We start from the raw sequence: 56,329 nt of genomic DNA, 5'->3' as shown, positions 1-56,329 counted from the left end.
CCGGCCACATAGAAAGGCACTTGAAATCCGACGATCGACATTCCGGGCGCCGGAGATAACAGCGCGCCAACCAGGAAAGGCAGGCTTACCGCCAGCATGACGAATATGGCGTAGCGCGGGGTCGCTGCGTTGCGCGACGACACCACGCCGACGACGCCTGCGACGTTCAAGGCAGCCAGCACGGCAAGCGCCATATCCCCGCTGACGACGCAGCCATAGCAGCCGAGGCCGAAAATCACCGACCATGACCCACCGGCGGCCATGAGGCCTGTCAGCGGCCCCGTTCCCCCGCGCTTGCGGGTCCGCTCACATTCCCGCATCAGCAGGAAGCGGACGGCAAACAGAATGAGGTCGGCCGCCATCCAGGCGTAAGGCCACCGGTCGCCGGTGAAGACAGTGGCGCCGACTGCCAGCACCAGGACACTGATGGTGCCGAACAGGACAGCGAATTTGCGCTCGAAAGTGGTGTCGAGAAGCCGCGCGCGGACAGCTTCCGGTTCCGCTCTGATCGGTGAAGAAAACCAGGCGAACAGCCGCGCGCCGGCGCTTCGCCTTCCGCGCGTTTTCGGGTTGGCCAGGGGTTCGTCGTGTGCCAGTCGAGTGCTCCGTGCCGGTCGACACAGTCTTCACAGGCATGCTGGACCAAGGTGATTAAGATTAGCTTAGGTAATTGGACGAGCCGACCGCAATGGACCGTCGATCAGCGTGATCTTTTGCCAGATCTTTCGCGACAGATTGGAGCCCAGGGACTCGATGTCGTTGACGCCATCGACGACCACATCGTCGTTGACCGATTGCGCGAACAGCGCGGCGATCTTGCCGGTGATCGACAGCATTTCGGAGCAATAGTCGAGGTAGCGCGCGAGATCGGCACGGTCGGTTATGCGTGCCGGTGAATGCGATGTCGGCTTGAAATCGGTTGAAAGCGCTGCCGGATCCTTGGTCAGCTGATGCATGTCGATGACATGGATCAGCGATCGCAAGCCATGAAGCTTGCGAAACACCTGCTTGCGCTTGATGCGCTCTTCGGTCCGGATCAAGGCCAGGAAGCCGAGCATCGCGAGGATGATCATGTTGATCAAGGATTCGATGCCTTGCACCGACTGGATGGCGTCGTGGGTTCCCGAGATGCGGCCGAGCGGAAGGATGGTGCCGACGAACAGGAACATCAGCGCGCCGGCGGCAATGGCGACGATGACGACGCCGCGCAGCCACCAGATCGGCGCTTCCAGCGCCTTCGCCGCCTTGGCCAGATCACGCGACAGCGACACAAGTTCTATGGCGACGCCACGCAAGCCGGTATCGGGAAACCGCTCGGCGACGCGTTTTTCCAGTCGCTCGGCAGTTTCGATGATCAGTTTCGCATCAAGCGTGCGGTAACGCATGGCCTAGATACCCGCCCGGCGCTCAGGATTCGGCCGGCGCATTGGTGCGTTTGCCGTAGCGGTTGGGTCCGGGATCGCTTTTGAAAAAGGCCAGAATGACAAGGAGAATGGCGCCGACGATGAGAGAGATCAATGCGTAGTAGGTAGGCTTGCCGAAATCATGGAACCGCTTCGCCGTTAGCGCAAAGGTCGACCATGTCGAGACGACCACAGCGATCCACCAGGCGAGCGCCCAGTACTGACTTGCAGCAGTGCCCAACGGCGTTCGCGAGAACTGGTAGAGCAGGAAAAGCTGAGTGAGGAGCGGCAAAAGACCCGCCAAAACATAGGCACTGGGGTTCACTCGCCCGGAAAGGCTGAAGAAAAGCCATAGAAATCGAGGTCTGTCGAGCAAGCGGGTAGGTCCGTTTTTTTGAAAAGATCAATCGCGAAGCAGTTCATTGATCGAGGTTTTGGAACGGGTCCTGGCATCGACCCGCTTGACGATGACGGCGCAGTAGAGGCTGGGACCGGCCTCGCCATTGGGCAAAGGCTTGCCGGGCATCGAGCCGGCGACGACGACGGAATTGGCCGGCACTTCGCCGTAGAAAACCTCGCCGGTGGCACGGTCGACGATCTTGGTCGACTGGCCGATGAAGACGCCCATGCCGAGCACCGAGCCCTCGCGCACGATGCAGCCTTCGACCACTTCGGAACGTGCGCCGACGAAGCAATTGTCCTCGATGATGGTCGGGCCGGCCTGCATCGGTTCCAGCACGCCGCCGATGCCGACGCCGCCCGACAGATGCACATTCTTGCCGATCTGGGCACAGGAGCCGACCGAGGCCCATGTGTCGACCATGGTGCCGCTGTCGACATAGGCTCCGACATTGACGAAGGACGGCATCAGCACGGCACCTGGCGCGACGTAGGCGGAGCGCCGCACGATCGACGACGGCACGGCGCGGAAACCTGCCTTCTCGAAATCGATGGCGCTCCAGCCGTCGAATTTCGACGGCACCTTGTCCCACCACACGGCCTGGCCCGGACCACCCTTGATGATCTCCATCGGGTTGAGCCGGAACGACAGCAGCACCGCTTTCTTCAGCCACTGGTTGACATGCCATGTGCCGTCGGCCTGGCGCTCGGCAACGCGGACGACACCCCGGTCGAGCAGGTCGAGCGCCGCCTGGATGGCGTCGCGCGTCGCGCCGCGGGTTGCCGTCGAAATCGTCTCGCGTTCCTCGAAGGCGGTTTCGATGGTCTTTTCGAGGCTCGCCAGATCGGGCTTTGACATGAATTCGCTCCATTACCAAGCTGTTAAGGGGCCGCACCTTAACCTGTTTTGAAAGTCGCCGGACCCTATGTGAAGGCTTGGTGAGGGTCAATCGCGGCTGCGTCGCGGGACGGCGCAACTGAATAATTGGACGGGTAGGTAATATGACTCCTATGGAAAAGGCGGGGTGGACGCCGCTGCCGCATTCGGACGAGGATCTGGAGCGGTCGAAAAGCGTGCCGGACACGCCGCAGACGCGTGCCGAGACCTACCGGTTGGCATGGAACGATCCCGACTTCATGACACGGCGCGAATTGCGCGCGGTCAGGCTGCAGCTCGAACTGTTGAAGCCGGAGATGATCCTGGCCGAGCGCGGCATCGGCTCGACCGTCATCCTGTTCGGCGGGGCGCGCATACCCGAGCCGGGCGGTGAAGCCTGGGCGGCCAAGAACGAGACGCAGAAGGAAAACCTCGAGAAAAACAGCAAATATTACGAGGAAGCGCGAAAATTCGCCCGGCTCTGCTCGCAGCAGTCGGCCACCTCCTATTATCGCGAATTCGTCGTGGTGACAGGCGGGGGACCCGGCGTGATGGAAGCCGGCAACCGCGGCGCCGACGATGTCGGCGCCCCGTCGATCGGCCTCAACATCGTGTTGCCGCACGAGCAGGCGCCGAATGCCTATGTGACGCCGGAGCTCTGTTTCAACTTCCACTATTTCGCGGTCCGCAAGATGCATTTCGTCATGCGCGCCAAGGCTGTCGCGGTGTTTCCCGGCGGCTTCGGCACAATGGACGAATTCTTCGAAACGCTGACCCTGATCCAGACCGGCCGCATGGAGCGCGTGCCGGTGATCCTGTTCGGCAAGGCTTTCTGGAAACGGGCGATCGATCTCGATTTCCTCGCCGAGCAAGGCACGATCACCCCTGGCGACCAAGACATCATCGATTTCGTCGACACCGCCGACGAAGCCTGGGGGATCATCAGCCGCTTCTATCAGCTTTAGGCCGCGGGCTTCGATCCGGCTTTACGAAGAAACGGCTCAAGCGGTGATGTCGACGATCGCGGTGAGGAATTCGGCAAGATCGTCGGTGACGAAATCCACATCGTCCTCGTGGCCCGGGTCACGTTCCCAGATTTCCGAGAAGGTCGGCTCGAAGTTGCGCGGCACAACCAGCACCGTGGTCATGCCCAGCGATTTCGGCACGGACAGGTTGCGGGCCAGATCCTCGAACATCACCGCATTGTGGCCGGTGACCGCGTGGAGTTCCGCGAACTTCTCGTAGGTCTGGCGGGCCGGCTTGGGGTTCAGCCCGGCAGCGACGATATCGAAGATGTCGTCGAAATGATCGAGGATGCCGAGTTGGCGCGCGGTGCGTTCGGCATGCCTGCGGTCACCATTGGTGAAGATGAACTTGCGGCCGGGAAGCTGGCGGATGGCGGTGCCGAGAACGGGATCGGGAACCAGCCAGGAATAGTCGATGTCATGGACCTTCTCGAGAAAGTCGTCGGGATCGATGCCGTGGCGCGCCATCAGACCGTTCAGCGTCGTGCCATATTCCCGGTACAGTTCCTTCTGCAGCTTGCGGGCATCGTCGCGTGGCAGCGTCAGCAGTTCTCCGACATAGGCGGTCATCTTTACATCGATCTGCGAGAACAGGTTCGAATGGTGCGGATAGAGGGTGTTGTCGAGGTCGAACACCCAGTCGGTAACATGGGCAAAGCGGGCGGGATCCGGGAGCGTGGTCATGCAACCCCTTATGGCACGAAACAATGCTTTTGGCAGAGGCTTTATCCACAACTTATGCGCGTCATGGGTGGCGAAAATCGCGCGATGGTTCAAATTTTAGGCATCGCCGAAAGGTGCCATTCAGGGCTTGCTGGCACACACACGGTCCAGGGGGAGCCAGCGATGAGCCGCATATTTCTGAAGTCTGCCGCCGTCGCTTTCGTCTCCCTCGCAGTCTCGCTGTTGTTGACGCTGATCGTCGTTCCGGCAATGGGCTTTCCGATCAACCGCACGATCTGGCTGACATCCACGGTCTGCCCGCTGGTGCTCGCCTGGATCGCCAGCGCCTACACGTTCTGGCAGGGCGAGAGGTTGAAAGGCGCTCATCGCGACCTCGCCCGCGCTCATGCCCAGCTCGCCGCTGCGCATCGGCGCCTGTCGGAGAAGGCAAGCCGCGACGACATGACCGGCATGCTCAACCGCGAGAGCTTCTTCGCCGCCCTCGAGGCCACCCGGCGTAAATCCGATCGCGGTGCGTTGCTGATCATCGACGCCGATCACTTCAAGCTCATCAACGACAGCTACGGCCATCTGACCGGCGACGATGCGCTGCTCCTGATTGCAAGCGCGATCGAGCGCGGCGTGCGCAGCGGCGACGTGATCGGCCGCATCGGCGGCGAGGAATTCGGTGCGTTTCTGGTCGGCGCCACCGAACAGGAAGCCAAACGCGTCGCTGAACGCATTCGCCGTGAAGTCGAGCTGATCCGCTTCCGTCCCGTCGATGAGCGGGTCATACCCCTCACCGTCAGCATTGGCGGTGTCACCTGCGGCGAGGATGCCGGCGTATCGGATCTGATGCGTGTCGCCGACCGCCGCCTTTACCAGGCCAAGGATCGCGGCCGCAATCTGACCATCCTGGACAGGGACGTTTCCGAAGCGGCCTGAACGGTCCCATCTTCTCGGCTTCCGGCCTGCCGATGGATCGTCATTCCAGCGCGCCACCAATAACGCCCGCGCCGATCGGCTGCGAGCGTCCGCGTCTGGCCAGCGTCTAAAGTTTTGCCGGGTCGAGCGCCGGCTTGCCCTTGTGGCGTCCGATGATCGCTGCCATGTCGGCGACGTTGTGGAAGGCATCGCGCAAAACGTCGAAGGACGGCAGCACGAAATAGGCGCGCTGGAACTTGTCGATCTCATAGCTGGTGCGCATTACCGTTTCCAGATCGAAGGGAACATGATGCGCGTCCTTGCTTTCAACCGCGAATTGAAGTTCGGCAAAGGACGACATCAGCCCGGCGCCGAAAGCCTTCAACGGTTGGCCGGCCTCCTGGATCAGCCCGTACTCGACGGTGTACCAGTAGAGGCGGCTGATCATCTCGTCGCCGCCGAGCGCGATCAGATGCTCGGCCTTCTCGCCATACATCTGCATGAAATCGGCAAAGACCGGCTGGGTCAGCACTGGCACATGGCCGAAGAAGTCGTGGAACATATCCGGCTCGACGATGTAGTCGAGCTCTTGTTTCGTCCGCAGCCAGTTGGTCACCGGGAAGCGCCGGGCGGCCAGGTGGACGAAGAAGGCCGGTGCGGGAATGAGGCCCGGCACGGCGACGATCTCCCAACCGGTAAGCTTGCGCAGCTTCTCGCTGACCACACCGAAATCCGGAATCCTGTCGAGCAGGCCCAGCGTGGCGACGCCGTCGAGATAGGACCGGTGTGCCAACTTTTTGGTCAGCTTCGTCTGGCGGTCGCACAAAGTACGCCACACTGCCTGCTCGTCAGCTGTGTAGTTGTAGCTCTGCTCAACGGTGAAATCGGCGCGGCAGACCGAATAGTCGCCGCGAAGGCCTTGCGCCGCGCATTCGCGGGCGTAATCGGCAACGTTCATCGTCATGGCTGTTCTCCCTGGAAATCACGACTAACATCTTGAAAGTTTAGCCGGATCCGGTGAGGCAAATCCGCTTTGATGATGGCTCGAACAGGCGATTTGAGGTAAAAGCCACCACAGCGGAGCTGCAGGAGAGTGAAAGTGCCTCAGTTTGACGATTTTGAGATCAAGATGCTCGATATCTTGCAGCGCGATGGGCGCAAGCCTGTGTCCGAACTGGCCCAGGAAATCGGCCTTTCGACGACACCATGCGCGCGCCGCTTCGAGGCTCTTCAGAGCGCCGGCATCATCAAGCGCTTTGCCGCTGTGCTCAGCCGCCGCGCCATCGGCCTGATGGTCGAAGTGTTCATTCAGGTGCGCCTGGTGACCCACAGCGACGGGTCGCCCGAAACCTTTATCGCCGCCGTGCAGCGCATGGACGAGGTGTCGTCGTGCTGGACGATGACTGGCGACTACGATTTCCTGCTGCATGTGATGGTGCCGTCAGTCGACGAGCTCAACGCCTTTGTCATGCACCGGCTGATGCGGCTCGACGGCGTGCGCGATGTCCACACGCAGCTCGTGCTGCAGAACATCAAGGGGCCGGGCCACGTGCCGCTTGGGCACCTCAGGCGATAAGTTCGGCCTGACGCCTGCTCAACCCTGGATTTCTGGCCGACAAGTTGCAGCCTGCGCTCAAGGCACGATCAGTGTGCCGGCGCCGTGTTCGGTAAACAGTTCGAGCAGCACCGAATGCGGCGTCTTGCCATTGAGGATGACGACGCCTTCGACGCCGCGCTCGATCGCATCGATACAGGTCTCGACCTTGGGGATCATGCCGCCCGACACCGTGCCGTCCTTGATCAAGGCCTTTGCCTCGGCGACGGTCAGTTCGTCGATGAGCTTCTTGTTCCTGTCGAGCACGCCGGGCACGTCGGTGAGGAACAGAAGGCGTGTCGCCTGGCAGGCGCCGGCGATGGCGCCGGCGAAGGTGTCGGCATTGATGTTGTAGGTGTGGCCGTCACGGCCCGGCGCCACCGGCGCCAGCACCGGGATCATTTCGGACCGCGCCAGAAGGTCGAGCAGGGTGCGGTCGACCTCGACCGGCTCGCCGACGAAGCCGAGATCGAGCACACGCTCGATGTTGGAGTCCGGGTCGATCATGGTCTTGCGCGCCTTTTCGGCGAAAACCATGTTGCCGTCCTTGCCGCACAGGCCGATGGCCCATTCGCCCTCGGCATTGATCAGCGCGACGATCTCCTTGTTGATGGAGCCGGCCAGCACCATCTCGACGATCTCGACCGTCTTCTGGTCGGTGACGCGCAATCCGCCCTCGAACTTTGATTCGATGCCCATCTTGCTCAGCATGGCGCCGATCTGCGGCCCGCCGCCATGCACGACGATCGGGTTGACGCCGGATTGTTTGAGCAGCGCGATGTCGCGGGCAAAGGCCTTGCCGAGCGCGATGTCGCCCATGGCGTGGCCGCCATACTTCACCACGACCGTCTTGTTCTCGTAGCGCTGCATATAGGGCAGCGCCCTCGAAAGCAGCGCGGCCTGCATTTCGGCGGTGGCGGCGAGGTCCGTCATTCGGCTTGGTTCCCAGCTTGGCATGAACGGCGGCGTCTTAGCGGGAATTGGAGCAGGGGGCAAACGGCTTTGCTGTCACGTCAGGTGAAATCGGCCTGCTTTCATCCCGGGCACCTGCAGTGGCGCTCGCCGCGTCAGCCATCCCGAAATCTTTTCCATTTGCGCGGCGAGGGACAACAAGGTCTCCTCGTCGCCGGGGCGGCCGGCGGCCTGGATGCCGAGCGGCAGGCCGGCATCGGTGACATGAACAGGCAGCGCGATCGACGGCTGGCCGCTGACGTTCTGGATTGCCGGCCAGTGGGTGAACCACAGGCTCTTGTCCATCAACTGGCCGAACAGCGGCTTGAATTTCAGCAGGCGCGCAAGCCGCAGCCTGTCGAGCATTTCTTCCAGGAACGCATCTGCGCCTTTTGGATCCATCGCGCCGCAGGCGAGCGGCGGATGCGCGATGACAGGCATCAGCACGGCATCGTACCGCGCGGTCTCGATGATCAACCGGCGCGACGTGGCATGCAGCCGCTGCAGGCTGGCATAGATCTCGCCGGCCGAAAGAACTTCGCCGAAGGCGCTCATCACCCGCGTGGTGCGTTCGATATCACCCGAAATGGAGCGGCCGACGCGCAAGACCTCGCCGCGGATCGTGCCGGCCACCGCCGCGGCGACGGTTCTGGCGAAATCAGCGATGAAATCGCGATCGATATAGGGCAGGTCGATCTCCTCTATCGTATGGCCGCCTTCGCGCGCCAAAGCTATCGCCGTGTCCAGCGCCGCCAGCGTCTCGGTCGATATCGGCAGGCCGAGCGGCGATTTTCGGTAGACCGCCAGTTTCAGCTTGCCGGGGTCACGCACTGCTGCGGCGGCGAAAGTTCCTTTCGGCGTCGGCGCCGCATACGGCGACAGCGGATCGGGCCCATGCGTCAGGTCGAGCAGCAGGGCCGAATCACGGACCGAGCGGGAAACGGCGTGGTCGATGACCAGGCCGTACCAGCTTTCGCTGACCAGCGGCGTCAGCGGCACGCGGCCGCGCGAGGTTTTCAGCCCGACCAGCCCGGTGCAGGCGGCGGGAACTCGGATCGAGCCGCCGCCGTCCGAAGCATGTGCCACCGGTACGACGCCGGCCGCGACCAGCGCCGCCGCACCTCCAGACGAGCCGCCGCTGGTATGGGCTGTATTCCACGGATTGCGGGTGATGCCGAAAGCGGCGGATTCGGTCATCAGCCTCAGCCCATGTTCGGGCGAGGTGCTGGTGGCGATCGGGACGAGGCCGGCGGCCAGATGGCGTTCGGTCATCACCGAGTCGAAATCGGCAACGAAAGCCGGAATGCGGCTGCCGCCGTGCGTCGGCACGCCTTTCATGGCGATGCCGAGATCCTTCAGCGCGAAGGGCACACCGGCCAGCGGCAGCTTGCGGTCGATGGTTTTCGCCCGCGTCCGCGCCGCCTCGTAAAGCGGCTCGGCGATGGCATTGATATCCGGGCGAGTGGCCTCGGCCCGCGCAATCGCCGCGTCGACGAGCTCCTGCGGCGAGATTTCTCCTTTGCGCACCAAGCCGGCCAGGCCGGTAGCGTCATGTTCCCACAGGGCCCGTTCGACCGACATTCTTGCTCCCCCAACTATCGGCAAGCTAGAGCATCGGATGCAAAAGTGGAAACCCGGTTTTGGGAAAATCCGATGCTCAAAAAGGTCGGCTCTTTCTCGTCAATGGAAGCCGACGGCGCTCCCGGTGCACAGGAGCGCTTCCGCCGTTGCAATACATTGCAGTGGAATGATCTGGGGCAATTGCCTAATTTGGGCAATTGCTTAATTTGGCAGCCGATGACGCCGCAGGACATCAGCGACCTGATCGTCCGGACTTCGATGAAGGACCGGGCTGCGTTCGATCTGCTCTACCGGCAGACCAGCGCGAAACTTTTCGGCGTCTGCCTTCGTGTATTGAAGGACCGGGGAGAGGCAGAAGAGGCGCTGCAGGAGGTCTTCGTCAAGATATGGACGAAGGCCGACCGTTTCGCCGTCTCGGAGCTAAGCCCGATTTCCTGGCTGGTGGCCATTGCGCGCAATCACGCGATCGATCGGATAAGGGCGCGGCGAGAGCCTGTCGCCTATATCGACGCTGCGCTCGACGTCGCCGATCCGGCGCCGGGACCGGAGGCTGCGGCTGTTGCGGGCGGTGAATCCGGGCGCATCTATCGTTGTCTCGACGAATTGGAAAAGGACCGGGCGGCGGCCGTCCGGGGCGCTTATCTGGACGGCGAAAGCTATGCCGAACTGGCGGCGCGCCATGACGTGCCGCTGAACACGATGAGAACCTGGCTGCGGCGCAGCCTGTTGAAGCTCAGAGAGTGTCTTGAAAGATGACGCTGGCAGAGGATGACGGACCGGAATCTGGAGGCGACGACCTGTTTGCCGCCGAATACGTTCTTGGCGTCCTGGCCGCGGACGAGCGCGAGATTGCGTCACGCCGCATCGACGCGGACGCCGCTTTCGCGCACCTTGTCGATGTCTGGGAGGCGCGTCTTTCGCCGATGGCCGACGCCTATCCGGAGACAGAGCCGCCGATCAGGGTCAAGGAGGCATTGGATCGCCGGCTGTTCGTCGCAGAGCCTCGCGCCGGCCTCTGGTCAAGCCTTGCCTTCTGGCGCGGCCTTGCAGCCGCTTCCGTCGCGGCGTTGGCGATCTATATCGCCGAGCCTTACCTCAACCCGCCGGCCGAGCCGCCGCGGCTCATCGCCTCGCTGGCTGCCGATGGCAGCGACGTCAGATACCTCGCCGTCTATGATGCCGCCCGTCGCGAGGTCGGCCTGTCGCATGTCTCCGGCGAGCGCGCCGCCGGCAAGGATTTCGAGCTTTGGATGATCGAGGGCAAGAATGCGCCGGTCTCTATGGGCGTCATCCCGGCCGGCCAGACCGCGCGTATGACCATCTCCCCGGCCGTGCAGGAAAAACTTGCGCAAGGCGCCGTGCTTGCGGTCAGCCTTGAACCGACCGGCGGTTCGCCGACCGGCCAGCCGACCGGCCCTGTGGTCGCTGCGGGCGATCTGAAGAGCATCTGATCGCCCCTGTCTGCTAATCACCCCTATCTGCCGATTTTTCGAGAAGATTTTAAATCTATCACCTGTGGTGACTTTGGCGGGGAAGCATGCAGGCTGTAAGAGTCCTGCCCTGAAAATCATGCTCGCCGTTATAAAAAATAAAATTTTCTCCTGAATGGGCGAAACTCGGGCATTTATCCCCCGTATCTCCTTGCGCCCCAAAGAGGGGAAAAAATAAACTGAGGAGATAGAAATAATGCGTAAGTTCGCCACCCTTTTGCTTGCCGGAACGGTCGCCGTCTCCGCGCTTGCCACCGCCGCCTATGCCGAAAATCCGATGGTCGGCGGCGCCGCCATGTATGCCACCAGGAACATCGTCGAGAACGCCGTCAATTCGAAGGATCACACGACGCTGGTCGCGGCCGTCAAGACCGGCGGTCTCGTCGACACGCTGCAGAGTGCCGGTCCCTTCACCGTGTTCGCGCCGACCAACGAGGCCTTTGCCGCCCTTCCGGCCGGCACCGTCGATACATTGCTCAAGCCCGAAAACAAGGACAAGCTGGTCAAGATCCTGACCTGCCACGTCATCGGTGCCAAGGCGATGTCAGCCGACGTCGCCAAGATGGCCATGGACGATGGTGGCGCGCACAAGGTCAAGACGGTTGGCGGCTGCGAGCTGACGCTCAAGGCCGAAAACGGCAAGGTCACCGCGACCGACGAGAACGGCAATGTCGCCAATGTGACCGTCGCCGATGTCGAGCAGTCGAACGGCGTCATCCACGTCATCGACAAGGTTCTCCTGCCGAAGATGTAACGAAGCGCCCGTCGCCAGCGAACATATGGCTGAGGCTCCATGCCGAGTGCGCGGGTTTCCGCTTGCGTGACCCGCGCAATCGACAGGCGTACACTCCGCACCGTCCGCTGTAAGTGTGGGGCAGGTGCGGAGTGCCCGGTGTCGGGAGCTGGCCGTCACCGGCTTTTGATTTCCATGTGACGGTCGAATTTGGCAAACGGAAAGAGGAGGAATGGTGATGATCCGGCGCGACTTTCTTTGGAGCGGTGCCGCTGTGGCATTGTTGGCAGGCACGGCAGCAGCGCTGCGCATCGGCAGGCCGCAGGACGCACACGCGGCCGAAACCTTCGAGGTCACCAAGACCGAGGCCGAGTGGCGCGCCATCCTGTCCGATGCGGCTTTCAATGTGCTGCGCAAGGAAGGCACCGAATATCCCGGCACCAGCCCGCTGCTCAACGAACACCGCAAGGGCATCTTCGCCTGCGCCGGCTGCGACCTGCCGCTCTATTCCTCCGATACGAAGTTCGATTCCGGCACCGGCTGGCCAAGCTTCTGGCAGGAGATTCCCAACGCCGTCGGCATGACCGCGGACAGGTCCCTCGGAATGACCCGAACCGAAGTCCACTGCCGCCGCTGCGGCGGTCATCTCGGCCATGTCTTCGACGACGGCCCGCCGCCGACCGGCTTGCGTCATTGCATCAACGGCGTCGCCTTGACCTTCAAGCCGGCCACGGCCTGACCTAAAGCGCTCGCGTTTGACCGGCCTCACGCGACGCGCTTTAGGTTGTTGTCTTATGCATGTCGTTATCGCAAAACCGCTGCGCACTTTTGCGCGACATGCATGAGAGCGCCGCGTCCTTTGGGGGCGCAAAATTGCGCGGTCAGTGTCCGCCGCCTCCGCCCGCCGGCTCGGCCGGCTTGCGGATGACCATGGTGAAGATCGCCAGCGTCGCGAACAGCGCCGTCAACAGATAGAACACGTCCATGAAGGACAGCAGCGAAGCCTGCTGCTGGACCATGCCGGACAGTTTCGAGATCGCCGCCTTGGAGGCGTCGAGGCCGGCATTCTGCTGGAAGTCGAGCGTCATGTTCTGCAGCCTGGTCTGCGCCTCGGCGCTGCCCCATTGCACATGCTCGGCCAGCCTTGCGTAGTGGAAGGCGCTGCGGTCGATCAGCACGGTGTTGATGACGGCAAGGCCGACGGCGCCACCGAGATTGCGGGTGAGGTTGAACAGACCGGATGCATTCTTAAGCCGGTCAGGCGGCAGCGTTCCAAGCGCGATGTTGTTGATCGGCACCATGCACAGCATCATCGAGGCGCCGCGTAGGATCTGCGGCAGCAAAAGCTCCCAGAAATCCCAGTCTGCGGTCAGATAGGTCATCCGCCAGGTGCCGGCAGCGAAGCCGAAGAAGCCGATCATCATCATCAGCCGCGGATCCATCTTGCGCGACAGGATGCCGGAAATCGGCGCTGTGACGAACATCGCCAGGCCGCTGACGAACAGCGCCTCGCCGATCATCAGGGAGTCGTAGCCGCGGATGCGCCCCAGATACACCGGATAGAGATAGGTCAGGCCGTAGAGGCCGATGCCGATGACGAAGGAGAACAGCGAGCCGAAAGCGAAGTTGACGTTGGCGAAGGCCTTCAGGTCCACGATCGGCTCCTCGGCAGTGAAGGCGCGCCAGAAGAACAGCACCGCGCCGGCCGTCATCAGGATGGCGCAGATGAACACGGCCTGGTCCTGAAGCCAGTCGTTGTTGGGACCTTCCTCGAGCACAAATTCCAGCGAGCCGAGGAAAGCCGCCATGCCGGCGAGGCCCCACCAGTCGAACTTGCGGAACAGGCTGAGATTGGGCTTGTCGAAGTCGATCAGCGACCATGCGGCTGCGGTCACCATGATGCCGGGCACCACATTGATCAGGAACAGCCAGTGCCAGGACATGGCATGGCTGATATAGCCGCCGACAGTCGGGCCGATGGTCGGCGCCAGCGTCGCCACCAGGCCGATCATCGGCGACACCATGGCACGGCGCGACGGCGGGAAGATGGTGAACGCGGCAGCGAACACGCTTGGGATCATGCCGCCGCCGATAAAACCCTGAACGGCGCGGTAGACGATCATCTGGTCGATGTTGGTGGCGGTCGCCGCCAGCGCGCTCGCGGCGGTGAAGCCGGCCGCGGAGACGGTGAACAGCACACGCGTCGACAGCATCCGGCTGAGAAAACCGGACAGCGGGATCATGATGACTTCGGCGATGAGATAGGCGGTCTGCACCCACGGAATTTCGTCGGAGCTGGCGCTCAAGCCGGCCTGAATCTCGGCCAGCGAGGCCGAAACGATCTGGATGTCGAGGATCGCCATGAACATGCCGAACACCATCGCCAGGAAGGCGATGATGCGGCGTGTGGGAATGGTATCAGGCGTAGCCGGCCTCGCCGGCGGCGATCCTGCTGTCGAGGTTGCGGTTGCCACGGCATTGCTCCCAAGCGGCCGCTCAGTTCGACGCCGAAGGTGCGGTGCGGCTGTCGACGGCGACGACGACGCTGAGGCCGGCGCGCAGCTTGCCTGTCTTCAGCACATCCGCCGGCACGTCGATGCGAACCGGGACGCGCTGCACGACCTTGGTGAAGTTGCCGGTGGCGTTTTCCGGCGGCAGCAGCGAGAACACCGCGCCGGATGCCGGCGCCAGCGACGAGACGGTGCCTTCGAAATCCTGGCCGTCGATCGCGTCGACCGAAATCCTGACCTTTTCACCAGGCACCAGCCGGGCAAGCTGGGTCTCCTTGAAATTGGCGACGATATAGAGCTTGTCCATCGGCACGATGACGGCGAGCTTCTGTCCGGGGCTGATCAGGTCGCCCTGCTCGACCGAGCGGTTGCCGACGACACCGTCATAGGGCGCGCGCAGCACGGTGAAGGACAGGTCGCGTGCGGCCTTGTCCCTGGCAAGCTGCAGCGACGCCAGCGTGCTTGCCGTCTCCGCGCGCTGCGCTTGGAGCACACCGATATTGGCCTCAGCCGCCGCGATCTGGGCGTCGGCACCGACAAGGGCGGCATTGGCCTGCTCGACCGCGGTCTGGGCATCGTCCAGTTGGGCCTGGGTGCCGACATGTGTCTTGAGCAATTGGGCGGCGCGCGCTTGGACACGCGCCGCATTGGCGGCGGCGGCCTGGTCGGCGGTCTTCTGCGCCTGCGCCTGCTCGAGCGAGGCGCGCGCCGCCTCGGTCTGGGCGTCGATACGATCGAGCGTCTTGCTCAAGGTGGCGATCTGCGCCTCGGCCTGGGCGACCGCTATTTTGTAGTCGCCATTGTCGACGACCAGCAGCGGGTCGCCGGCCTTGACCTGCTGGTTCTCGGTCACCTTGACCTGATCGACATAGCCGGAAATTTTCGGCGAAATGAACGCCATGTCGGCCTGGACATAGGCGTCGTCGGTGGAGATCATGAAACGGCCGTCGGTCCAGTAATCATAGCCATACCAGGCGCCTGCGCCCAGCAAGCCAAGCGCAATGATCGGCAACAGAAAGGAGCGTGCCGAGCGTCTCTTTTTGGCCGGCGCCTCGGCCGGAGGGCTTGTTGCGGGCTCAGTCAGTGGGTTAGGCGCTTCGATTGCCGGCGCAACCTTGGCGTTGGGAAAGGGACGGACTTCGGCGGTTGGGGTCGCGTTCGAGGACATGGCATCTCTCTTGGCATCGCTAGAAACCGGGCATCAGACTGAACCGTTCGGTTCGATGCTGACGTTGACTTAGCGCGGTGAGAGGCCCATATCAAGGGATGATCGAACCGATCGGTTCGAATTTTTTCGAGGTGTGACGTTATGACCGAGCCCGACAAGGACCAGTGCGATCCGCTGGATGGCCTGCGTCGCGGCCGCCCGGCGGCGGGACAGGACCCGGCCAAGCGCAGCCAGATCATCGAGGGCGCACGTCGTGTCTTCATCGACAAGGGCTTCGAAGCGGCGTCGATGAACGACATCACCCGTGAGGCCGGCGTTTCCAAGGGCACGATCTATGTCTACTTCGCCAACAAGGAAGAGCTGTTCGAGGCGCTGATCGAGGAAGAGCGCGGCACGATCTTCAAGAACATGTACGATCTGCTCGACCGCGCCGACGACCTTCGCGAGACGCTGGTGAAGTTCGGCAAGGTGCTGTCCCTCAAGATCACCTCGGCCAAGGTCGTCCAGGCGCAACGCACCGTGATTGGCGCGTCCGACAGGATTCCCGAACTTGGCGCGCGTTTTTATGAACGCGGCCCGAAACGCGGCCACGACAAGGTCGTTGCTTTTCTCAATGCCGCCATCGAGCGCGGCCTGCTCGAGATCGACGATGTCGATCTTGCCGCCTATCAGTTCACCGAACTGTGCCTGGCGGGCCTTTTTCGTCAGTGCATATTCGCCTACCGCACCAAGGCGCCAAGCCAGGCTGAAATCGACCACATCGTCAGGTCGGGCGTCGGCATGTTCCTGAAGGCTTACGGCACCGAAAGGCTTGTCACGGAAGAAAGCACCCAGACGATTGCGCTGGAGGCAAAATCCTAAAGCGCGTCGCGTTTGACCGGCCTCACGCGACGCGCTTTAGGATGTTGTTTTATGCATGTCGTCATCGCAAAACCGCTGCACACCCACGGGTCAAGCCCGAGGGCATGCTTTGGCGCGACATGCATTAGCCGCCATTGGCCGCCAGCACGATCGCCGCGCGCAGTTCCTCGAGGCCCTCGTTCTTTTCCGAGGACGTGGCGAGAACGAACGGAAACGCGGCCGGCCGCTTCTTGATCTTCTGCAGTGTCTCTTCGATCAATCGCGGCACCCCGGCCGCCTTGATCTTGTCGGTCTTGGTCAGCACGATCTGATAGGACACCGCCGCCTTGTCGAGCAGCGATAGCACTTCGTCATCCTTGGCCTTGATGCCATGACGGGCGTCGATCAGCACGTAGACGCGCTTCAGCGTGACGCGGCCCTTGAGATAGTCGAAGACGAGTTTCGTCCAGTCGTCGACCTTTTCCTTGGGCGCGGTGGCGTAGCCGTAGCCCGGCATGTCGACCAGCGCCATGGGCGGCAGGTCGGCGCCTTCGCCGGAAAACCCGCCCGGAACGAAATAGTTGAGTTCCTGCGTTCGCCCCGGCGTATTGGACGTGCGCGCCAGTCCCTTCTGATTGACCAGCGCGTTGATCAGCGACGATTTGCCGACATTCGAGCGGCCGGCAAAGGCGATCTCCGGCGGTCCTTCCGGCGGCAGGAACTTCATCGCCGGCACGCCGCGGATGAAGATCCACGGCCGCGTGAACAGCTCGATGCCGATCACGGACTTGTTCAACGCGTTCAAGCCGCTGCCTCCAGAACAGAAATATCGGCGCCACGAATGGCATTGAGGTTGCGGCTGATCTTTTCCACCGGCCAATCCCACCACGCCGCCGCCAAAAGCCGCCGGATGGTCCTGTCGTCGAAACGCATCTTCACCACCTTGGCCGCATTGCCGGCGACGATCGCATAGGGCGCCACGTTATGCGTCACCACCGACTTTGCCGCAACGATGGCGCCATCGCCGATCGCCACGCCGGGCAGGATCGCCGCTTCCATGCCGATCCATACATCATTGCCGATCACCGTGTCGCCGCGCAATTCCTTCGAACAGGTCGCCGGATCGAAACCCTCTTCCCAGCCATGACCGAAGATGTTGAACGGATAGGTCGAAAAGCCGGACATGGCATGATTGGCGCCGTTCATGATGAAGCGCGCGCCCTCGGCGATGGCGCAGAACTTGCCGATGATCAGCCGGTCGCCGATGAATGGATAGTGATGAAGCACGCATCGCTCGGCGAATTTGTCCGGCCCGTCCGGATCGTCATAATAAGTGAAGTCGCCGATCTCGATGTTCGGCGCCGTGACCAGCCCCTTCAGGAAGCCGACGCGGCTATGCATCGGGATCGGGTGCTTGATGTTGGGGTTGGGTCCGATCATGGTCTGGCTCCATCGACGAAACAACAGGTCAAAATAGTGCGATCCGCCCGGCAGCACCAACCGCGTGCGCAGCGGATCATCCTCACCTGTTCATCGACGCAGCGCCCCTGAAACGACAGCGGAGCTTATAGGTCGCGGCGGCGTCTATCGCCGCGCCGGGCTTTCCTGGATTCGGCAGAAAGGCAGCGCCGTCTATTCCGCCGGCGACGGTTTCTTCCGGAACAGCGCGACCAGATTGTCCCACAATTCGATCTTGGCGCCCTGCCGCTTCATGATCACGCCTTGCTGGATAATCGAAAGCAAATTGTTCCAGGCCCAGTAGATGACGAGGCCGGCCGGAAAACCCGCCATCATGAATGTGAAGACCACCGGCATCCAGGTGAAGATCATGGCCTGCGTCGGGTCCGGCGGCGTCGGGTTCATGCGCATCTGCAGGAACATGGTCAGGCCCATGATCAGCGGCCAGACGCCGATCATCAACATATCCGGCAGCGCGATCGGAATGAGGCCGAACAGGTTGAAGATCGAGGTCGGATCGGGCGCCGCCAGATCCTGGATCCAGCCGAAGAACGGTGCGTGCCGCATCTCGATGGTGATGTAGAGCACCTTGTAGAGCGCAAAGAAGACCGGGATCTGCAGCGCCACCGGCCAGCAGCCGGCGAGCGGATTGATCTTCTCGGTCTTGTAGAGCTCCATCATCGCCTGTTGCTGCTTCATCTTGTCGTCCGCGTATTTCTCGCGGATCTCGAGCATCTTGGGCTGCACCTTCTTCATGTTCGCCATCGACGCGTAGGACTTGTTGGCGAGCGGATAGAAGGCGGCCTTGACGACGACGGTGGTGGCCAGGATGGCCAGGCCGAAATTGCCGAAGAATTTGTACATCGTGTCGATCAGATAGAACATCGGCTTGGTGATCCAGATGAACCATCCCCAGTCGATCAAACGGTCGAACAGCCTGATGTTGCGGTCTTCCGCATAGGCGTTGACCTTGGCCACTTCCTTGGCGCCGGCGAAGATTTCGCTCTCGACTGTCGCCGACTGGCCGGCATCGACGGTGATCGGGTCGGTGAGGAAGTCGGCCTGGTAGCGCGGGCGGCCGTCCTCGAAATAGGCGTAACGCGGCTGGAACTGCTGCTTCTCGGTCGGCACCAGCGTCACCGCCCAGTATTTGTCGGTGATGCCCAGCCAGCCATCGGTCGACTTGCTCGGCGTGAACTGCTTGTCCTCCTCGATCGACGAATATGTGTGTTCCTGCAGGCCTTCCGTGCCGGTGACGCCGATCAGCCCCTCATGCAGCACATAGATGCTGGCAACGGCAGGCTTGTCGAAGCGGGTGACACGGCCGTAATTCGACAGGGTAATGGCGGCCGACCCCGAATTCTGCACCGTGTCCGACACCGTGAACATGTAGTCGCCGTCGACGGAGAAGGTGCGCTTGAAGGTCAGGCCCTTGTCGTTGGTGAAGCTCAGCGTGACCGGGGTCGCCGGCGTCAGCGTCGCATTGCCGTCGACGGTCCACACGGTTTCCGGGCCCGGCACCGTGCCGGTCTTGTCGCTGCCGATAAAGCCGATCTCGGCATAGTAGCCCGTAGGCAGCGCTGCCGGGTTGAGCAGTTCGATCTCGGGCGAGTTCTTGTCGACCGTCAGCCTGTAGTGCTTGAGCTTGAGGTCGTCGAGACGGGCGCCGGCGAGATTGATCGAGCCCTCCAGGCTCGGCGTGTCGATCCTGACGCGCTTCGTCGACGCCAGCGCCTGTTCGCGGCTGGCCAGCGTCGTGCCGTCAGTTCCAGGTGCATTGGGTGCATTGGGAATGGCGCCTTGCTGCGGCACCGGCGTGTCGCTGCCGCCCGGACTGGCGGCTTCGGCCGCCTTCTTCTGCTCCGCTAGCCGCTGCTCTTCGATACGGGCCGCCTCGCGTTGCGCCTCGCTGTGCGGCAGCACGTAAAAATACTGCCAAAGCGACAGGATCAGCACCGACAGCGCGATGGTGATGAAGAAGTTCCGGTTGTTTTCCATCGAAAGCCTTGGCCTATCGTGTTCCGCGCAGTCGGCGTGAGAGTTCGGCCTTCAACTGACCGAACGGAATGGCAAGCACATCTTCGCGCCCGACGATGACATAGTCATTGCCTGGCTTCATGTCATCCGCGGCATGCGTACGCACGGCTTCTCTCAGCCGCCGCCGGATGCGGTTGCGGACGACTGCGTTGCCGACCTTCTTGGTGACCGTGTAGCCGACGCGAGGCGCCGCTGCGTCGCTGCGGTCGAGAACCTCGACGAGAAAAAGCCGCCCGCGGCGCTTTTCGCCACGCCGGACGGCCAGAAATTCCGCGCGCTTCAGAAGCCGCTTGGGATGTGCTCCCACTGGCTTGCCGGTTGCGGGCAACGATCTCGTCTTCCGTTCAGGCGCTGAGCCGCTTGCGGCCGCGGTTGCGGCGGGCTGCGACGACGCCACGACCACCCTTGGTGGCCATGCGGGCACGAAAACCGTGCCGGCGTTTGCGGACGAGTTTGGACGGTTGGTAGGTACGCTTCATTTGTTTTAATACCGCGGGGTGCGGCCCTTCTTGATTCTGTCACTCTGTAACAGGAGCTTTGCCCGGCCGGCTTTGGCGCGATCGAAACCGCGCCGGGACGAATGGCCCGAGCGTGAGCGGGCTTATAGAAAGAAGGGTTTTGGAAGTCAATCCGGGGCCGACACCGGCCCCGACATTCCGGCGTCTCGGGCCAACGGCTGGCGTGTGGCCGAGGTCTGGGCGATCTTATCACTGATTGGGACGAAGGATGAAATTGGCAAAAAAGCCGCAATAGCCTAATCTTGGCCGATCAAGTGATCGTGAAGAAAAAGCAGCATGAGTGAAATCCCATCCGTGGACGAAAGCACCGATCGGGCGACCGCAGCCGCCCGCAGGGTGCCGTTGTCGCGTGGATTGTCGACAAAGCTCCTGCTGCTCACCATCGTCTTCGTGCTCCTGGCTGAGGTCCTCATCTTTCTGCCCTGGATCGCCAGCTACCGGCTGAGCTGGCTGAAAGAGAGGCTGAGCACCGCCGCGGCCGTCTCGATCGTGCTGGTGCAGGGAGAGCCCGCCTCGCTGTCGCGCGCTGCCCAGAACGATGTGCTGATGGCGATCGGCGCCAAGGCGATCGCCGTGCGCGACGGCGGTGTCTCGCGGCTTCTGGTGGTGGCTGAGATGCCGCCGCACGTCGACGAGCATATCGACATTGCCAATGTCGGCCTGATCGAGGGCATGACCGGCGCCTTGGACACGCTGTTGTTCGGCGGCGAGCGGATGCTGCGCGTTTTCGGGCCGGTCGGCGACAGCGATAAGGAATTCGAGCTGATCATGCCCGACTACAGCCTGCGCAATGCCATGCTCATCTATTCGCGCAACGTCGCCTTCGTCTCGCTGCTGATCTCGCTGTTCACCGCCATGCTGGTCTATGCCGCCATAGACCTGATCATGATCGGCCCGATCCGGACGATGACGCGCTCGATGCTGGCCTTCTCCGAGGCTCCCGACGACCCCGGGCGGATCATCCGCCCTGCTGCCCGCGCCGACGAAATCGGCGTTGCGGAGCGCGAGCTCTCGCAGATGCAGGAGCGGCTGCAAAAGATGCTCTCCGAGCAGAAGCATCTCGCCGACCTTGGCCTCGCGGTATCGAAGATCAACCATGACATGCGCAATATCTTGGCGTCGGCGCAGCTGATGTCGGACCGTCTGCGCCAGGTCAAGGACCCGACCGTGCAGGCCTTCGCGCCAAAACTGCTGCGCGCGCTCGATCGTGCCGTATCCTATTCGGAAGGTGTGCTTGCCTATGGCCGCACCCAGGAGCCGCCGCCCTCGCGCCGCAGGCTCAGGCTGCGCCAGCTGGTCGATGACGTCCACGGCCTGCTCGACACCGAAGGCGGCATAGAATTCGTCAATGCCGTCGAACTGGCTTTCGAGGTCGATGCCGATTCCGATCAGCTTTTTCGCGTGCTCACCAATCTTTGCCGCAACGCCGTCCAGGCGATGGCGGCGGACGCGGAAAGCGCGGTGGTGCGTCGGTTGGAGGTGTCGGCCGAGCGCGTCGGCAGCGTCAGCCGCATCACCGTCACCGACACCGGCCCCGGCCTGCCGCCGAAGGCGCGCGAGAACCTGTTCGCGGCGTTCCGCGGCTCGGCCCGCAGCGGTGGCACCGGCCTTGGCCTGGCCATCGCCCATGAACTGATCCGCGCCCATGGCGGCACGGTGGAGCTCGTCGAAAGCAGAGGCGGCCGCACCACATTCGCGGTCACCATTCCCGACCAGCCGGTCCGGCTCGACCAGGCCCGCAACGGCCTACGCCGTCCCGCCTGATCCTCGCCCGCCCGGTCCCCGTCAAGGCACAACAGCAAAACTTTTGCCGGATCGGCTTGCTTTTCGGAAATTCAGTCGCTAGGGAACACGTCACATCGCGGCCGGTCGTTAAGGATCGGATCGCGGGCCATTCAAAGCATGGCCTGTTGCGCGCCCGTAGCTCAGCTGGATAGAGCACCAGACTACGAATCTGGGGGTCAGGAGTTCGAATCTCTTCGGGCGCGCCATTCCGTCCAATTGAAATTGCTAACTTTTTTGATGCTGCCGGGAAGTCGTCGCCGGCTTGATTTTCGGAATTCAGCCGGTTTTTCAGCCGGTTTTGGACAGTCGGCGCCCCCCGGCGAGAAAATAGCACCATAGGTGGAGTGCCCCCGTGGCAATGGCGGTTATTTCAGTGCGGCGACAGCAGAGTTGCTTGCGTGACTGCCTGTCGGCCTAAGCCGTCTTGCGCGCGTCCAGCGCGGGTTCTGCGGTCGTCGCGCTGCCCCGGTCCGCATCGAGGACTGCCAGTTCTTCCCCCAATGCGGCGATCAAGGCCGCCACCCGGCCGCGTACGCGCGGATTAAGATTCATCAAGCCCTCAACAAGACGCCGGCCTTCCGCACTGGCGATGAAGTCTATGCGCTCGTCTACCGGTAGAGGTCGAGTTTCCCGGGTGGTCTCATTGCCCGACAGGCCTTCGAAGAAGCGGCTGACGGGAACGCCAAGTCACGTGGCGATCTCGTAGAGCATGGAGGCGCCGACACGGTTTCTCGCGTTCTCGTATTTCTGAAGTTGCTGAAAGCTGATGCCTATCGATCGGGCAAGCTGTGCCTGCGATATGTCCGACTGGACGCGAACGATCGCGATCTGCCTGCCGACATGCTGATCCGCGGGATGAAGGCTCGTTTGAGGTTTGGGCTTTGCCCACGCCATAGCGGCAGGAGGCCTTTTCGATTCCAACAAGGCCTCTCGCTGTTGCATCTGTCACTCCCGGAATCTGAGTCTTTCACGGTGCGCCGCCAGGAACTCAGCAAATTCCGAACGCTCGGGGAGTTGCAAAACGGCGCGAAACGGCATGAACGCCTTCAGCTCGGCTCTCTCTGCCGGCTAATCCGGACAATATCCTGGATGGCCGACCGGATTTGGGGCCAGGGAAACTCGGCATCGTCCTCAGACGATTGACCTTCTTTAAGCACGGCATCAAGCTTGGCTACTACGCCGGCAAGGGTGGTGGCAGGCGTTTCAGACAATTCTTCGAGCAAGGCCTCTACTCGGTTGGCCGCCTCGCGCTCAGCAAGCATCGCGGCGGAGTACCCGGCATGCCGTCTATCACTACGGCGAATCAAAAGGCGATTCGCAATGCGCTTGAGGCGGCTGGCATCGAGTTCATTCCAGCCAATGGCAGTGGCCCAGGTGTGAGGCTTGCCGGTCGATTTGATGGCGGATGATTAGTCGGTAGCGCTATCGCTCTTGAGCGACAGAGCAATCGATCATCGCATCAGCGGTAGCGGTCCAATGACAATCGCCTCCCGTATGAGGCTCGCGCGATAGGTCCGCGACGCTTTGTGGACCTGCGCATTCCCGATGAAGACAGACGCCACGACTCAAGCCGATGGATGCTCCGTCTTAGGTGTCGCGGGTCCAAACTTCAAATGTCCCAAACTTTCGCGCTTCCGCTGTCGAAGAATGTGTAGCCGATCATCGAGCCTGCGGTCTTCTGATACTTTGCTAGGAGACCGTCTAGCGCCCTGAGCTTCTCGCCGTCCGGTTTGTAGACGCCGAAGTAGATGTGCTTCGCTTCAGACTCGAAAATGGCCCGGTAAACGTGAGCGTCGTTCTCGTCGGCGCTATGCCCATAGATGAACATCACCGCGGAATTACTCCGCAGGATGTTGAGGCAATGACGGAGGTAAGCGACTGAGTTGATCTTGCGCATCTTCTGGTCGCTCGTGCCCTCCGAAACGTAAACCGGAAACCTGCCGTTCTTGGCGATCTCTTCAGTAATCGTGTCGATGACTCCAGAACCAGTGTCGACTGCCTTCATTATATCGCCTGCCCCGCTCTCGAATAGGTGCAGGCCACCGTGCAGGTTGTAGAGATGGCAGTACGCGTCCTCCGAGAAGGGGCCATGGAAAGAGCCGGCAGACTTACCCAGCCCAAATCCGTCCCGGAGAAGCCGCTTTTCGAGATTGACCCAGTAAAGTAGGAGATCATAGTTCAGCGAGAACACTGTGGAGAAGCAAGACAAGAAGTCGGCGCTGCTCGTGTATTTCGAACCTAGATCATCCCGGTGCTTGGGGTGGGTCGAGTTGACTGCCTCAACCAGTGCCTCGCGAACCTTCTGGGCATCCGCCTTGATGTCGGAAGCATGGGCGTCGTTCCCATACGCCTGCTCCACCAGCACCGCCCCTTCCAGGGCGTGCACCACGACCTCGAAATCGACCGTCCCAAGAGCGTCGAAGAGATTGCGCACCGGAGTGCCGGCGGCGAGGCCGGAATTATTGAGGAGGTTGCGGTAGCTGAAATATTGAGCGGAGAAGCCGTTGCCGATCAGCAAAGCTCGATCCTCGCCCTCTGTCCGCTTCATTGTCTCATCAAATTCGATCACGTCCGGCATCACGCAAGCCGGCATTCGCGCTCATGGCCCGAACCTGGCACGCGGAAATACGTGCGTTTGTCAGCTTTAATCGCCAGATGCGGGAACTTGGGCTGGAAGCGCGTCCAAGAACATGCCGGGCCGGGCGCCTAAGGACATGAATAAACGGCCAGTGACGCAGTGGGTCAAACCGGGGATCAAGGCTTGCGTGAAGCACCTCAGGGGCGAGGAAGACCTTCGGCACGCGTCGCTGCAGGATTTCCGGGAAGATGATTGATCCCCACCCAGCGCACCTTCTACGCAGGTTTGACGAACTAGGAACAATGTCACCGTTCGGCAGTTCTCCTTTACCACAAAGGAGATTTGAAATGTCTGAGTCGCGAGAATGGCTGGTCCAATAGCTTCGGGACGCACATGCCATGGAAGAACAGGCCGAAACAATCTTGAACGGACAGCTAAGCCGCATTGAGAACTATCCCGAACTCGCCGACCGAATGCGACTGCACCTTGATGAAACGAGGCAGCAGGCTGCTCGGCTGAAAGCCTGTCTCGATCGGATGGATGAGGGTTCATCCACGATGAAGGATGCTGCCGGCAAGTTTGGTTGCCATGGCGCAATCGTTGAGCGGCATCTTCGCCGGCGACGAGGTAATGAAGGGATCGCTCGCGAGCTACACGTTCGAACACATGGAAATCGCTTCCTACACGATCCTCATTGCCGCCGCTGAATCGCTAGGCGAAACCGAGGTCGTGCGGGCTTGCGAAGAGAACCTGCGAGAGGAGGTCTCGATGGCGGAATGGTTGAAGACAATCTTCCCGCGACAACCGAGCAGTTCCTCGCGAGGGCCGACACGGAAAGCGATAGCGCCAAACGCTGATCTGCTGCACCTCGCTAAGCGGTGTTGCGCGTCGGACACGGCAGCCTGTCACTCCATGTCCGGCACGTCGCCGCTAACAAATAGTGTCGTCGGCTCGCCGTATTCGCCCAGCGACGGGTTAGCATCGCGCGACCATGCAATTACACCAGCATGTTTCGCCGCCAGACCCTTGGCGGTTCTAATTGCCCGGTCTTCGGTGCGTCAGTTTTCCTTCAAATCTTCAGCTTCGTCCTTCAGTTTCTGCCAGTCGGCGCCGTGCTTGCGAAGCAGTGTTCGCGCCTGTTTCGGCGTCACGTCTGTCACCTCCGTCAGGTGCTCAACTTCAAGATCTGCACCCTTCTTTAACCGGCTCGTATCGGTCGATTTTTTTCGGGCCATTTCTGTTTCTCCTCGCTAATCGATCAGAGCAACGGGCACTGTGCATTGCGGTTCCCGTCCCTTGGAGGAAACCGCCGTCCGTCGGGTTGCTGAGCCGAAGGAGACCATTGTGCTTAGGTTTTTGTTCGGCCTTGGCGGTCGCACCGAGGCGGAGGTTATGCAGCTTCCGCCTGTTGATGACGAGCGTCGCCCGACGGCAAGAAACGAAGCAGAATTGGGGGAGCCGACCTAGTCGTTTCGTCATTCACCGGCTTCAGGTCAGGCCGAACCTTCCACTGTTCTGCGGCGTTGGTCATTTCAGCCCTCTGGTTTATGTGCGGCACCACGTCGATTTGCGGCACCTTGGATTTCTCTACACAGGTGCGTGCGGCACCTGACCCCCACAGGCGACCCGGAATGTCGGCTGTGGTGGTCCTGTCTTCCGGAACCCAAGACATAGCCGTAGCGGGAGTTGGTGCTCCCAAACGCTGAGGCGGCGTGATGCGGCGATGGCCGCTAGCCAACAACGGCTGACGTGCGCGAGATCAGGCGCCTGCAAGTATTCTTGATAGTCTACTTCCCGCCGAACCGCCCGCTGAATCATGCAAACCGATGCGAAGGTATCCGCGTCTACACGAAAACCGGTGCGGACTGGACGAGCAAGTATATGGGCGTCGTGGAAGCCGCGAGGGAGCTTGAGGTCGTGAACGCGATCATCGATGGCGAGGCGGTTGTCACCAATGAGGCCGGTCTGCCTGACTTCGCTGCGCTAAAGCCGTCCAGAGGGATCCCTACGCCAATCTCGGCGCCTTCGATATCCTGTACCTGAACAGCCATGATCTGCGCGACATCAACTGCAGGGCGCGCCGGGAATCCTCTACGGCATCATCGAGCCAAACAGCCGGATCCGCATCCCGGCTAAAGGTCGATTTGCTCATCTGCGCAAACCTGGTCCAAGACGCGTTCACAGACAGCCGATCCTGAGGGCTGCGGCAGGTGCGATTGAAACGGGGGCGCGGCATTTGCTAGGTCGTGAATACGACAAGCTGGGAGAAAACCACCTCGCTGCCCTCAAACTCGTCGCAATCCGCATCTGGCTACGCGCTTATGAGCTACGTCCTAAGCTGCAAGGGCGGCATCGCAGGAATTGAATCGCGGGAGGTTGGCCGTATAGTTGGCACCCCAGCGTTCAATTGTTCCGTTCGTCGCCCGGGTCAGTTTTTTGTGGGCGTCATGCGCCGCACATCGGGTTTCTTGAGGATCGGACGCAGCATCGTGTGGCCGGTGAAGGGCGGCTGCTTTGGTGACTTGGTAGCTCGGATCGAGAGAACGGCAACCGCCGCAGAGAACAGTGACATTTTCGCCTCCAGCTGATCGATGTAGAAATTAACCCTGCTATTGGACGTTTGTTCCCGGGACGTGATTGCGCAACCGGCGTCGGGGAGCCGGTCGCGGGAACAACACCTCTGAGCTACATAGATGTGCAGAAACCCGTGACAGCTTAGGCGGGTGAGATCGCTGCTCATTTCTGCCGAGGCTCATTGCCAAGGTATTCCAGCACGCTGGCACGCGCTCGGTTAAGGCGGCTTTTTACCGTTCCCACCGCGCAACCGCATATTTCGGCAGTTTCTTCATAGCTGACGCCAAGGACCCCGATCAGCATCAGGACCTCGCGCTGATGCTCCGGCAACCTCTGGACCGCGTTGGCGACTTCCTTGCTCTGAACGGACCACTCCTGCGTCGCTTCCGTAATCGGGATTGCGGAGGCGCAGTCAAGCAGGCCCGGCTTTTCCCTGTCGGCGGCCTTGATGCGCGTATAATAGCTATTGCGCATGATGGTGAAGAGCCATGACTTCATACGCGTTCCAGGCTCAAACTTGTCGATGTTGGCGAGCCCTTTGGTCAATGTCTCCTGGACCAGGTCGTCGGCATCGTCGGGAACCCGGCAGAAGGTGCGGGCGAAGGCGCGCAAGGCAGGTATCAGGTCAACGATGGAAACGTCATCCGTTTCCTGGTTGGCCAAGGGGTAGCCCCTGGAGGACAATGGTCCAGCTCCCGTCGGACTCGACGTCAATGCTCGCTCCGAGATTTTCCCGTGGCACTGGAGATTCGTACCCGGATCTCCTGGACTTCGGCGTCAGTGAGATGTTCGATACCAATCAAGTCGCTTTTCGCTTCGCCGGCGCGAACCAGCTCATCGGGTTTTGCCTAGATCGCTACGCCATCGCGGTTTTGGGTAGTCTGGATCCGAAAAACCATCAGGAAAGCGGCGAACGTCGTACCTGTGTTGATGATGAGTTGCCATGTCTGCGAGTAATCAAAGACGGAGCCCGATGCTGCCCATAGCGACGTCAATGCCATACAGACTGCAAATCCCCAGGCGTGGCCCATTGCGCGAGCCACTTCTCCCGCTTAGATGGCTGAATACCCTTTCCAACTTCTGCTCCTCAGGCGAAGAGGTCCAGCGGTTGCCGGACCGCAAAACCCCCGATCAAGAACGCTAGAGGTGAGAGATTTCAATGCAATTTGTCGCGGGGTCCCTCCTGGATGATAGCAAACTGCTCACCGCTATGCGGCTATAACATACCTAACCCACAGCAGGTTCCGTCTACGCGAGCATAACGTGGGAGATCTTGCCTCCTCGACCGTTCCACCTATCTTTCGCGGATCATTCTAACTTCATGCCAGGCTGCCAGCAGGCCTGGGGGGCGAAGACGCCTGGCAAGGTTTGACAAACTCTTTCCTGATCGACAGACGTCTCGCTCGCAGAAGACCTGGGTCGCCTGATGACCGGTAGAACTGGCCGTAGCACCGCGCTGCTAAGGCTGCCAAATGTCTCGGACACTGGACAAAGCAAAACTTAGACTGAGATGTTCAAACATCTCCGCGACCAGGGACCCAGTCGGAAGGCAACAACACCTTTGCCTTCTTAGCTGCAGCCACGACAGCCTTCCGTGTTATCTGCGGGGTCGATCGGATCACCCTCCAGGGCTGATAGGCATAGAATCATTGCCTTGTTCCACCTGGGGCCGCGTTCGATCCACTTGAGGAGTTGCTCGGAGGCATCCTGGACGTGATCGACCCCATAGCGGAAGCCGGGTCGGTCGGTTCTCACATAGACCGGAGAAGAGAACAAGCGCATCGCCTACGCGCGACCGTCACACGCAATGGGAAGGACCCGCCGGCCGATAACGGCGGGAGTAAAATCGGAGTAGTCAGGGTGAACTGGCTTGTGAAGAACGGACCGAAGAGGGTTTTGTTGCATCCGCATAGCGCATTGCGGTTGCGGGATTCCCGTTCCCGCAGCGCTGCCGTGTGGGATGGGCGAACGACTTGAGCGGAGCCTGAGAATTCAAAAACTGAATACGGCGTCTCGCGGAACCATACCCGGTCTGCATCGGGCATGCCGGGCGCACCCACCGCTAAATCATACTAGACATACTAAGAAGTGACTAATGTTCCATTTGAGGATCGCGTCGCCGGCACCAGACCCCAAGCTTTGGCTTGGGGGATCACGACACCGTAGGGGCGCGAGGTGGCCTGCTCTAGACCGGGCGGATGGCAAGGGCGACATCGGCGGAGAACGGCGGCAAATCAAGCTTCAGCCAGCCGTCCGAATTCGCTTGCCATTCCGCTGTTTGCCTGCCGGCCGCGGTGTCCCAGGCGATGACGCGATAGGTGCCGCGAGCCAACCCGGGCAGCTCCAGGACGGCAAGAATGGGCGCAGTGCCGGCACGCAGCATGCCATTTCGCCCGATCGTGTCGCTGCGAACCAGCCAGACCACTGCCTGGGAATCGTCGCCGCAGGCGACCGGCGCGATGTCGGGACCGGAAATCCGCATCTTGTCGCCGAGATGGACACGCCGGAACGAAACCCAATCTATCAGAGGCAGGAAGTCGGCCAGCGAACGCTGCGCCCGCCGCATTCCGGGGGTGAGCACGTGCGGGGAGCGGTTCGGCCACCGCATGCCGCCACCGGCACCCCCCGCCGCGAGGTGAGCCCATTGCAGATGGCGGAAGTATTCATCGTCGAAGGGTTCGGGGAGCGTGATCTTCTTGTCCTTGAACGAGTGGATCGGGCCGTGCTCGGAATCGAGAAAAGGGCGACCGTCATGAATTTCACCAAGCGCCTCTCCGACGATCCGCGCCATGCCGAGCGCTGGCGCCACCGTGTCACTGGGGTCGTCGATCGTGCCCTCCTCGTAGAGATGGAGGGAGGCGAAGTCGAGGTCGGGGTGGCGGAAGATCGGCCCGGGCAGCGGCATGTGAGGCCGCCAGCGAAGCTCAGGTCCGAAAAGCGAGACGGTCTGCGGGTGAGAGCGACCGTAAAGTGACGTTTCCAGCCGGCGCACAAAATCGCTGAGATCATGGATGAAGGCGCCGAATCCATCCGCGCTGCCCTGAGCCTGCTCGGGATGGATCTCGTTCCAGAGGTCCCATGCGAAGAAGGCTCCGCTGCCGCTCCATCTGCGAACCACGAATTCCAGCCTTGCCTTGATCGCGCGGCGCGTCTCGGCGCAGACCAGGAATCGCGACGGGTGGTCCAGCACGCCTCCGTTATTGCGGTTGTAGGGGTGGTGGCGCCAATGGAGCCATTGCCAGAACGTATCAAAGGGAGTGAGCAGGATTCTTAAGCCCTGCTTTTCGCAAAGACGAAAGAGGTCGTCCCACAATTGCACCATCGCCGGCACGAAGCGGCCCTGCGGCTTCTCGAAGTAGCGGTGGCGAACCTGGGCATATTCCAGCATCAGCCTGAGGCATGTGACGCCGCTTTCCTTCAGCCAACGGAGATGATTTTCCACGCCGGCCATATCGGCGCGCCGGAACAGGCCATTGAGTTCGGGCCAGCTTACCGCATCATTCTGCCCGATCGGCGTCCATGCCTCGCCGTCCTCGGTGGCGAAATAGGAGCCGGCTAACTTAATCCAAGGCAGGCCGGCAGCCGGTCTCGGCGCAGAGTCTCCCACTTCCCCGACCAGCGGTATCGCCAATCTAATATCGTTCAAAGGCATGCCCCGAATTTCGTCGCCGGAGCGGTATAACTGCCGCGGTGGCAAAATGTTTCGCCGGGCTTGGCAGGCCGATGATCTTTACCCCATCTTGGGTACAACGATGCCCTGTCTCGACGCCGCGGCGCCCTGCCTCAAGAGCGGCGCGAAGCTGGTGATGTCGACCGATCACCAGAGAAGTTGCAGGCCGAACCCTCGCTGCGGATGACGAGGGAGCGGAATTGTCGTGCGTCGCTTCGTCGACAAGGGCAGAAATGCCAGGTTGGCGGGTCGCCTGCCCGACCAGAAAAACTTTAGCCGAAGGGGAACCTAACGGTCGCAGGCAAGTTCGGTAGGCAGTGTGGGGGAGATTGCGCGTGTCGTTGCATCTCATCGGCTTTATAGTTGTCGTGCGTGCGATCTTCTCCTTCCTCGGATTCCATCATCAAGCCCGACAACGATTGGCGAGGCGCGGCTTCAGAGCGACAGTCTGTCATCCGGAGGTCAACGTCTGCTCACCGACAACACCTGGACTCGGCTCCGCTCACGCTCGCTTGGTCAACTTTCGACGCTTGCACGGCATGTACCGCTCAGGGGACGACGTGATGGAGGCCCGAAAGCAATTGTGGCGGTCGAGAATGGCAATGGCCGGTCGCCTGGCGGGAGCGTCGGCGCGAGCCTTGGCCGACGGGTCGCACGTATGAGCAGCGATCCGGCGCGTCCGCCAGGCGAGTACCGGTCCGCGTTTGCCAGCTTCTTCATGGCTGGTTTCGAGTGTTCATCCCATCGGCGCGGCGACGGAGTGCGCCTCGATTTGATCCGCGCGACCGCACACGACACGCACGCCCTCGGCGACTATCGCAGTTGTGCTGCCCTTGGGCTTCGCACGATTCGCGACGGCTTGCGCTGGCACCTGATTGAGACAGCGCCAGGAGTTTTCGATTGGTCGGGTTGGATATCGATGATCGAAGCAGCTCAGGCCGCCGGGGTGCAGGTCATCTGGGATATCTTTCACTACGGCTCGCCGGATCATGTCGACCAGGGTGGCTCAGGCTTCACCGAGGCCTATGTGCGATTCGCCGCTGAGGCTGTCCGGGTTCACCGCTCCGTTGCAGGGACAGCTCCCCTGGTATGTCCCATCAATGAAATTTCGTTCTTCGCATGGGCGATAGAGGTCGGCTATTTCCCGCGCGTGGGGCCGAAGAAGCGGGGATGGTTCAAGCGGCAGCTTGTGAGGGCAGCGGTTGCGGGCGTCAAAGCGATGCGAGATGCCGAACCTGATTGCAGGTTCATCTGGGCTGAACCGCTAATCCATGTCGCTCCTCGAGACCGCACTCGCGCCGAGCGGCGGCGCGCGGAAAATGTTCGTCAGGGCCAGTTTGAAGCCTATGACATGCTCACGGGCCGTGCCGAGCCCGAACTGGGCGGCAGCGAGGACTGTGTCGACGTCATCGGTCTTAACTTTTATCCGCACAATCAATGGTACTTTCACGGGCCAACCATACCGATGGGTCACCACGAATACCGCGCACTTTCGGGAATGTTGGTCGAAGTCGCTGAGCGCTACAGAAAACCGATGTTTATCGCCGAGACGGGCGCTGAAGGATCAGGCCGGCCGGCATGGCTCCACTATGTTTGCGATGAGATCCGTGACGCGATGAGCCTTGGTGCGCCGATTCAGGGCATATGCCTTTACCCGGTGACCGCGTATCCCGGCTGGGACAATTCGCGCCACGCGGAAGTCGGCTTGTTCTCGACGATTCATGCCGACGGTTCGCGCAGTCTTCGCCAGCCGGTCGCCAATGAATTGGAGCGCCAACGCACATTGTTCTCGGCGGGTGTTTTGTAGCCGTCGAAAAAAGGCGCGCGACCATTAGCGACTTTCGCGGCGGATCACGGCAAGGCACGACTTGGCTACCACTATCCGAGATCAGTATAGATGTTCGCCGCGAGCCGTGCCCGACGAATCGAGCATCGCTCGGTGCGTTGGCATCTGCGCCACGCCATTTGCCGGCAGGCTTTGTTGAATGCGCGCGAACGTCGCCAAAGCTTGACCGACGACCTGATCCATATTGTAGTAGCGGTACGTGGCTAGGCGCCCGACGAACCACACCTCGGGGCACGCCGCTGCCAGTGCTTGATAGCGTTTGTACAGCGCCTCGTTTTCCGCCCGCGGCACCGGGTAATAGGGATCGCCGATATCGGTTGGATATTCGTAAGTCAGGCTGGTCTTCGGGCTCTGCTGACCGGTCAGATGCTTGTACTCGGTAATGCGGGTATAGTTTTCCGTCTGCGGATAGTTGACAACGGCGACCGGCTGAAACTGCTCGCAATCAAGCGTCACGTGTTCGAACCGCAGTGACCGATAAGGCAGACGACCAAGGCTCCAGTCGAAATATTCATCAATCGGCCCGGTGTAGATCATCCGCTGAAAGGGGATCTTGTCGCGAATTTCGCGATAATCGGTCTGCAGCATGATCTTGATCCTTGGGTTGTCCAGCATGCGCTGGAACATGCGTGTATACCCGCCAGCCGGCATATTCTGGAAAGTGTCGCCAAAGTAACGATCATCGCGGTTGGTCCGGGTAGGGACCCGCGCAGTCACGGACTTGCTTAGTTGGGCCGGATCGACGCCCCACTGCTTCCTTGTATAGCCGCGAAAGAATTTTTCGTAGAGTTCCCTGCCAACGGTGCTCACAACCACGTCTTCGGCGGTCCGGACTTCCTCGACCGTTTCTCGCCGGGATGCGAAGAACTCCTCCAACTGCTCGGGCGTCAATTCAAGACAGTACAGGCGATTGATCGTGTCGAGGTTGATCGGTATCGGCAGCAGTTTTCCGTCGACCGACGACAGTACGCGATGTTCGTAAAGCCTCCATTCGGTGAATTGCGAGAGGTAGTCGATGATCGATCGGGCGTTGGTGTGGAATATATGCGGCCCATAGCGGTGGACCAGAATCCCCGCTTCATCATAGCAGTCATAAGCGTTGCCGCCGACGTGGTTTCGCCGGTCGATGAGCAGGACACTTTCCTGCCGTTGCGATGCGATGCGTTCAGCGAGCACGCTGCCAGCGAAGCCGGCGCCGACAATCAACCAATCGAACATGGTCAGGCTCCCCGGCGCAAAGGCACAATGCTTTTCATTGCATAGGCGCGCTGAATATGGGCAGCCATTGCGTCCCACGTTCGTTCCCAGGACATGTTAGCGAGGTAGGCATCGACCTCCTTCAACAGGAAATTCCGGGGACGTGACAGAAGGGAGCGAAGCTTGGTTTCGATGTCTTCGGCGTCAACAATGTCGACCAGGCCTTCGGCACCATAGGTGCGCACGACGTCCACAATCGCCGTGGAGACCACCGGCAGTCCGGCGGCCAGGAACTCAGGAGTTTTGGTCGGGCTGATATAGCGTGTCGCCTCATTGAGCGCGAAGGGCATCCAGCCGGCGCTCCAGTGCCTGAGATAGCGAGGCAGGTCGGCGTAGGACTTGGCACCCAGCCAATGTAAGTTACTTGCGCGCGGCAGGCTTAGCGGGTCGATCTTGACCACCGGGCCGAGCATGACGAAATGCACTTCGGGCATTGCCGCAGCCGCCTGTGCGATCATTTCAACGTCGAGCCGTTCGTCGATCACCCCGAAGAAGCCTACCCTCGGGTGAGGTATGTCTGCCTGGTCTACAGGGTCATCGCCGGGCTCTCTTGCCTTGTGGAAATGCGCAACGTCTATGCTGCTGGGGAAGGGAAAAATCGACTTGTGGAGGCTTCGTTTGGCCTCGTACAGACTCTGCCCGCCCGTGAACACGATATCAGCGCGCTGGAACAGCGCTTTTTCCATCTGCTGCAACTCTGCCGGTGCGTTCTTGAAGGCTGAGAGTTCATCCATGCAGTCGTAGACGCATACATCGCACGCTATATGGTCACTGAAACGCAGCGCCATGGGCGTGTAGTACCAGATGGTCAGCCGGTCATGCGGAGTTGAGTTGACGATCTGGTTGACGAACCTGCGCTGGATGGCGTCTGCCTTTGTCGCGGAAATGCCGACCGGAAGAACCGGGGTTACGATTGTGATCATTGCAGACCGATTGTTCACCCGCATCGAAGGACAGTGTATTTCCTCGTAGACTGGCTCCTCAAAGTAAATTAGCTGCTGCTGCTTTGAGGCGTGCGTCAAAATATGCTGCGGGCGTTGGTGTACGAAATCCCACCTGAGGTGAGAAAAGCAAAGTAAAATAAACGATTTCAGGGGGATATTTGATTTATTTTTTTTGCCGCCCGCTATTCTCATGTAAGAATCCCTTTAGCTATAGTGTGTAATTCTCCAGATTAACATATGTTAATCGAAGCAGGCTCCTGCTGAAGCCTCATCCGTACGTCTAAACTTTTATTTGAGTAAGTTGTTCCACGGATTTAATTGCTGGAGCCGCCGAGCCGGCCACTTGCGCGATTGTTCGAAGAGAAGCGGCGCTGCTACCAACACCCGATGGACATGTCGCCTCGGCCAAGGCGGAGGCCCTTGCAGCTTCAGATCTCGCCAAATGTGGCGCATTGCCACAGAACGGCTGAAATCCGCTCAATCGTTCAACAACCATTCATGAGCGCAGGTATAAGAGTTAATGAGCTGCGCATGATTCGTTTTGGTCGCCACAGATGGCCCGACGCATGGGTCGATGCAGGCAGCCACCGTGAGAGAGCCGCAAGGAATGAAGTTCAACTTTGAAACCAACGTCTTTCCGTTGTTTCACCCGCGGTCCGTGGATGATCTGAAGGATCCTTGTCCGGTGTTCGACGGCACGCTTTGGCACGTCTTCGGTTCCAGCGGCACTGTCACGACCGAGAGCTGGAAAATACTACATGCCACGGCTCCGGACCTTTATGGGCCGTGGACTGAGCATGAGGCGCTCGACTTGGCGGTAACCGGATCGGGCATAGCGGCGCCCGGCGTCATCCATGAATGCGGCGTTTTCCACATGTTCATCCAGACCGAATTCATGAAGTCCGGCGGACGTTGCGAGCATGCGGTGTCCAACGATGGCTTTCATTGGGTGGTGCTGAATCCGGCGATATTGTCCCTGCCGGACACCGATGAGGACGGGATCTACGATCCCCATCCGGCGATCATCGGCGGCAAGCGCTACATCGTCTATTCAGGCATGCCTAAATTCACCAGGGTGGCGCAGCCTGACGTCTATCTGGCGCGCAGCCAATCCGATTCCTGGTTCGGGCCGTGGAAACGTCTCGGCAAGATATTGGACCATCTCGACGTTCCCCATCACAACGCGCGCGAGCATCCGGACTACGAATGGGGCATCGAGGGCGCCCAACTGGTCGAATTGCCCGATGGTCGCGTGCTTCTCAACGCCACCTGCTTCCTTCCCGACGGTCCGCGCGGAAGTCGTCAGCGCGTATTCTTCGCCATCGCCGACGACGTCCAGGGTCCTTACGTGTCGGTCGGCCCTGTGCTTGATCCTGGTGAGCCTGGGGAGAACGGCCATTCGACGGTGATGATCGAGGGCGGGAAACTGACTTTGTTCTACCAGAGCAGACGTGAGGCAACGAACCATCGCTGGCGTTTCGGACTGGCTAGGTGCGACCTGGATCAGCAAGTCCTTTCACGAGTCGCCTAACAGGGACGACCAGCCCACTTCAGATAATTATCTTTGTAATCGGGTTGCTGCCGCGTGCCGAGCAGATCCTCAATCAATCCAGATCGGTCGACTTAGCCGAACGTCGCAGAGACTACGAGGCCGGCGGTTGGACAGGATTTGACGCCGAGGCGGAAGACTATACTCCCGACGAGATCGAGCGGGATCGGGCTCGTGACCTCAACCGCCTCTGATCGAGGAACCCCGCTGCCCGAAAGGTAGCGGGGAATTCTCACTCTCTTCATAGCCCGCTTTGAGCGTTGCGCGAAATCGCGCCCAGCGTAAAGGCGCTGCGCCATCCAGCCTTCGCTAGTCCCTTCGCTGGTGAGACTCTGCCTTGCTCTGCGCAGTGTCGATGGTCCCTCTGAGAAGCTGCACTGGGCATCAACAGCAATTCGGCCAAGTCGAATGCGACAGTATCAGATTCCGCGGAACCAAGGAGGTAGCGGGGCATTTCTGCCTACCGGTGCTTTAATGGAGGCGACCATGGGTTTCTTCAGCAAGCTGCTCAAGAGTTTCAAAACAGCAAACCCTGCGAAATCGAGCAGCGGAAACATGCAGAAAGACACCGGCGCCGGGCCCGCTTTGGCGGCGCATTCCAAGGATGCCAAAGCAAGTGGGAAGGCTGGGCAGAACGCATCGGCAGCCACCAAGAAGAGGTGAGACGCCCTGGCGTTCAAAGCGTAGCGTCATCAAAGTGGATGAAATCCGCCGAGTCCATCGAGCCGTCGTCGCAAACAAGCCAACCGCTTGGTTGGCCTTCATTCTCGATGTTTGGCCAATGCCGCGCCACGAACCCAAAGAGGGAGGTTGTCGTTAAACCGATGCTTGGAATGAGTAGTTTTTGCCATCGAGCGGCTTCTCCGCGTCAAGCCGGATGTTGTACAAGCGCGCCCATCGACCAGCTTCGGGCGCTGCTTCGAACGCCCGAAACGATCGTAAACACCTGGATGGCCATGCGAAAGGACGATTCCAGCATCACTGAAACCGAGGTCCGTGAAGCCCTCGTCCAGTTGGATCCACTCTGGGATGAGCTCTTCCCGCCCGAGCAGGCCCGCATCGTCCAGCTTCTGTCGAGTGGGTGGATGTCGCCGTCGAGAGCATTTCCATCCGGCTTCGCACGGAAGGCATGGCCAGCCTCGCGACGGAGCTGCGACAGCCGCCGGAGCATAGGAGGACTGCATGATGCCGTCGGAGGCCAAATATGCCGAACTCAGCCCTGACGGCAAATCGCTCATAGTCCATCTGCCGCTAACCCTGCGCAAGCGTGGTGGCCGCAAGATCATCATCTCGCCCGCCGGCGCACAGCAATGGACCCCAGCACGGCCACGCATAGACAGCACTCTTATCCGGGCGCTGGCGCGGGCGTTCCGGTGGAAACACATGCTGGAAATAGGCGAGTTCGCCACAGTGATCGAACTTGCCGCGGCCGAAAGGCTTGACCGCTCCTTCGTATCCCATGTGCTCCAGTTGACGCTGCTCGCGCCCGATCTGGTCGAAGCCATACTCGACGGACGGCAGCCCGTGGGGGTTCAGCTCCAGGCGCTCGTCAGGGGTTTGCCCGTCGAATGGGAACGGCAACGGGAGTTGATGGCTAGTTCCTGCTGACAATCTTCTCTGCGGCCGCCCTCAGAGAAGCCAGGCCAGCGACTGGTGAAGTAATGTCGTCCCATCCTTGTGGAACCACCGGCCATGGCTGAAGATCACGCGCTTTGGCTGGAAAGCCACGAGGCGCTCCGCGGCCGCCTTCGCCTGCTCATGCTTCCGTTTGATGATCATCCGCAGGTAAATGGGGGCCTTCCCCCCAGGTGCCGTGACGCCTAAGTGGCGCGCCGCCGGCCTGATGATGAATGGCAGCTTTTCCGGCTCGAGATTCAGAACTAGATCCGTAAGCACCATAGTTCGGCTGTTCTTGTGATAGAATGCGACTTCGGTGAACCTACCGGCTCCTGGAACGACAACCTGATCGAGATCTTTCGACCAGGCGTCCGGCGCCGCAGCGGCCAGATCGTGATCGATCCTGACGCCGGCCCGGCGGACCTTTGCCCGATGGCGCAAGCCCGGAACGGCCCATGTCGGCGCTCCCTGCACATGGTCCTGCCACTCCTTGACGAAGGTCCAGTGTGCACTGTTTGGCGCAACCAGATGCAGTATCGGGCCAATCTGCTCGAGCTGCTCTCTCAGCTCAAAAGCGAACCGTGTTGGTGAATGCAGCAGGAGACCGCCATTCCCGAGCTGGATAACCGTCATGCGCACCGGGACTGGAATGCCCATCACGCTCAGCGGTCCGCTGTCGACGATCCAGACCCCCGGAGCGACAGGCTTGGCGACATCAAGAGGAGGGTAGGTGGCGTCTTCGGGCTTCATGGTTGTGCTCCAATTTAGCTTGGAGCTGGCGCAACACGCTTCGAGAGGATCTGTTCCGGGGAAATGCGTGACGGCCTAGTTCGTCTGCTGGCCAAAGCAAATCATTATGTTGCAACGGACCAACGGCAGCTTTGCGCCTCATGTCGGCCATTGAGGTGATCTTTGCTGTTGCCCGATAGCAGACGTTGCCGGCGATTACTCTGGACATCGTCGTTGCGCCAATTCCGGACGTTGATCAGGCTTCTCCGTTGCAGACATTCGAGCTACGGCTGGAGCTACCGAAGCCAGCCGTTGCTACCAAGTTTAGGTGATCCTCCCACGCGTCGACGCGAGTGAAGGGCGGCCTCGTTTCAAACTGGCTCCACGATAATCTCCGGCCAGGCCACGACATTGAAATAGAAGGGCCTGTCGGACGGTTCAATTTCGACGACCTGCCATGTGAGAAGCCGCTCTTTCTTTCGGGCGGCAGCGGCATCAGTCCCGTCAAGTCGATGCTGCGGGCGCTAACGGACCGGGCATCTGGCCATGACATTCGTTTCATTCACTGCGCCCGGACTGCGGACGACATCGTCTTCCGCTCCGAATTGGAGGCGCTCGCCGCGCGATTCTCCAGTATTGATGTAAGCTTCGTCTGCAGCCAGGAAGGTTCGGCATGGCAAGGCCCTACGGGTCGGATCGACGGCCCCATGCTCCTGCGGCTGGCTCCCGACCTTCACCAGCGCACGTTATATCTCTGCGGCCCCGAGCCCTTTATGCCAACGGTTCGGGCCTGTCTCGCGGAGATCGGCATCGCGTTCTCGCAGTATCACGAGGAAAGTTTCGGGGGCGCGGTGGGCAATTCCATGCCTCCGCAATCGGCTGTCGCTGGCCCAACGCGCGTCCGCTTCGCCCGGTCTGGCGTGGAGCATCTTTGTGCGCCCGGAGAGATCCTGCTCGATGCGGCGCACAATTGTCACCTCTACATCACCAAATTGTGCAGACGGTGAGCTGGCTCCACCTTGCACACAGCGAACGAGCAGGTCGGCTATGCGACCTGTCGAACGCGGTTGCTGTATGTCAGCGAACCCTTCTCGCCAAAGACTCGACGGGTCTCAAGGATTGGACGCTCCTGGAGAGCCACTCGCAAGTATGAAGGACGCTCACGCCAATCATTTCGAGATGGATTTTGCCCAGCGGGAGTTCATTCAATGTGTCGTCGATCTCGGCACTATGTGTCGGATCAAGCTCTCCATGAATTCTCAATGTCCTGAATGCCGCTTCAGGAACGCCCGACCGATCTCGGATTTCATCGACACGCTGCTTGGAAGGAGGAAATGCTTCGAGAACTGTGATGTATCCCATCAGCATGATCGGGTGGTGATGGTTCAGCCAGTAATATTGCGAGCCAACGAGATTGGCCAACTGGGGCGAGGGCACAATCGAAAGCGCACAGTCCACATCGTAACCTGCTGAAGCAAGATCCTCGAGCGCCCAAGCATCGTGGTCCCGCTCATCTTCGATATGGCCGAGATAATAAGCACCCAACCTTCTCGCCAAAGGATCCGTTGCCGCCAGCTTTTCACAGACTTCAGCCCCACGGCCCATCAACGGGACTGAGGCCCGCATCAGCTGGTGAAGCAAGACAAGGTAGGGTGGGACGACCTGTTCCAGCGGATCGTGGCTCCACAGCTTCTCGAACGCAGCCTCGAGCGGGCCGATACAGAGAGCGACTTTGGTCCTGACGCTTTCACTGTTGGCGATGGACATACTTACAACCTTCATGAGAGGACATAACGAACTGAGCGCTCATGAGCCGAGGGGGGCCAAGCCGTCGAACTCCCGGCAAACTCCCTCCGATTCGCCTTGGCGTTCTGAGATGTGACCCATTCTGCTGGAACTCGGGTGCACATTCAACTCGTCACTTCGGACGTCATCAGCGTCACTACTGTCGGCCACGACGACACCTGCCCCTGAACGAGAATCCTCCGCAGCGCTCAGGCAATTCAGATGTATTATGACCTGCTAATAATGACTGGACAGTTCCAGGAGACCAATTACAATAGCGCTCGATATCTTCGCATTGCTGCTTCACAGACTGTTTCCAGATCGCGAGATTCAGGGGGAACCGATGCCGGATTTTGCAAAGAATTTCCAAAGCTTGAAAGACAGCGGGGTAATCCCCGACATCCAAGAGAACATGTTGCCGCCGAATGTTCACGATGTGATTTCGAACTTGAGTCCTGATGAAATAACGGTTCTTAAAAAGATCGCGGAAAGCACCGGGTCTCATCTCACCTTACACAACAAAGATTACCATTTCGCAGTTTGCGGCTTGTAAGAAGGCTGAGGCACTGACGTCCCGGCTTAGCACCTGGCCCGCCGCGAAGGCAGAGACTTTCGGGAAACTCTCGCCACAAAGCGGAAGAGTTTGCGACCTTGGCTTCGTTGAAGAGTTGGTTGAAGGGATACTGGACCGATTGCCAATAACACGCTTGGCGGATATCACGCCCCTTGACTGCGTGGGCGCGCCGGTGTTCGCGGCGATTTCGCCGCTCGCAAGCGACTTGACGACCCATTTGGGGAAGGGGCCGGACCGGCGATCGGCGCGGATCAGCGCGATCATGGAGGCGGTAGAAAGGGTCGCGGCCGAGCGGATTGCTGCTCCCTCCCGCTGTGCGAGCTTCGAGCAGCTTCGCGCATCCGGTGTCAACGTCGCTGATCCTCTGGATTTCGATTTGCCGCCGCGGACCGCTTACCAAGCGAACCTGGAGTTCGAATGGGTCGAGGCCTGGGATCTATACGGTTCCCGGCCGATCTGGATCGCGGCCGACCTCGCTAGGACGCCGCCCAAGCAGGGAATATTGGATCATGTCGATACGAACGGACTGGCCGCAGCCGCTACCTATGCGGAGGCGCTGCGCCATGCGCTCCTGGAAGTGATAGAGCGAGACGCTGTGAGCCAGCATCAGTTCTTCGATCTGTTCGGGGATGACGGGCGCGTGCCACCCCACAAGGCGAGGATCGATCCGGACTCGATTCCAGAGTCCTGTAAGCGCTTCGTCTTGTCCGCGACCGAAGCCGGCATGGATGTCGTTCTTGAGGACCTGACCAGCGATCTGGAAATCCCGGTTGTCGGCTGCATGCTGGTCGATCGCGCCTTCCTGACCGAGCATGGCCCGATCACGCATGTCTTCGGTGGCTGGGGAGCCGACCCAGTTACAGAAACGGCCCTTCGGCGAGCGGTTACCGAAGCATTCCAGTCGCGTGTTGGCGTCATTCAGGGCGCAAGAGACACTTTCAACGGCCTGTCCGCAACGGCTCGGCCGTTCACGCTCTCGGCAAGACGGCATCTGCTCTGCAAGGCGCCGATGGTCCCGTTCTCTGCGCTTCGAAGCAGGGCGTTCGACGATCTGGAATCCGAAACTGACTATATTCTCGATCGGCTGGGATCGGTGGGCATCCGGCAAGCAATCGCCGTGGACATGAAACGCGACGATCTAGGCATTGCAGTCGTGAGGGTCAGGGTGCCTGGCCTCTCCGCCTTCGTCGCGGACCGCCATCGCGTCGGCTGGAGATGTGCGAGACACCTCTTGTGATGCATGAGCTGCCGCCGATCGTTTTCATTGGGCCAACGGCGCCGCGAGAGGATGTTCTCTCGGTTCTGCCCGACGCCCTGGTGGCGCGGCCCTGCCGGCGCGGTGACCTCTATCGCTACCGTATCCTCAAGCATTCCATTTTTCTCATAATCGATGGTGTCTTTGGCGGCTCACTCGCTGTTCCCCCGCGCGAGGTCATTGATGTCATGAAAGACGGAGCTGTCGTCATCGGAGCTTCGAGCATGGGCGCGCTGCGTTCCGCAGACTGTTACCCGGCTGGTGCGCTGGGGATTGGCATCGTCTACCGCCTATACCGGCGGCGCGCGATATCCTCCGAGGATGAAGTCGCCGTCACGTTCAGGGAGGATAGGCCCTATCCGTCGCTGACAGACCCGCTCATCAATATCCGTGTTGCATTGCGCCGAGCCGTGAACCTTGGTGTGATGACGACAGCCGACGGTGTTTCCATCGTTGCAGCTGCCAAATCAACGCATTACTCTCATCGCACATGGAGCGCGGCGTTCAAGGATGCCGGGGTCATACCTCCCATGGCGACGCAAGAGTTTCTCAAGGGGGCCGACGCAAAGCGGCAGGACGCGAAGCTGGCGTTTCGCAGGCTCGAAAAATGGTTGCGAACGGGGGCTTTGCGACCACAGCCGCCAAAATATGGGCCTGGACTGTTCGGATTGTTGGACGAAGGGCGCGAGCGTGGGCCTGACCCGCTCGACGGCACCAAAATAGATGCAATCCGAGATGATCTGGTGGCGTGGATCGTGGTTTCCGGATACATTCACCGCATGCATCTGCATGGACTTTCAACACAAGAAATCACCAGCAAGCTGACGGTCGAGCAGGCAAATACGCTCTGGGCCGCGATCGCCACTTCCTTCGACTTCGACGCCGCTCTTACAGGGTTCAACGTATTCAATCGAGCGGTGAGGGAGGCACGGCGACTCGGGATTTCACCTGAGGCGAGCGACCTTCAAGACGCCGAGCTGGAACTTGCGTGCGCCCACCAAGTCTCGTGTTGGAACGAGCTGGCGACCAGTGGGAGATTGTCGACGCCGGACTTGGCGAAGCAGCGGGACCTGCACGCCCTGACGAAAAGCTTGAGACGCATCCTCTTTCCGCCTGCAAGTGCTCAGGAACCTATGGAACACCAACCACAATGGGAACGCAACTAACCAGCAACGACGGCTTGCAGAGTGAAAGCGTCTGCATGCTGTTCACGGACATCGAGGGGTCGACAGGGCTCGTTGACAGATATGCCGATGTCTATCCATTGATGTTGTCGCGGCACCATGAGCTGCTCCGAAACGCCATCGAGTCGCATGGAGGAGAGGAAGTCGGGGTTGCCGGAGATTCCATCTTCGCGCTGTTCCCCGGCGCGGACCTGGGGGTTCGGGCAGCGATCGACGCCCAAATTGCAATCAGCAAGGAAAAATGGGCTAAGGGGTGCGAGCCCAAAGTGCGAATGGGTTTGCACGCTGGCACGGTGCAGCGGCATGAATCCGCGATCGTGGGCATAGAAGTACATCGCGCGGCTCGAATAAGTGCAGTTGCGCACGGTGGGCAGATTGTGATTTCGCATGCCGTCCGTGATGATATCTCTCAAAGTGCAATTCAGCCGGGCATGCACATCCGCGACCTTGGCTTCCACCGCCTGAAAGATCTGCGCTATCCGGAAGCGCTGTTCGACCTGGTGGTTCCAGGACTGCCCAGCGATTTTGCGCCCATCTCGTCGATGGGTGCAAACAGGACGAATCTCGCTCTCGAGCCGGAGGCATTCTTCGGAAGGGACGCGGACGTCGAGAAGGTCCGGCGACTTATCCTCGAAAGCGGGCGCAGATTGGTCACACTCACCGGCACGGGCGGTTCTGGAAAGACGTCTCTTTCGCTCGTGGTTGGCAGGTCACTGATACAATCCTTCGCTCGTGGCGTATTCTTTGCCCAGCTCGGCAACATCCACAGTGCAGATTTGATTCCGTCTGCGATATGCCAGACGTTAGGCATACAGGAAGTAGCTGGACTTTCTGCGATCGAGTCCCTGCGCAACTCGATCGGCGATGCGCACTTGTTGTTGATTCTTGACACGTTCGAGCACGTCATTGCCGGTGCCCCGACCGTGACGTCGTTGATGAAGGAATGTCCCCATCTTGCTTTCATTGTCACCAGCCGGGAGACCTTGGGCGTTCGAGGTGAGACGGAAGTTGTCGTGGGACCGCTGCCTCTCCCCGATGAAAGGGCCCCTTTCGACGAGGTTTCGCAGAACCCCTGTGTACGGCTCTTCGTCGACCTGGCCCAGCGAGAACGTCCAGAGTTTAGGCTAACGCCCGACGTTGCCCGTGAGATTGTTCAAATCTGTCGGCGCCTCGACGGTTTGCCCTTGGCGATCGAGCTCGCTGCTTCGCACATACGCGTGCTGGATCCGGCCGCACTCTCGCGGCGGCTTGTCAGAGGTCTGCACAGCCTCAAGCACAAGGTGAGAGATGTCGACCCACGCCACCGCACCTTGCGGGCGGCCATTCAATGGAGTGAGGATCTTCTGACGAAGGATGAGCGCGAGGCGTTCCGGAAGCTGTCTGTCTTTGTGGGTGGGTTTGACGTGGCGGCGGCAGAATATGTGATGGCTCCATGGTGCAACGGTGATGAGGCCGTCGAACACTTGGAGTCTCTTCTAGCAAAGAACCTGGTGTATCAGAATGTGACGCTCGGGAAGCCAAGGCTCCACTTGCTCGACACCATTCGAGAGTACGCCAGCCAAGGCCTGAGCCAGTCGGGTTCGTTGCAGAATTGTCAGGCGCAGCATGCCCGCTACTTTGCCGCCCTCGTCGCGGACGATGCTCCGAACGTGATGCGGCACAATCAACGGGATTGCGTCGAACGGCTTTTCCAGGAGACCGGCAACATAAGAGCTGCTCTTGAATGGCTGATGAAGCAGTCAGACGCGGACGGGACGGCCAAGCTATTTTGCGCGCTGAAGTGGTTCTGGATCTCCCGTGGCCAATTCTCTGAAGCGAAGCGGTGGTCGAAAGTAGCTGTGGCGCAGGCTCGGCACGTAGGAGAGGCAGGTCCGCTCGCCGAGATATTGGATGCAGCAGGTTGGATCAGCTACATGTCGGGCGATCCTGCAAGGGCTCACGAATTGTCCAATGAAAGCCATAGGCTCTGTCTGGAGCTTGGCAATCAAGCCGGTGCAGCGAGTTCCGGCATTATTTTGGGCATTGCCAAGGTGACGTTGGGAGAAGATCTGGAAACCGGTCTCGAACTGATAAGCGGGTCGCTGGAACTCTTCAGGGCCTTGGGCGACGACTACGGGGCCGTGGTGGCGTTGATCGCTTTCGGCGAAGGGGCCCGTTCAGAAGGCGACGAGAAGACGGCCGAGAAATACTATCAGGAAGCTCTTTCCCTGCTGGAAGGTCTCGGGGATACCTACTGGCCAGGTCATTTGTTGCAGAACCTGGCTCATTTCAGGCTGCACGAAGGAGACTGGAAAGAGGCAGCCAGGTTGGCCCGCGACGCCTTGGCCATCAGCGAGAGGTACGACTACCCGGTGGTTGTCAACCTGGCGACTGCCGCTGTCAGCGGGGTATTCCTGGCAAAGGGAGCCGCCAAGGAAGCTGCCTGGATCATCGGTGCCATCCAGGCGCGTTTAACGCGATTTGGGGCCCGGTTCGAGCCGACCGACAACGCCGATTTTCAGAAGATTATATCGGTGACCCGCGAAACACTTGGTGAAGAGCAATTTGCATCCTGTGTTTCGAAGGGGTCGAGCGCTTCGTGGGAGGATATTCTAGCTCTCGCCCGGTCGTGCAGCTAGTCGGCCTCGAACACGCTGATCTCGGCGGGTTGGCCGGCGTGATCGGTCCCAAGGCACGGCGCCCTCGCAAGACGACAGTCTGCAAGCAGAACAGCGCGTTAGGACAGGGCTAACCGGGGCGTTTGCTGAAGGCGTTAGTAAACTTCACCTCGCCATCGCCGCCGACCGCTTCGGCGAATACCACGTCCAAATAGTCGTCCGTGACATGCACCACGGCAAAGCCGCCCATGAACGCGGCTTTCGGCTTGAAGAGATCCAATCCGCTGTGCTGATCGACCATGGCGGTTTCGTGCTGATGGCCGTGGAAAATGCCGATGACATTGTATTGCGCGAGAAGCGACTGCAGCGCCTGGCGCTCTGCATCGCTCCACCAGTGCGGCGTGCCGGACCCGTCGTCGTCGAAAGTCCGCCTGACGGGATCCCATCGTTCCGTCGAGAATTGGTCCCAGCCGTAATGTTGGAACAGCACGACTGGCCTGCCATCGGCAGCGTAGGTGGCGAGGTCGTTCTTGAGCCAGGGCAGCCCGCTGATTGCGCCTTTCGTGGTGTCACCCGCGAAGCGTGCGCCTGGACAAGATGGAGTCCGCCCCAGTCCCACGAGTAACTGTCGGACGCTACATCGTAATTTAACACCGGTACTGGCGGCTTGAAAAATACCGTCGTGCGGTGATTGAGTTCGACATAATCCCGCAGTTCTCGCCGATACCAATCGACATGAGGCGGTGGACCGTCTTAATCTAGGTCGTGATTTCCAAGACCGGTGTAAACCGGATCGGGACCGATACCCTGCTGGTAGCGCTGGCTGAACTGGCGAAGCTGTGATCCCTCGCCGGGCGTCGCGACCTGACCGCCCCCGTCATCGGTCATGTCGCCGCCGATGATCACGCCGAGCGGCTCCGCGATCTTGTGCCCCGCACCCGCAAGTCGCGTCGCGGCCCCGTCAATTCGGCTTGGCCAACTCTCGCCGGAAATGCGATTGATGACAGCGATGTGACGGAGGAGGCTTGCGTCGGTCTTGCCCTCATTCGCGCAATTGGGGTTCAGGCCGCTGGCCATGCGGCAGGCATGCACGTCACTGGTAAAGATGAATGTTGCGTCGGTTCGGGGCCGTTGTGGCGCAGCCTGGCCCAACGAGGCATTGGGGAACATGGCTGCTGCGCCAAGGCCGAGCAATTGCATCACGACGGCGCGTCTGGATGGAGGATAATGTCCGTCGCCGCATTGGTTCATTGTTTATCGTTCCGACTTACGAGTTAAATCGCATTGGGTTGAAGCGAAGCGACGTGAATTTGTGCCAGCCCTCATTTGGTCACATCTACGGGAGCCTGCGACGACTCGTGCCCAGTGTATCCAGCAGCTTTCCTCAAGCCCACTCAAATACAGCAGTCTGTCCTTGCAGGCGGCCGGACCTCCGGAAGGGCGCCGAGATCGCTCTTGATCTGCGCCGTATCCACCTCCTTGAGAGTGGATCCGGGCTCAGCGCGATCGTCCGGATTGGAGAAATGTCGTGACCGGAAGTGGCGCGACCGAGCCGGCCGGGCATCGGCTCGATACCGCGATGGAGCGTTCTACGTCTCAATCGGGTCAGTCAGGGGCCTCGGACCTACCGGATCGAATGTCCGCTATCGCTTTTTTGGACGCCAGAAACTGCCGGTCGGCAAACGGCCCCTAGGCTGCCGAGCAGCGATGCGCCCACATGTTGGCTGTACAGCGGGCGTTTGCGTTGCATCCGAAAGCGGTCGTTCATTCCTTACCTTCTACAATCGTTTTTGGCGGTGAAGCCGTTTCTGGCTGGACGCGGTGGCGAGAACGTATGCAGCCTCGGATCATGGTGGGAAGGGAGCGAGAGGATTCATGCCGACGACGATGTGTGATCTTGCGAAGACGCTGCCGCTGCTGATTGGCCGTCTCCTAGACCGAGAGGCGAAGCTCAAGCGGGGACGGTTCCGCGAGGAGACGATGACCGACATCTTCACGGGCGCACTCGCGGCATTCGCCGGACCCGAACTGGTCATTCAGTATCCGATTGAGGCCGTGACGGGCGGTGACCTCGATCTGCGCTTCTGGCACATAGCGACCGGTCGCGAACTCCAATTGAGGATTCAAGCCAAGCGCCTAAGCGCCGCCTTCAACTCCAAGAAGGCTGTGAACATCGCGCACCGGTCCTACCACGAATTGTTGCACAAGCCGCCGCGCTCAGCGAAGTTCCAGTTTGAGACGCTCGTTGACGCACCGCCGCCTTGGGTGCCGCTGTACATGTTTTACAATCACCAGTCGGCTGCGGATGACCCCTACTTCGCGGGGGTCGGACCGACGGTGAGCGGAGTGAACCTTGCGTTTGCCGCTGATGTCGTGAAGGAGTTGAAGCTTAAGCTCAACGCGGCGAAAGCCAAGCCGAAGTCAGTCAAGCACCACAAGCGCCTAAGCCATCTTCGCGAGCACCTGTTCGGTCTAGAGGCAATCCCATGCCCGGGCGGCGATTGGGAGGGAGCGGGCGTGCCGCCGCCGGACGTGGTCTCCGCCTCACTTCGCGAGCGCTGGGCGGCGCGCGGCGAGGGAACTGCGCGGCCGAAGGGCGAGGATATCATCCTGCGCATCCCGTCAGAACCGTTGGAGATGCTTCCTGACGGGCGCTTCGGACGACGCATTCCCGACGGTCCCCCCATAAGAGTGGACCGGACGGTGGAACGCCCGGTAGTCACCTTCATCTCTGGCCGAACCGGCGACGATCGCACGCCTATCATCACCGAAGAGTCCGAAAGATGGTCGCGTTGATTTCGGGGCGCGTTTTGACTGATCGCTTCATCATTGATCTGCCCAACAGCGGACGGCGCGATAAGCCATCAGTGGTATCGACCGAGCGCCATTCTGCCGTTTAGGGTTGTTGCAGGTAATCCCGGATGCTGCGGTTCGTTCAACAGGCGGCTACCCGCCTCTGGTCGTCAACGGAATGGCTGCTTGTTGGTAACTTCGTCCCGATAGCGGACAAGCAGCTTTCGGCCCATTCCAGACATTTGAAGTTCGACACCGCTACTAGGCCGAAGCGGCTGCCCAATTTGGTCACCGGTTGGTTTGCTTTCTGTGTTCTCCGCACGGCGGCCTTGCACCAAACGACCCCCAGCTTTCGAGCCGGAAAACCCTGTGATTTCAATGGGGTAAAGCTAGGGAGTAAAAAGGCGCACTCCCCAGCTTTGGAGAATATGGGCTGACAGAGAGCAAAAAAGGCACCTTCACTACCAGCAACAGTCCCCAGCTTTCGGCCGAAAGCCAGCAGTTCTGCGGGGTTTCTGAGCCGCCAAGTCTACGCAGAGAACGTTCTGGGAGAATTGAGTGGTAGAGGGAGAGCACCTGAAATCCAACCTTCTCCACCCCGACTCGCAACCGGCCCCTTCACGTTGCCGCCATGCACCACGCCCACGGCGAAGCCGCGAATCTTCCTTGACCTTCTTAACGATGTCCGGCAGGGCGGCCACCGCCTTCTCGACGCTCCGACACTGCCAACAGCCCCACCTACAAAAGCCGGCCTAAGTTTTTTAACGGAGGCGGGGAACATGGATGCTGCCTCGCGGTTGGACCCCGGAAAGCCAATTCGCAGCCTGAAGGAAAGCGGCCGAGGTCGCTCTCATGACGCCGCGAACCGGGCCTACGGAGATTAAGCATGCGAGCGCTGGTTTGGCATGGAAAAGAAGACATACGTTGCGATGAGGTTACCGATCCCGAAATCGAGGACCCGCGCGACGTCATCGTCAAGGTGACGAGCTGCGCGATCTGCGGCTCGGACCTGCATCTCTATCACAACCTCATTCCGGCAATTCTGCCAGGCGACATTATGGGCCACGAAATGATGGGTGAGGTGGTGGAAGTTGGATCCGGGGTAAACGGCGCGCTTAGGAAGGGAGACCGCATCGTCGTTCCCTTCACCATCATTTGCGGGGAATGTGACCAGTGCAAGCGCCGGAACTTTTCGGTCTGCGAACGTACCAACCGCAACAAGAACATCGCCGACAAGGCGTTCGGTCACACGACGGCTGGGCTGTTTGGGTATACCCATCTGACCGGCGGTTACCCGGGCGGACAAGCCGAGTATGTTCGCGTACCATTTGCCGATGCAACGCACATCAAGGTACCGGTCGGGCTCTCCGATGAGCAGTTCCTCTTCCTTGGCGACATATTGCCAACTGGCTGGCAGGCTGCTGTCCAGTGCGAAATCGAGCCCTCCGATACCGTCGCGATCTGGGGCTGTGGCCCGGTGGGGCAGATGGCAATCCGCAGCGCCATTCTTCTCGGTGCCAAGCAGGTCGTGGGCATAGATTGCCTGCCCGAACGCCTTTCCATGGCCGGAGCGGGCGGCGCGATCACCATCAACTTCCTGGAGGAGAGCGTTGTTGAAAGGCTGAACGAGCTTACAGGCGGCAAGGGGCCAGATAAATGCATCGACGCCATCGGGATGGAAAGTCACGTGTCTTTTCGTCAACCAGACACCGTTTATGACCGCGCGAAGCAGATGATGCTGATGGAGAGCGATCGGCCCCACGTGCTGCGTGAAATGATCTATGTCTGCAGGCCAGCCGGCGTCATCTCAATCGCGGGCGTGTACAGTGGGTTCGTCGACAAGATCCCGATGGGCCAAGCCATGAACAAAGGCCTGACCTTCAGGATGGGCCAGACCCATGTGAACCGCTGGACCGACGACCTACTGCGCCGCATCGAAGAAGGTCAGATCGACCCGTCGTTTGTCATCACCCACACTGCCGGGCTCGAACAAGGACCCGAGATGTACAAGATCTTTCGCGACAAGCAGGACAGTTGCGTCAAAGTCGTACTGAAGCCATAGCATCAGTGTCATGAACATGCTTAGCAAATTCGGCAATCTCAGCAGACGGCCAAGCGACCCAAAGGTCGTAAAATCTGGCCCGAAGGCGCTCGCGCCCTCCGATATGGTAGCGCGCAAACTCGGATGGTTTAGCATTGCGCTGGGCATGGTCGAACTCATAGCCTCCAAGCGCATCGCCCGCGCACTCGGCATACCTCGTAAGGAAGGCGTGATCCGCGCCTATGGAGCGCGTGAACTCAGCAGCGGCATTCTGTCCTTGTCGGCAGACAGACAGTCCGGGGTTTGGAGCCGTGTGGCCGGTGATGGGCTCGACATCGGAACACTCCTATGGGCGTTCCGGCATGACAATCCAAAACGTGACAACGTCGGACTTGCATTGGTGCTCGTTGCCGGTGTGACACTCATCGATTTATTGACGGCGCAAAAGGTAAGCGCGCGGCACGCTCGAGGCCGCCGGCAACCGCAGGATTTTAGTAACCGCAGCGGCTTCCCACGGGGTCTTCAAGCTGTGCGGGGCCTTGCACGAAAAGACATGTCGTCACCTGCCAGCCAGAATTGAGCGGTGACTAACTGGCGGGAACCTGATCCTCCTTCTCTCGTGATTGCCGCCGATACACACGGCGCCGATTGGCGCTGCTCCAGGCGACCAAGGCATTTGCCGCATGCCCGAGCCTGCCGCGGGTGCACCGTTCCCGATGGCAAGTTCCGGCTAAAGCTGCAGATAGGCAAGGTGACGCGTGATGCTGTGTGCCCCGTCGCCACATCCTGCGTTACGGTCAGCCGCGAGCAGTCTATTCTGGTCGACCAAGTCCTTTCTTTGTAGCGAGTTTTTGCTTTTCTTTCAGCAGCCGAACGATCGCGTCGACGGGCGGCGCAAGGGCTGCTGGCGACTTGCTGTTCGAGCGCCACAAGTATTCAAAGAAGGTTCTCAGTATGCGCATTGTCGTTACCTCCTGGACCACCAAACTCGGCTTGGGCGTTGTTGTTCCTGAACGGCAGGCTAAGCGCCGCTGTCCGAAGGCAAACTCATCCGTGGCAAGCAGGCACGGCTGGAGTCTGGACGGGATAGAAATCCTGGAACTCGTCCTCCAGAACTCAGCCGTGATCGCTCTCGGTTACAGACGCTCGTCCGTTCTTCCGACCTGGCATTCGGGGAGACGGTAGGCGGCTTGGCTGAAATCGAGCGAGGGCGGGTTCTGGCGGTGGGCTTGTATTCCGTGCGGGAACCTGGCCGAGCCAATGCGTTCGGGTCGTGCAGCACTTGCCCTAGTGCTGATCGGACGGCACCCTCTGATCAGGCCGAGTCCTTCCCATCCCCTCGGGCGCCGGTTTCATATTTCGTTTGGTGGCCAGTGGAGCGGCGCGGCTGAAGGCGCGGCGGGCCTTTCTTGTTTCCGTGTGGAACTTCGGCGCGGGCTGAAAGTTTCATTTGTGCAGCTGCGACATGGATGACTCCCGATGGGCCCGCGTCCTTTTTTCCCGAAGGGCGCGGGCTTTCTTTCGTGCACGGAACACCGGGGCGGGTTGCACGTTTCGCCGGCATCCAGCGAAATGGCCGCTTGCGCGCTGCCTCAATCCCTCGCATTCCAGGCCCGTGTAGGCGTGAGGCACTACTGAGGGGCGTTGCGGTTTGTTCGGTTACGTCGATGACGTCCAGGCACAGAGGATTGCCGATCGGGCCAAAGGAACAAACAGCACCCACTTTGGTTAAAGCTGCGCGTGCCACCAGACACGCGTTTCTCACATTCGGAGACGACGATGGCTATGAAAAATGAATCGCAGAGCAAGGCCAAGGGCCTCGAAGATCTTTTCCACGACGGACTGAAGGACGTCTACTACGCTGAGCGCAAAATCCTGGCTGCGCTGAAGAAGATGGCCAAGGGTGCCGAATCTGACCAACTGACCGCCGCATTCGAAAAGCACCGCGACGAGACGGAGGCTCAGATCGAACGGCTGCAGCAGGTCTTCGAGATTTTCGGCAAACGGGCACAAGGAAAGACATGTCCCGCGATCGACGGCATCATTGAGGAAGGACAGGAGATACTGGAGGAATTCAAGGAAGCTCCAGCTCTGGACGCTGGGCTTGTGGCGGCGGCGCAGGCGGTCGAACACTATGAGATCGCCCGCTATGGCACCCTGATTACCTGGGCCGGACTGCTCGGCCTAAAGGATGCCGTGCCACTGCTCGAGGAGACGCTCGAAGAGGAAAAGGCGACTGACGAAGCGCTGACGCAGCTTGGAGAGGCTAGCGTCAACAAGAGAGCGATGCAGGAAGCTGCCTAGCTAAACGGCGCTTCGAAAGCACGATCAATGAGCACGTCATGAACAATAGAGAGAACGCGCCTCCGGACGACGGCGGCGCGCCCTTGTCATAGGCTGCACCCAACTGGTGATTGGTCTTCACATGATGAAGCACCTGGCCCACGCCGCGCTTGTCGAAGTCCTGTCCGCACACTGGACAATCCTCGAAATGATCCGCCGCGGCTGGACCGGCTGGGCGTGGTCTTCGCCCGTCCAACCTGCGGCTTCGTTGGTTGTTGCCATTGTGATTTGGACTGGGGGCGCCGATCGGGGCACCAACTGGCTTACTTACAAGACGATAGGCTCGGCGAACATTACGAGCCGTGTGACAAGAGGATTGCCGCGCTGAGGTCACCCTCCCGCCGCCTTAATGCTCCGCGCGGCTTCCTCGATGGCCGCGCGATCATTGCCAAGCCTATCGATCAATTCTTGGGCCTGGTCACCGCCTATGCCCGTTCGCATTGCCAGGGCCTCAACGGTCATAGCGTCCGAGCTGGCGATCTCGCGAGTTTCCGGAAGAGCATCGTCTACGGTAAGGGCAGTGCGGCCTCTCGATCAATTTCGGCTTTAGCCTGGTGCCAGTGTCGCTCGTGATCGCCGTGTCTACTGCCTTCACGTTCCCAAATTGGTATGCGCGGTGTTGGTTTTTTTCGTGCCGTTCTTCGCCCATCTTGAGTCCTCCGTGCAGATTTGTCGTCAATGCGGGGCGCGACGGATGATCCGGCGCCAAACCCAGATTCGGACAAAGCAGATCTTCGCCGGGTTCAACGCATGAACGATGCCGATCGACGCGGACGCATCATCGGGCTTTTTGGTGTCCGGACCAAAAAGCGCGGAGGGAAAGCGGGGATCGCGCCAGTGCTTTGCGATGCCAGGTGAAACAAAGCAATGAGCGCGCGAAACAGTGAAGTTTGTTGACCGCTGGCGCGCGCGCCATCCGACCTGCTCTCTTGCTGAATTCCTACGCACCTGACCGGCTGCGAGGTCCGGCGTGCACCTCAGCATCGGAATCAATGTACGGGAATTACCAAGCCGTAGCCGCCTTGGAACGAATAATCCCGCTCGAACTTACTTTAGCGATCCAGGTCCCTCACTCGGATCACCGGTCACTCGATCGGATTGGCCCGCCCTCGTACAGGGGCGGGCCATTGTTTCCGGGCGACCTGACTGACAGGAGTGAACAACAATGTTTGCAGATGAGATTGCGGCAAGGCGTCTGAAAACCCTGATCGAGCACTATATGGAGACCAGGAAAAGGCGGCACGATGTGGTTTCAACATCGAGAGCTGAAACCGCCATACGGGAAGTCCTCCCCAATTGCCCTGCGTCCGGGAAAGCCCTTGACGACATGATCGCCGCCTGTGCCGTCGAGCATGGTCTCGGCGTGCTGTTCGACAGGTCAGAAATCACCGACAGCGTCAGCTGACCCGCTGGCCTGCACAGAGCGCTCAAGGCAGTCCAACACGCCGAATGTCCGGTTCATACATATCCCCGGTTGGTACGTTTCCGACACTATCCATGAGCCTCCATGCATCTAGATAGTCCATGGAGGTGGACTGAGCATGCCAAGATATTTTTTCCATATCCGGAACGAGGAGGGGCACCTCATGGAGGACCTCGAGGGGCAGGAATTTGCGGATTTGGCGCAGGCTGAGGAGAACGCGATGGCCTCCGCCAAGGAGATCCTGGCGGAAGGACTGCTCAGCGGGAAGCCAATGCTGACAGGCGCGATCTTTGAGATATGCGACGAAAAACACGCATTGGTGTTGCGATTTCCCTTCTCGGATGCCGCCAGAATGCCCGGTACCCGCCCTTAATGCTTAAAGTGATTGGCTTCGGGACTTTAGCACCCCACATGTAGTCTTATCGTTCGCACGTTGTCACGGGCGCGAACGGCTGGGAGATCAGAAAGCTCTTGCCCTACAGAGGGTGGAGTTATGTTTAACCAGCCCAATATTCCCTATCAAAATGCTTTATTGCGGCGACTTTCCCCTGGCGATCTGGCATCGATCGAACCCAACATGGAACGGGTAGCGCTGCCGATGCGGACCCAGCTTGAGTCGACGAAGTCCGTTATCGAACACGTGTATTTCCTGGAAGACGGCATCGCGTCGGTAGTCGCCAAACTACCTAAGGGCCGGGATACCGAGGTCGGCCTGATCGGCATGGAAGGCATGACCGGAGCCTTAGTGGCCCTAGGCGGCGATCGCGCCGCACATGACACCTATATGCAACTGGCGGGAAGCGGCTTGCGAGTTCCAGCCCCGGCACTGTCGTCTGCTCTGTCTGAGAGCACTACGCTGAAGGCTCTTCTGCTTCTCTATGTCCAGACCCTCTATATTCAGACCAGCTACACCGCCTTGGTAAACGCACGGTCGAAGTTGGACGAACGTTTGGCTCGCTGGCTTCTGATGTGCCACGATCGCGTCCGCACCGACCGGCTTGCAATCACCCACGAATTCATATCCGTCATGCTCGGTGTGCGGCGACCGGGTGTCACGGTTGCAATCCAGGAGCTTGAGGGCAGGGGCCTAATCAGAGCCACGCGGGGTGAGATCGTCATCAGGGATCGTGATGGTCTGTTCCAGTTGGCCGATGGCACCTACAGCGAGCCGGAGCGGGAATATGAGCGGTTGCTGGGGAAAACCGACTAGCCCCCATAATCGGCGGCTTCGGCGAAAGTCGCGGTAGCGACGAGCGCCACCGTCGTCGGCAATTCAACCGACGCATCGCGCATTAGCGTTCCCACAGCCTAATCCTTTCGCCATCATATTCTTCACGGCATAAATCGCTCCGCGAACCGGCACTTGCATGATCTGGGAGTTCGCTACCGAGGGAGCGGCATCTGAACCCTGCTTTGTCGTCCGTAGTGGGGAGGATAACCCACATCCTCCATAGGCCAGTTCGAAAGATGACGGCCATCTAACACCATCATTTGCGAAAGCGAAGTTGCGGGGAGATGCAAAGTAAGGCGCTACAGTTTGCGCTCGCCCGAACGCGACTGCTGGTGTGTGGCATCGGCCGATCCGCCCAGCGTGTCGGCGACCGTGGCACCTCG

At 60.3% G+C, this 56,329-nt stretch carries 54 protein-coding genes, 1 tRNA gene and 3 pseudogenes (1 of these 58 cut by a window edge); 28 read left to right on the top strand and 30 right to left on the bottom strand.

All coding sequences use genetic code 11. The features are described 5' to 3' along the window. The 4 genes from AC0L28_RS26070 to dapD form a co-directional block, all read right to left on the bottom strand. On the bottom strand, positions 1-416 hold the 5' end (the start) of the coding sequence (locus AC0L28_RS26070) for a diguanylate cyclase domain-containing protein (protein WP_473481090.1). 592 nt of this gene lie to the left of the window's left edge; the window shows 416 of its 1,008 coding nt (coding positions 1-416); it begins with the start codon at positions 414-416; its stop codon lies off the left edge, out of view. Positions 417-662: 246 nt separating this feature from the next. Continuing rightward, positions 663-1,385, bottom strand: coding sequence for a hypothetical protein (locus AC0L28_RS26065; RefSeq protein WP_473481088.1), 723 nt, complete (start codon positions 1,383-1,385; stop codon positions 663-665). 22 nt (positions 1,386-1,407) lie between these two features. Beyond that, on the bottom strand, positions 1,408-1,779 hold the full coding sequence (locus tag AC0L28_RS26060; RefSeq protein ID WP_027152133.1) for a DUF805 domain-containing protein: 372 nt from the start codon (positions 1,777-1,779) through the stop codon (positions 1,408-1,410). Between the two features lie 27 nt (positions 1,780-1,806). After that, positions 1,807-2,661: a 2,3,4,5-tetrahydropyridine-2,6-dicarboxylate N-succinyltransferase gene (gene dapD / locus AC0L28_RS26055; RefSeq protein ID WP_473481086.1), complete on the bottom strand. Its 855-nt coding sequence runs from the start codon at positions 2,659-2,661 to the stop codon at positions 1,807-1,809. A 143-nt stretch (positions 2,662-2,804) separates the two neighbouring features. Between dapD and AC0L28_RS26050 the strand changes: the two genes are divergently transcribed. After that, positions 2,805-3,644, top strand: a complete 840-nt coding sequence (locus AC0L28_RS26050; protein WP_023801573.1) for an LOG family protein — start codon at positions 2,805-2,807, stop codon at positions 3,642-3,644. Positions 3,645-3,680: 36 nt separating this feature from the next. Here AC0L28_RS26050 and AC0L28_RS26045 read toward each other — a convergent pair whose 3' ends face one another. Next, a complete protein-coding gene (locus AC0L28_RS26045) occupies positions 3,681-4,388 on the bottom strand; it encodes a pyrimidine 5'-nucleotidase (RefSeq protein ID WP_023801574.1) in 708 nt (235 codons plus the stop codon). Positions 4,389-4,550: 162 nt separating this feature from the next. On the opposite strand from AC0L28_RS26045, the gene AC0L28_RS26040 reads away from it, so the two are divergent. Then, positions 4,551-5,312: a GGDEF domain-containing protein gene (locus tag AC0L28_RS26040; RefSeq protein WP_128244649.1), complete on the top strand. Its 762-nt coding sequence runs from the start codon at positions 4,551-4,553 to the stop codon at positions 5,310-5,312. Between the two features lie 106 nt (positions 5,313-5,418). Here AC0L28_RS26040 and phhA read toward each other — a convergent pair whose 3' ends face one another. After that, a complete protein-coding gene (phhA, locus tag AC0L28_RS26035; protein WP_128175770.1) occupies positions 5,419-6,255 on the bottom strand; it encodes a phenylalanine 4-monooxygenase in 837 nt (278 codons plus the stop codon). A gap of 135 nt (positions 6,256-6,390) precedes the next feature. Between phhA and AC0L28_RS26030 the strand changes: the two genes are divergently transcribed. Then, entirely contained in the window at positions 6,391-6,867 is a 477-nt protein-coding gene (locus AC0L28_RS26030; RefSeq protein ID WP_023801577.1) for an Lrp/AsnC family transcriptional regulator, read from the top strand. Between the two features lie 57 nt (positions 6,868-6,924). Here AC0L28_RS26030 and argB read toward each other — a convergent pair whose 3' ends face one another. Together argB and AC0L28_RS26020 are read right to left on the bottom strand one after the other, a co-directional pair. Next, a complete protein-coding gene (gene argB / locus AC0L28_RS26025) occupies positions 6,925-7,818 on the bottom strand; it encodes an acetylglutamate kinase (RefSeq protein WP_023801578.1) in 894 nt (297 codons plus the stop codon). A gap of 75 nt (positions 7,819-7,893) precedes the next feature. Beyond that, positions 7,894-9,417: an amidase gene (locus tag AC0L28_RS26020; RefSeq protein ID WP_128244648.1), complete on the bottom strand. Its 1,524-nt coding sequence runs from the start codon at positions 9,415-9,417 to the stop codon at positions 7,894-7,896. 216 nt (positions 9,418-9,633) lie between these two features. On the opposite strand from AC0L28_RS26020, the gene AC0L28_RS26015 reads away from it, so the two are divergent. The 4 genes from AC0L28_RS26015 (at position 9,634) to msrB (ending at position 12,379) form a co-directional block, all read left to right on the top strand. Further along, positions 9,634-10,173, top strand: a complete 540-nt coding sequence (locus AC0L28_RS26015; RefSeq protein ID WP_128175774.1) for a sigma-70 family RNA polymerase sigma factor — start codon at positions 9,634-9,636, stop codon at positions 10,171-10,173. Beyond that, positions 10,170-10,868 (top strand): anti-sigma factor, encoded by a 699-nt coding sequence (locus AC0L28_RS26010; RefSeq protein ID WP_128175776.1) that lies wholly within the window; start codon positions 10,170-10,172, stop codon positions 10,866-10,868. The genes AC0L28_RS26015 and AC0L28_RS26010 overlap by 4 nt, the downstream gene beginning before the upstream one ends. A 235-nt stretch (positions 10,869-11,103) precedes the next feature. After that, positions 11,104-11,661, top strand: coding sequence for a fasciclin domain-containing protein (locus AC0L28_RS26005; protein ID WP_128170233.1), 558 nt, complete (start codon positions 11,104-11,106; stop codon positions 11,659-11,661). 217 nt (positions 11,662-11,878) lie between these two features. Further along, positions 11,879-12,379, top strand: a complete 501-nt coding sequence (gene msrB, locus AC0L28_RS26000) for a peptide-methionine (R)-S-oxide reductase MsrB (RefSeq protein ID WP_128170234.1) — start codon at positions 11,879-11,881, stop codon at positions 12,377-12,379. Positions 12,380-12,521: 142 nt separating this feature from the next. Here msrB and AC0L28_RS25995 read toward each other — a convergent pair whose 3' ends face one another. Then, complete coding sequence (locus AC0L28_RS25995; protein ID WP_287238507.1) at positions 12,522-14,054, bottom strand: DHA2 family efflux MFS transporter permease subunit; 1,533 nt, start codon at positions 14,052-14,054, stop codon at positions 12,522-12,524. An 82-nt stretch (positions 14,055-14,136) separates the two neighbouring features. Next, a complete protein-coding gene (locus AC0L28_RS25990) occupies positions 14,137-15,318 on the bottom strand; it encodes an HlyD family secretion protein (protein WP_473481080.1) in 1,182 nt (393 codons plus the stop codon). Between the two features lie 141 nt (positions 15,319-15,459). Here AC0L28_RS25990 and AC0L28_RS25985 point away from each other — a divergent pair, with 141 nt between their 5' ends. Continuing rightward, positions 15,460-16,179: a TetR/AcrR family transcriptional regulator gene (locus AC0L28_RS25985; protein ID WP_287291446.1), complete on the top strand. Its 720-nt coding sequence runs from the start codon at positions 15,460-15,462 to the stop codon at positions 16,177-16,179. Between the two features lie 124 nt (positions 16,180-16,303). Here AC0L28_RS25985 and yihA read toward each other — a convergent pair whose 3' ends face one another. The 5 genes from yihA to rpmH form a co-directional block, all read right to left on the bottom strand. Then, positions 16,304-16,963: a ribosome biogenesis GTP-binding protein YihA/YsxC gene (gene yihA, locus AC0L28_RS25980; RefSeq protein WP_023801587.1), complete on the bottom strand. Its 660-nt coding sequence runs from the start codon at positions 16,961-16,963 to the stop codon at positions 16,304-16,306. Next, positions 16,960-17,598 carry a CatB-related O-acetyltransferase gene (locus AC0L28_RS25975; protein WP_473481078.1) on the bottom strand — a complete coding sequence of 213 codons (639 nt, stop codon included), beginning with the start codon at positions 17,596-17,598 and terminating at the stop codon, positions 16,960-16,962. Before AC0L28_RS25975 ends, yihA begins: the two co-directional genes overlap by 4 nt. A 192-nt stretch (positions 17,599-17,790) precedes the next feature. Beyond that, positions 17,791-19,614 (bottom strand): membrane protein insertase YidC, encoded by a 1,824-nt coding sequence (gene yidC / locus AC0L28_RS25970; protein WP_128175791.1) that lies wholly within the window; start codon positions 19,612-19,614, stop codon positions 17,791-17,793. Positions 19,615-19,627: 13 nt separating this feature from the next. Then, entirely contained in the window at positions 19,628-19,981 is a 354-nt protein-coding gene (gene rnpA / locus AC0L28_RS25965) for a ribonuclease P protein component (RefSeq protein WP_128175793.1), read from the bottom strand. Positions 19,982-19,997: 16 nt separating this feature from the next. Next, positions 19,998-20,132: a 50S ribosomal protein L34 gene (gene rpmH, locus AC0L28_RS25960; RefSeq protein ID WP_008833937.1), complete on the bottom strand. Its 135-nt coding sequence runs from the start codon at positions 20,130-20,132 to the stop codon at positions 19,998-20,000. 315 nt (positions 20,133-20,447) lie between these two features. Between rpmH and AC0L28_RS25955 the strand changes: the two genes are divergently transcribed. Then, complete coding sequence (locus AC0L28_RS25955) at positions 20,448-21,935, top strand: ATP-binding protein (protein WP_128175795.1); 1,488 nt, start codon at positions 20,448-20,450, stop codon at positions 21,933-21,935. A gap of 150 nt (positions 21,936-22,085) precedes the next feature. Further along, a tRNA-Arg gene (locus AC0L28_RS25950) sits at positions 22,086-22,162 on the top strand. 208 nt (positions 22,163-22,370) lie between these two features. Here AC0L28_RS25950 and AC0L28_RS25945 read toward each other — a convergent pair. Together AC0L28_RS25945 and AC0L28_RS25940 are read right to left on the bottom strand one after the other, a co-directional pair. Then, positions 22,371-22,508, bottom strand: a complete 138-nt coding sequence (locus AC0L28_RS25945) for a hypothetical protein (RefSeq protein WP_023801592.1) — start codon at positions 22,506-22,508, stop codon at positions 22,371-22,373. Between the two features lie 135 nt (positions 22,509-22,643). Further along, positions 22,644-22,850, bottom strand: coding sequence for a helix-turn-helix domain-containing protein (locus AC0L28_RS25940; RefSeq protein WP_353682765.1), 207 nt, complete (start codon positions 22,848-22,850; stop codon positions 22,644-22,646). A 209-nt stretch (positions 22,851-23,059) separates the two neighbouring features. Between AC0L28_RS25940 and AC0L28_RS25935 the strand changes: the two genes are divergently transcribed. Further along, entirely contained in the window at positions 23,060-23,365 is a 306-nt protein-coding gene (locus tag AC0L28_RS25935; protein WP_473481075.1) for a hypothetical protein, read from the top strand. Between the two features lie 200 nt (positions 23,366-23,565). Here the strand turns inward: AC0L28_RS25935 and AC0L28_RS25930 are convergent, their stop codons facing one another. Continuing rightward, positions 23,566-24,534 (bottom strand): DUF4917 family protein, encoded by a 969-nt coding sequence (locus tag AC0L28_RS25930; RefSeq protein ID WP_473481074.1) that lies wholly within the window; start codon positions 24,532-24,534, stop codon positions 23,566-23,568. Between the two features lie 398 nt (positions 24,535-24,932). Between AC0L28_RS25930 and AC0L28_RS25925 the strand changes: the two are divergent. Further along, a pseudogene (locus AC0L28_RS25925) lies at positions 24,933-25,391 on the top strand (ferritin-like domain-containing protein). A 201-nt stretch (positions 25,392-25,592) separates the two neighbouring features. Here the strand turns inward: AC0L28_RS25925 and AC0L28_RS25920 are convergent. From AC0L28_RS25920 to AC0L28_RS25900, 5 genes are all read right to left on the bottom strand, one after another. Beyond that, positions 25,593-25,769 (bottom strand): hypothetical protein, encoded by a 177-nt coding sequence (locus AC0L28_RS25920; protein ID WP_287173305.1) that lies wholly within the window; start codon positions 25,767-25,769, stop codon positions 25,593-25,595. Positions 25,770-26,962: 1,193 nt separating this feature from the next. Then, complete coding sequence (locus AC0L28_RS25915) at positions 26,963-27,106, bottom strand: hypothetical protein (RefSeq protein WP_156942634.1); 144 nt, start codon at positions 27,104-27,106, stop codon at positions 26,963-26,965. A 164-nt stretch (positions 27,107-27,270) separates the two neighbouring features. After that, positions 27,271-27,771, bottom strand: a complete 501-nt coding sequence (locus AC0L28_RS25910) for a sigma-70 family RNA polymerase sigma factor (protein WP_128175801.1) — start codon at positions 27,769-27,771, stop codon at positions 27,271-27,273. 185 nt (positions 27,772-27,956) lie between these two features. Further along, positions 27,957-28,109 (bottom strand): low affinity iron permease family protein, encoded by a 153-nt coding sequence (locus AC0L28_RS25905; RefSeq protein WP_473481071.1) that lies wholly within the window; start codon positions 28,107-28,109, stop codon positions 27,957-27,959. Between the two features lie 1,184 nt (positions 28,110-29,293). Continuing rightward, positions 29,294-30,760, bottom strand: coding sequence for a glycoside hydrolase 5 family protein (locus tag AC0L28_RS25900; protein ID WP_473481069.1), 1,467 nt, complete (start codon positions 30,758-30,760; stop codon positions 29,294-29,296). 676 nt (positions 30,761-31,436) lie between these two features. On the opposite strand from AC0L28_RS25900, the gene AC0L28_RS25895 reads away from it, so the two are divergent. After that, entirely contained in the window at positions 31,437-32,585 is a 1,149-nt protein-coding gene (locus AC0L28_RS25895; protein ID WP_473481068.1) for a beta-glucosidase, read from the top strand. Between the two features lie 81 nt (positions 32,586-32,666). Here the strand turns inward: AC0L28_RS25895 and glf are convergent, their stop codons facing one another. Then, entirely contained in the window at positions 32,667-33,842 is a 1,176-nt protein-coding gene (gene glf, locus AC0L28_RS25890) for a UDP-galactopyranose mutase (protein WP_128170936.1), read from the bottom strand. Between the two features lie 2 nt (positions 33,843-33,844). Then, positions 33,845-35,017: a glycosyltransferase gene (locus tag AC0L28_RS25885; RefSeq protein WP_473481066.1), complete on the bottom strand. Its 1,173-nt coding sequence runs from the start codon at positions 35,015-35,017 to the stop codon at positions 33,845-33,847. Between the two features lie 415 nt (positions 35,018-35,432). Between AC0L28_RS25885 and AC0L28_RS25880 the strand changes: the two genes are divergently transcribed. The 3 genes from AC0L28_RS25880 (at position 35,433) to AC0L28_RS25870 (ending at position 37,982) form a co-directional block, all read left to right on the top strand. Then, complete coding sequence (locus AC0L28_RS25880; RefSeq protein ID WP_023801602.1) at positions 35,433-36,356, top strand: glycoside hydrolase family protein; 924 nt, start codon at positions 35,433-35,435, stop codon at positions 36,354-36,356. Positions 36,357-36,860: 504 nt separating this feature from the next. Then, positions 36,861-37,037, top strand: coding sequence for a hypothetical protein (locus AC0L28_RS25875; protein WP_023801603.1), 177 nt, complete (start codon positions 36,861-36,863; stop codon positions 37,035-37,037). 519 nt (positions 37,038-37,556) lie between these two features. Next, a complete protein-coding gene (locus AC0L28_RS25870; RefSeq protein ID WP_023801606.1) occupies positions 37,557-37,982 on the top strand; it encodes a hypothetical protein in 426 nt (141 codons plus the stop codon). 21 nt (positions 37,983-38,003) lie between these two features. On the opposite strand, the gene AC0L28_RS25865 is transcribed toward AC0L28_RS25870, so the two are convergent. Then, a complete protein-coding gene (locus AC0L28_RS25865; RefSeq protein ID WP_473481063.1) occupies positions 38,004-38,741 on the bottom strand; it encodes a DUF4336 domain-containing protein in 738 nt (245 codons plus the stop codon). 332 nt (positions 38,742-39,073) lie between these two features. Between AC0L28_RS25865 and AC0L28_RS25860 the strand changes: the two genes are divergently transcribed. Beyond that, positions 39,074-39,727, top strand: a complete 654-nt coding sequence (locus AC0L28_RS25860) for a ferredoxin reductase domain-containing protein (RefSeq protein WP_473481062.1) — start codon at positions 39,074-39,076, stop codon at positions 39,725-39,727. Positions 39,728-39,797: 70 nt separating this feature from the next. On the opposite strand, the gene AC0L28_RS25855 is transcribed toward AC0L28_RS25860, so the two are convergent. Continuing rightward, positions 39,798-40,487 carry an iron-containing redox enzyme family protein gene (locus AC0L28_RS25855; RefSeq protein ID WP_023801609.1) on the bottom strand — a complete coding sequence of 230 codons (690 nt, stop codon included), beginning with the start codon at positions 40,485-40,487 and terminating at the stop codon, positions 39,798-39,800. Positions 40,488-40,848: 361 nt separating this feature from the next. Here AC0L28_RS25855 and AC0L28_RS25850 point away from each other — a divergent pair, with 361 nt between their 5' ends. The 4 genes from AC0L28_RS25850 to AC0L28_RS25835 all read left to right on the top strand — a co-directional run bounded on the left by AC0L28_RS25850 (position 40,849) and on the right by AC0L28_RS25835 (position 46,136). Then, entirely contained in the window at positions 40,849-41,058 is a 210-nt protein-coding gene (locus AC0L28_RS25850) for a hypothetical protein (protein WP_031255812.1), read from the top strand. Between the two features lie 115 nt (positions 41,059-41,173). Continuing rightward, on the top strand, positions 41,174-42,316 hold the full coding sequence (locus AC0L28_RS25845) for a YcaO-like family protein (protein ID WP_128175809.1): 1,143 nt from the start codon (positions 41,174-41,176) through the stop codon (positions 42,314-42,316). Continuing rightward, a complete protein-coding gene (locus tag AC0L28_RS25840; RefSeq protein WP_473481059.1) occupies positions 42,316-43,500 on the top strand; it encodes a TfuA-like protein in 1,185 nt (394 codons plus the stop codon). The genes AC0L28_RS25845 and AC0L28_RS25840 overlap by 1 nt, the downstream gene beginning before the upstream one ends. Continuing rightward, positions 43,485-46,136: an adenylate/guanylate cyclase domain-containing protein gene (locus AC0L28_RS25835; protein WP_473481057.1), complete on the top strand. Its 2,652-nt coding sequence runs from the start codon at positions 43,485-43,487 to the stop codon at positions 46,134-46,136. Before AC0L28_RS25840 ends, AC0L28_RS25835 begins: the two co-directional genes overlap by 16 nt. A gap of 109 nt (positions 46,137-46,245) precedes the next feature. Here AC0L28_RS25835 and AC0L28_RS25830 read toward each other — a convergent pair. Beyond that, positions 46,246-47,315: pseudogene (locus AC0L28_RS25830) on the bottom strand (metallophosphoesterase). A gap of 675 nt (positions 47,316-47,990) precedes the next feature. Here AC0L28_RS25830 and AC0L28_RS25825 point away from each other — a divergent pair. From AC0L28_RS25825 to AC0L28_RS25815, 3 genes are all read left to right on the top strand, one after another. Next, positions 47,991-48,911, top strand: a complete 921-nt coding sequence (locus AC0L28_RS25825; RefSeq protein ID WP_473481056.1) for a DUF6615 family protein — start codon at positions 47,991-47,993, stop codon at positions 48,909-48,911. Between the two features lie 883 nt (positions 48,912-49,794). Continuing rightward, positions 49,795-50,970, top strand: coding sequence for a zinc-dependent alcohol dehydrogenase (locus tag AC0L28_RS25820; protein WP_473481054.1), 1,176 nt, complete (start codon positions 49,795-49,797; stop codon positions 50,968-50,970). Between the two features lie 10 nt (positions 50,971-50,980). Then, a complete protein-coding gene (locus AC0L28_RS25815) occupies positions 50,981-51,529 on the top strand; it encodes a hypothetical protein (protein WP_473481053.1) in 549 nt (182 codons plus the stop codon). 232 nt (positions 51,530-51,761) lie between these two features. Here the strand turns inward: AC0L28_RS25815 and AC0L28_RS25810 are convergent, their stop codons facing one another. Next, positions 51,762-51,911: a hypothetical protein gene (locus AC0L28_RS25810; RefSeq protein ID WP_156942635.1), complete on the bottom strand. Its 150-nt coding sequence runs from the start codon at positions 51,909-51,911 to the stop codon at positions 51,762-51,764. 817 nt (positions 51,912-52,728) lie between these two features. Here AC0L28_RS25810 and AC0L28_RS25805 point away from each other — a divergent pair. Further along, positions 52,729-53,253: a YciE/YciF ferroxidase family protein gene (locus AC0L28_RS25805; RefSeq protein ID WP_473481051.1), complete on the top strand. Its 525-nt coding sequence runs from the start codon at positions 52,729-52,731 to the stop codon at positions 53,251-53,253. A gap of 369 nt (positions 53,254-53,622) precedes the next feature. On the opposite strand, the pseudogene AC0L28_RS25800 reads toward AC0L28_RS25805, so the two are convergent. Next, a pseudogene (locus AC0L28_RS25800) lies at positions 53,623-53,941 on the bottom strand (DUF2934 domain-containing protein). A gap of 516 nt (positions 53,942-54,457) precedes the next feature. On the opposite strand from AC0L28_RS25800, the gene AC0L28_RS25795 reads away from it, so the two are divergent. The 3 genes from AC0L28_RS25795 (at position 54,458) to AC0L28_RS25785 (ending at position 55,925) form a co-directional block, all read left to right on the top strand. Continuing rightward, a complete protein-coding gene (locus AC0L28_RS25795; RefSeq protein WP_473481049.1) occupies positions 54,458-54,697 on the top strand; it encodes a hypothetical protein in 240 nt (79 codons plus the stop codon). Between the two features lie 136 nt (positions 54,698-54,833). Next, positions 54,834-55,088 carry a DUF6894 family protein gene (locus AC0L28_RS25790; protein ID WP_023804274.1) on the top strand — a complete coding sequence of 85 codons (255 nt, stop codon included), beginning with the start codon at positions 54,834-54,836 and terminating at the stop codon, positions 55,086-55,088. Positions 55,089-55,208: 120 nt separating this feature from the next. Continuing rightward, complete coding sequence (locus tag AC0L28_RS25785) at positions 55,209-55,925, top strand: Crp/Fnr family transcriptional regulator (protein WP_023804275.1); 717 nt, start codon at positions 55,209-55,211, stop codon at positions 55,923-55,925. Positions 55,926-56,329 lie beyond the last annotated feature (404 nt).

This window comes from Mesorhizobium sp. WSM4847 (genome assembly GCF_055811335.1).
The sequence above is the reverse complement of the archived record's forward strand: the minus strand, read 5'-3'. Positions and strand labels throughout refer to the sequence as shown.

Coding starts and splice junctions, on each gene's coding strand:
- AC0L28_RS26065 (WP_473481088.1), bottom strand. CDS start 1,385: ATGCGTTACCGCACGCTTGATGCGAAACTGATCATCGAAACTGCCGAG.
- dapD (WP_473481086.1), bottom strand. CDS start 2,661: ATGTCAAAGCCCGATCTGGCGAGCCTCGAAAAGACCATCGAAACCGCC.
- AC0L28_RS26050 (WP_023801573.1), top strand. CDS start 2,805: ATGACTCCTATGGAAAAGGCGGGGTGGACGCCGCTGCCGCATTCGGAC.
- AC0L28_RS26045 (WP_023801574.1), bottom strand. CDS start 4,388: ATGACCACGCTCCCGGATCCCGCCCGCTTTGCCCATGTTACCGACTGG.
- AC0L28_RS26040 (WP_128244649.1), top strand. CDS start 4,551: ATGAGCCGCATATTTCTGAAGTCTGCCGCCGTCGCTTTCGTCTCCCTC.
- phhA (WP_128175770.1), bottom strand. CDS start 6,255: ATGACGATGAACGTTGCCGATTACGCCCGCGAATGCGCGGCGCAAGGC.
- argB (WP_023801578.1), bottom strand. CDS start 7,818: ATGACGGACCTCGCCGCCACCGCCGAAATGCAGGCCGCGCTGCTTTCG.
- AC0L28_RS26020 (WP_128244648.1), bottom strand. CDS start 9,417: ATGTCGGTCGAACGGGCCCTGTGGGAACATGACGCTACCGGCCTGGCC.
- AC0L28_RS26015 (WP_128175774.1), top strand. CDS start 9,634: ATGACGCCGCAGGACATCAGCGACCTGATCGTCCGGACTTCGATGAAG.
- AC0L28_RS26010 (WP_128175776.1), top strand. CDS start 10,170: ATGACGCTGGCAGAGGATGACGGACCGGAATCTGGAGGCGACGACCTG.
- AC0L28_RS26005 (WP_128170233.1), top strand. CDS start 11,104: ATGCGTAAGTTCGCCACCCTTTTGCTTGCCGGAACGGTCGCCGTCTCC.
- msrB (WP_128170234.1), top strand. CDS start 11,879: ATGATCCGGCGCGACTTTCTTTGGAGCGGTGCCGCTGTGGCATTGTTG.
- AC0L28_RS25990 (WP_473481080.1), bottom strand. CDS start 15,318: ATGTCCTCGAACGCGACCCCAACCGCCGAAGTCCGTCCCTTTCCCAAC.
- AC0L28_RS25985 (WP_287291446.1), top strand. CDS start 15,460: ATGACCGAGCCCGACAAGGACCAGTGCGATCCGCTGGATGGCCTGCGT.
- AC0L28_RS25975 (WP_473481078.1), bottom strand. CDS start 17,598: ATGATCGGACCCAACCCCAACATCAAGCACCCGATCCCGATGCATAGC.
- yidC (WP_128175791.1), bottom strand. CDS start 19,614: ATGGAAAACAACCGGAACTTCTTCATCACCATCGCGCTGTCGGTGCTG.
- rpmH (WP_008833937.1), bottom strand. CDS start 20,132: ATGAAGCGTACCTACCAACCGTCCAAACTCGTCCGCAAACGCCGGCAC.
- AC0L28_RS25955 (WP_128175795.1), top strand. CDS start 20,448: ATGAGTGAAATCCCATCCGTGGACGAAAGCACCGATCGGGCGACCGCA.
- AC0L28_RS25945 (WP_023801592.1), bottom strand. CDS start 22,508: ATGAATCTTAATCCGCGCGTACGCGGCCGGGTGGCGGCCTTGATCGCC.
- AC0L28_RS25940 (WP_353682765.1), bottom strand. CDS start 22,850: ATGGCGTGGGCAAAGCCCAAACCTCAAACGAGCCTTCATCCCGCGGAT.
- AC0L28_RS25930 (WP_473481074.1), bottom strand. CDS start 24,534: ATGCCGGACGTGATCGAATTTGATGAGACAATGAAGCGGACAGAGGGC.
- AC0L28_RS25920 (WP_287173305.1), bottom strand. CDS start 25,769: ATGGCCCGAAAAAAATCGACCGATACGAGCCGGTTAAAGAAGGGTGCA.
- AC0L28_RS25915 (WP_156942634.1), bottom strand. CDS start 27,106: ATGTCACTGTTCTCTGCGGCGGTTGCCGTTCTCTCGATCCGAGCTACC.
- AC0L28_RS25905 (WP_473481071.1), bottom strand. CDS start 28,109: ATGGCATTGACGTCGCTATGGGCAGCATCGGGCTCCGTCTTTGATTAC.
- AC0L28_RS25900 (WP_473481069.1), bottom strand. CDS start 30,760: ATGCCTTTGAACGATATTAGATTGGCGATACCGCTGGTCGGGGAAGTG.
- AC0L28_RS25895 (WP_473481068.1), top strand. CDS start 31,437: ATGAGCAGCGATCCGGCGCGTCCGCCAGGCGAGTACCGGTCCGCGTTT.
- glf (WP_128170936.1), bottom strand. CDS start 33,842: ATGTTCGATTGGTTGATTGTCGGCGCCGGCTTCGCTGGCAGCGTGCTC.
- AC0L28_RS25885 (WP_473481066.1), bottom strand. CDS start 35,017: ATGAGAATAGCGGGCGGCAAAAAAAATAAATCAAATATCCCCCTGAAA.
- AC0L28_RS25880 (WP_023801602.1), top strand. CDS start 35,433: ATGAAGTTCAACTTTGAAACCAACGTCTTTCCGTTGTTTCACCCGCGG.
- AC0L28_RS25875 (WP_023801603.1), top strand. CDS start 36,861: ATGGGTTTCTTCAGCAAGCTGCTCAAGAGTTTCAAAACAGCAAACCCT.
- AC0L28_RS25870 (WP_023801606.1), top strand. CDS start 37,557: ATGATGCCGTCGGAGGCCAAATATGCCGAACTCAGCCCTGACGGCAAA.
- AC0L28_RS25865 (WP_473481063.1), bottom strand. CDS start 38,741: ATGAAGCCCGAAGACGCCACCTACCCTCCTCTTGATGTCGCCAAGCCT.
- AC0L28_RS25855 (WP_023801609.1), bottom strand. CDS start 40,487: ATGTCCATCGCCAACAGTGAAAGCGTCAGGACCAAAGTCGCTCTCTGT.
- AC0L28_RS25850 (WP_031255812.1), top strand. CDS start 40,849: ATGCCGGATTTTGCAAAGAATTTCCAAAGCTTGAAAGACAGCGGGGTA.
- AC0L28_RS25840 (WP_473481059.1), top strand. CDS start 42,316: ATGCATGAGCTGCCGCCGATCGTTTTCATTGGGCCAACGGCGCCGCGA.
- AC0L28_RS25835 (WP_473481057.1), top strand. CDS start 43,485: ATGGGAACGCAACTAACCAGCAACGACGGCTTGCAGAGTGAAAGCGTC.
- AC0L28_RS25825 (WP_473481056.1), top strand. CDS start 47,991: ATGCCGACGACGATGTGTGATCTTGCGAAGACGCTGCCGCTGCTGATT.
- AC0L28_RS25820 (WP_473481054.1), top strand. CDS start 49,795: ATGCGAGCGCTGGTTTGGCATGGAAAAGAAGACATACGTTGCGATGAG.
- AC0L28_RS25815 (WP_473481053.1), top strand. CDS start 50,981: ATGAACATGCTTAGCAAATTCGGCAATCTCAGCAGACGGCCAAGCGAC.
- AC0L28_RS25810 (WP_156942635.1), bottom strand. CDS start 51,911: ATGCGCATACTGAGAACCTTCTTTGAATACTTGTGGCGCTCGAACAGC.
- AC0L28_RS25805 (WP_473481051.1), top strand. CDS start 52,729: ATGGCTATGAAAAATGAATCGCAGAGCAAGGCCAAGGGCCTCGAAGAT.
- AC0L28_RS25795 (WP_473481049.1), top strand. CDS start 54,458: ATGTTTGCAGATGAGATTGCGGCAAGGCGTCTGAAAACCCTGATCGAG.
- AC0L28_RS25790 (WP_023804274.1), top strand. CDS start 54,834: ATGCCAAGATATTTTTTCCATATCCGGAACGAGGAGGGGCACCTCATG.
- AC0L28_RS25785 (WP_023804275.1), top strand. CDS start 55,209: ATGTTTAACCAGCCCAATATTCCCTATCAAAATGCTTTATTGCGGCGA.